41 protein-coding genes and 1 pseudogene are annotated in these 50,364 nt (G+C 51.8%); 7 read left to right on the forward strand and 35 right to left on the reverse strand.

Annotated elements, in window-relative coordinates; genetic code table 11:
* Nucleotides 1–1,408, reverse strand: a 1,408-nt coding sequence (leuC, locus tag ABYA77_RS08370; protein WP_372965501.1) for a 3-isopropylmalate dehydratase large subunit, incomplete at its 3' end; no start/stop codon positions are given.
* Nucleotides 1,409–1,642: 234 nt separating this feature from the next.
* Between leuC and ABYA77_RS08375 the strand changes: the two genes are divergently transcribed.
* Nucleotides 1,643–2,521: a LysR family transcriptional regulator gene (locus ABYA77_RS08375; protein WP_372965502.1), complete on the forward strand. Its 879-nt coding sequence runs from the start codon at nucleotides 1,643–1,645 to the stop codon at nucleotides 2,519–2,521.
* A gap of 9 nt (nucleotides 2,522–2,530) precedes the next feature.
* Here the strand turns inward: ABYA77_RS08375 and ABYA77_RS08380 are convergent, their stop codons facing one another.
* The 10 genes from ABYA77_RS08380 to ABYA77_RS08425 all read right to left on the reverse strand — a co-directional run bounded on the left by ABYA77_RS08380 (nucleotide 2,531) and on the right by ABYA77_RS08425 (nucleotide 13,403).
* Nucleotides 2,531–3,670, reverse strand: a complete 1,140-nt coding sequence (locus ABYA77_RS08380; protein ID WP_372965538.1) for an MFS transporter — start codon at nucleotides 3,668–3,670, stop codon at nucleotides 2,531–2,533.
* 16 nt (nucleotides 3,671–3,686) lie between these two features.
* Nucleotides 3,687–4,781, reverse strand: coding sequence for a chorismate synthase (gene aroC / locus ABYA77_RS08385; RefSeq protein WP_372965503.1), 1,095 nt, complete (start codon nucleotides 4,779–4,781; stop codon nucleotides 3,687–3,689).
* Between the two features lie 37 nt (nucleotides 4,782–4,818).
* The gene (gene prmB, locus ABYA77_RS08390; RefSeq protein ID WP_372965504.1) at nucleotides 4,819–5,724 is read right to left on the reverse strand and encodes a 50S ribosomal protein L3 N(5)-glutamine methyltransferase; all 906 of its coding nucleotides are present in this window, start codon (nucleotides 5,722–5,724) and stop codon (nucleotides 4,819–4,821) included.
* A gap of 78 nt (nucleotides 5,725–5,802) precedes the next feature.
* Nucleotides 5,803–7,020 (reverse strand): patatin-like phospholipase family protein, encoded by a 1,218-nt coding sequence (locus tag ABYA77_RS08395; RefSeq protein ID WP_372965505.1) that lies wholly within the window; start codon nucleotides 7,018–7,020, stop codon nucleotides 5,803–5,805.
* Nucleotides 7,021–7,022: 2 nt separating this feature from the next.
* Entirely contained in the window at nucleotides 7,023–7,937 is a 915-nt protein-coding gene (locus ABYA77_RS08400; protein WP_372965506.1) for a DUF4892 domain-containing protein, read from the reverse strand.
* On the reverse strand, nucleotides 7,930–8,844 hold the full coding sequence (locus ABYA77_RS08405) for an alpha/beta fold hydrolase (protein ID WP_372965507.1): 915 nt from the start codon (nucleotides 8,842–8,844) through the stop codon (nucleotides 7,930–7,932). The genes ABYA77_RS08400 and ABYA77_RS08405 overlap by 8 nt, the downstream gene beginning before the upstream one ends.
* Before the next feature lie 12 nt (nucleotides 8,845–8,856).
* Complete coding sequence (locus ABYA77_RS08410) at nucleotides 8,857–9,207, reverse strand: PilZ domain-containing protein (RefSeq protein WP_114333655.1); 351 nt, start codon at nucleotides 9,205–9,207, stop codon at nucleotides 8,857–8,859.
* A gap of 106 nt (nucleotides 9,208–9,313) precedes the next feature.
* Entirely contained in the window at nucleotides 9,314–10,345 is a 1,032-nt protein-coding gene (holB, locus tag ABYA77_RS08415) for a DNA polymerase III subunit delta' (protein WP_372965508.1), read from the reverse strand.
* Complete coding sequence (locus ABYA77_RS08420) at nucleotides 10,342–12,381, reverse strand: DUF3488 and DUF4129 domain-containing transglutaminase family protein (RefSeq protein ID WP_372965509.1); 2,040 nt, start codon at nucleotides 12,379–12,381, stop codon at nucleotides 10,342–10,344. Before ABYA77_RS08420 ends, holB begins: the two co-directional genes overlap by 4 nt.
* A complete protein-coding gene (locus ABYA77_RS08425) occupies nucleotides 12,378–13,403 on the reverse strand; it encodes a DUF58 domain-containing protein (protein WP_372965510.1) in 1,026 nt (341 codons plus the stop codon). The genes ABYA77_RS08420 and ABYA77_RS08425 overlap by 4 nt, the downstream gene beginning before the upstream one ends.
* Nucleotides 13,404–13,640: 237 nt before the next feature.
* On the opposite strand from ABYA77_RS08425, the gene ABYA77_RS08430 reads away from it, so the two are divergent.
* The gene (locus ABYA77_RS08430) at nucleotides 13,641–14,255 is read left to right on the forward strand and encodes a hypothetical protein (protein WP_372965511.1); all 615 of its coding nucleotides are present in this window, start codon (nucleotides 13,641–13,643) and stop codon (nucleotides 14,253–14,255) included.
* Nucleotides 14,256–14,383: 128 nt separating this feature from the next.
* Here ABYA77_RS08430 and ABYA77_RS08435 read toward each other — a convergent pair whose 3' ends face one another.
* The 3 genes from ABYA77_RS08435 to ABYA77_RS08445 form a co-directional block, all read right to left on the reverse strand.
* Nucleotides 14,384–15,211 (reverse strand): DUF6160 family protein, encoded by an 828-nt coding sequence (locus ABYA77_RS08435; protein WP_372965512.1) that lies wholly within the window; start codon nucleotides 15,209–15,211, stop codon nucleotides 14,384–14,386.
* A 266-nt stretch (nucleotides 15,212–15,477) separates the two neighbouring features.
* The gene (locus ABYA77_RS08440; RefSeq protein ID WP_372965513.1) at nucleotides 15,478–16,305 is read right to left on the reverse strand and encodes a DUF6160 family protein; all 828 of its coding nucleotides are present in this window, start codon (nucleotides 16,303–16,305) and stop codon (nucleotides 15,478–15,480) included.
* Between the two features lie 175 nt (nucleotides 16,306–16,480).
* Entirely contained in the window at nucleotides 16,481–17,059 is a 579-nt protein-coding gene (locus ABYA77_RS08445; RefSeq protein ID WP_372965514.1) for a hypothetical protein, read from the reverse strand.
* A gap of 171 nt (nucleotides 17,060–17,230) precedes the next feature.
* On the opposite strand from ABYA77_RS08445, the gene pabB reads away from it, so the two are divergent.
* Nucleotides 17,231–18,592 (forward strand): aminodeoxychorismate synthase component I, encoded by a 1,362-nt coding sequence (gene pabB / locus ABYA77_RS08450; protein ID WP_372965515.1) that lies wholly within the window; start codon nucleotides 17,231–17,233, stop codon nucleotides 18,590–18,592.
* Between the two features lie 42 nt (nucleotides 18,593–18,634).
* Here pabB and thrH read toward each other — a convergent pair whose 3' ends face one another.
* On the reverse strand, nucleotides 18,635–19,249 hold the full coding sequence (gene thrH / locus ABYA77_RS08455; protein WP_372965516.1) for a bifunctional phosphoserine phosphatase/homoserine phosphotransferase ThrH: 615 nt from the start codon (nucleotides 19,247–19,249) through the stop codon (nucleotides 18,635–18,637).
* 211 nt (nucleotides 19,250–19,460) lie between these two features.
* On the opposite strand from thrH, the gene ABYA77_RS08460 reads away from it, so the two are divergent.
* The gene (locus ABYA77_RS08460) at nucleotides 19,461–20,186 is read left to right on the forward strand and encodes a phosphoadenylyl-sulfate reductase (protein ID WP_372965517.1); all 726 of its coding nucleotides are present in this window, start codon (nucleotides 19,461–19,463) and stop codon (nucleotides 20,184–20,186) included.
* A 64-nt stretch (nucleotides 20,187–20,250) separates the two neighbouring features.
* Here the strand turns inward: ABYA77_RS08460 and cysB are convergent, their stop codons facing one another.
* The gene (gene cysB, locus ABYA77_RS08465) at nucleotides 20,251–21,228 is read right to left on the reverse strand and encodes an HTH-type transcriptional regulator CysB (RefSeq protein ID WP_372965518.1); all 978 of its coding nucleotides are present in this window, start codon (nucleotides 21,226–21,228) and stop codon (nucleotides 20,251–20,253) included.
* Nucleotides 21,229–21,442: 214 nt separating this feature from the next.
* Between cysB and ABYA77_RS08470 the strand changes: the two genes are divergently transcribed.
* Nucleotides 21,443–24,181: a LuxR C-terminal-related transcriptional regulator gene (locus ABYA77_RS08470; RefSeq protein ID WP_372965519.1), complete on the forward strand. Its 2,739-nt coding sequence runs from the start codon at nucleotides 21,443–21,445 to the stop codon at nucleotides 24,179–24,181.
* A 249-nt stretch (nucleotides 24,182–24,430) separates the two neighbouring features.
* On the opposite strand, the gene dinG is transcribed toward ABYA77_RS08470, so the two are convergent.
* Genes dinG through ABYA77_RS08495 form a run of 5 tightly spaced genes read right to left on the reverse strand, consistent with a single transcriptional unit; the run spans nucleotide 24,431 to nucleotide 31,220 of the window.
* Nucleotides 24,431–26,608: an ATP-dependent DNA helicase DinG gene (gene dinG, locus ABYA77_RS08475; RefSeq protein ID WP_372965520.1), complete on the reverse strand. Its 2,178-nt coding sequence runs from the start codon at nucleotides 26,606–26,608 to the stop codon at nucleotides 24,431–24,433.
* Nucleotides 26,608–27,306 carry a general secretion pathway protein GspB gene (locus ABYA77_RS08480; RefSeq protein ID WP_372965521.1) on the reverse strand — a complete coding sequence of 233 codons (699 nt, stop codon included), beginning with the start codon at nucleotides 27,304–27,306 and terminating at the stop codon, nucleotides 26,608–26,610. The genes dinG and ABYA77_RS08480 overlap by 1 nt, the downstream gene beginning before the upstream one ends.
* A gap of 3 nt (nucleotides 27,307–27,309) precedes the next feature.
* Complete coding sequence (locus tag ABYA77_RS08485; RefSeq protein WP_372965522.1) at nucleotides 27,310–29,007, reverse strand: ExeA family protein; 1,698 nt, start codon at nucleotides 29,005–29,007, stop codon at nucleotides 27,310–27,312.
* A gap of 6 nt (nucleotides 29,008–29,013) precedes the next feature.
* On the reverse strand, nucleotides 29,014–30,501 hold the full coding sequence (locus ABYA77_RS08490; RefSeq protein ID WP_372965523.1) for a DUF3336 domain-containing protein: 1,488 nt from the start codon (nucleotides 30,499–30,501) through the stop codon (nucleotides 29,014–29,016).
* Nucleotides 30,502–30,524: 23 nt separating this feature from the next.
* Nucleotides 30,525–31,220, reverse strand: coding sequence for a VacJ family lipoprotein (locus ABYA77_RS08495; protein ID WP_372965539.1), 696 nt, complete (start codon nucleotides 31,218–31,220; stop codon nucleotides 30,525–30,527).
* Nucleotides 31,221–31,398: 178 nt separating this feature from the next.
* Between ABYA77_RS08495 and ABYA77_RS08500 the strand changes: the two genes are divergently transcribed.
* Nucleotides 31,399–31,806 carry an acyl-CoA thioesterase gene (locus ABYA77_RS08500; RefSeq protein ID WP_372965524.1) on the forward strand — a complete coding sequence of 136 codons (408 nt, stop codon included), beginning with the start codon at nucleotides 31,399–31,401 and terminating at the stop codon, nucleotides 31,804–31,806.
* 6 nt (nucleotides 31,807–31,812) lie between these two features.
* On the opposite strand, the gene ABYA77_RS08505 is transcribed toward ABYA77_RS08500, so the two are convergent.
* From ABYA77_RS08505 to ABYA77_RS08515, 3 genes are all read right to left on the reverse strand, one after another.
* Complete coding sequence (locus ABYA77_RS08505) at nucleotides 31,813–32,934, reverse strand: beta-ketoacyl-ACP synthase III (RefSeq protein WP_372965525.1); 1,122 nt, start codon at nucleotides 32,932–32,934, stop codon at nucleotides 31,813–31,815.
* 113 nt (nucleotides 32,935–33,047) lie between these two features.
* Nucleotides 33,048–36,980: an ATP-dependent RNA helicase HrpA gene (gene hrpA, locus ABYA77_RS08510; RefSeq protein ID WP_372965540.1), complete on the reverse strand. Its 3,933-nt coding sequence runs from the start codon at nucleotides 36,978–36,980 to the stop codon at nucleotides 33,048–33,050.
* Between the two features lie 128 nt (nucleotides 36,981–37,108).
* Nucleotides 37,109–38,785 (reverse strand): AMP-binding protein, encoded by a 1,677-nt coding sequence (locus ABYA77_RS08515; protein ID WP_372965526.1) that lies wholly within the window; start codon nucleotides 38,783–38,785, stop codon nucleotides 37,109–37,111.
* 167 nt (nucleotides 38,786–38,952) lie between these two features.
* Between ABYA77_RS08515 and ABYA77_RS08520 the strand changes: the two genes are divergently transcribed.
* A complete protein-coding gene (locus ABYA77_RS08520) occupies nucleotides 38,953–39,438 on the forward strand; it encodes a MaoC/PaaZ C-terminal domain-containing protein (RefSeq protein WP_372965527.1) in 486 nt (161 codons plus the stop codon).
* Nucleotides 39,439–39,442: 4 nt separating this feature from the next.
* Here the strand turns inward: ABYA77_RS08520 and ABYA77_RS08525 are convergent, their stop codons facing one another.
* The 11 genes and pseudogenes from ABYA77_RS08525 to ABYA77_RS08575 form a co-directional block, all read right to left on the reverse strand.
* Nucleotides 39,443–40,387: an AgmX/PglI C-terminal domain-containing protein gene (locus tag ABYA77_RS08525; protein WP_372965528.1), complete on the reverse strand. Its 945-nt coding sequence runs from the start codon at nucleotides 40,385–40,387 to the stop codon at nucleotides 39,443–39,445.
* Complete coding sequence (locus tag ABYA77_RS08530; RefSeq protein ID WP_372965529.1) at nucleotides 40,380–40,868, reverse strand: ExbD/TolR family protein; 489 nt, start codon at nucleotides 40,866–40,868, stop codon at nucleotides 40,380–40,382. Before ABYA77_RS08530 ends, ABYA77_RS08525 begins: the two co-directional genes overlap by 8 nt.
* Nucleotides 40,865–41,395 (reverse strand): ExbD/TolR family protein, encoded by a 531-nt coding sequence (locus ABYA77_RS08535; RefSeq protein ID WP_372965530.1) that lies wholly within the window; start codon nucleotides 41,393–41,395, stop codon nucleotides 40,865–40,867. The genes ABYA77_RS08530 and ABYA77_RS08535 overlap by 4 nt, the downstream gene beginning before the upstream one ends.
* A gap of 42 nt (nucleotides 41,396–41,437) precedes the next feature.
* Nucleotides 41,438–42,085, reverse strand: coding sequence for a MotA/TolQ/ExbB proton channel family protein (locus ABYA77_RS08540; RefSeq protein ID WP_372965531.1), 648 nt, complete (start codon nucleotides 42,083–42,085; stop codon nucleotides 41,438–41,440).
* A gap of 28 nt (nucleotides 42,086–42,113) precedes the next feature.
* A complete protein-coding gene (locus tag ABYA77_RS08545) occupies nucleotides 42,114–42,467 on the reverse strand; it encodes a hypothetical protein (RefSeq protein WP_372965532.1) in 354 nt (117 codons plus the stop codon).
* Nucleotides 42,464–42,973 (reverse strand): tetratricopeptide repeat protein, encoded by a 510-nt coding sequence (locus tag ABYA77_RS08550; protein WP_372965533.1) that lies wholly within the window; start codon nucleotides 42,971–42,973, stop codon nucleotides 42,464–42,466. The genes ABYA77_RS08545 and ABYA77_RS08550 overlap by 4 nt, the downstream gene beginning before the upstream one ends.
* The gene (locus ABYA77_RS08555; RefSeq protein WP_372965534.1) at nucleotides 42,963–45,791 is read right to left on the reverse strand and encodes a tetratricopeptide repeat protein; all 2,829 of its coding nucleotides are present in this window, start codon (nucleotides 45,789–45,791) and stop codon (nucleotides 42,963–42,965) included. Before ABYA77_RS08555 ends, ABYA77_RS08550 begins: the two co-directional genes overlap by 11 nt.
* Nucleotides 45,788–47,629, reverse strand: a complete 1,842-nt coding sequence (locus ABYA77_RS08560) for a tol-pal system YbgF family protein (protein ID WP_372965535.1) — start codon at nucleotides 47,627–47,629, stop codon at nucleotides 45,788–45,790. Before ABYA77_RS08560 ends, ABYA77_RS08555 begins: the two co-directional genes overlap by 4 nt.
* A 427-nt stretch (nucleotides 47,630–48,056) precedes the next feature.
* Complete coding sequence (locus ABYA77_RS08565) at nucleotides 48,057–49,235, reverse strand: VWA domain-containing protein (RefSeq protein WP_372965536.1); 1,179 nt, start codon at nucleotides 49,233–49,235, stop codon at nucleotides 48,057–48,059.
* Nucleotides 49,236–49,257: 22 nt separating this feature from the next.
* Entirely contained in the window at nucleotides 49,258–50,100 is an 843-nt protein-coding gene (locus ABYA77_RS08570) for an AAA family ATPase (protein ID WP_372965537.1), read from the reverse strand.
* 18 nt (nucleotides 50,101–50,118) lie between these two features.
* Nucleotides 50,119–50,364 (reverse strand): annotated as a pseudogene (locus tag ABYA77_RS08575) (hypothetical protein); the annotation flags it as partial.

Here is a 50,364-nt window from a genome sequence, read left to right on the forward strand (position 1 = left end):
ACTCACGGACATCAACAAAATGTCCTGTGACTGCAGCGGCGGCTGCCATTGCCGGGCTAACCAAATGGGTGCGCCCACCAAAGCCCTGACGACCTTCAAAGTTACGGTTAGAGGTCGAAGCACAGTGTTCACCCTGCCCCAGCTTGTCGGCATTCATAGCCAGACACATGGAGCATCCCGGATCACGCCACTCAAGCCCCGCCTCAATAAAGATCTTATCCAGCCCTTCTTTCTCTGCCTGGGCTTTCACAAGACCTGAACCTGGAACCACCATCGCCTGCTTGAGACTGGAGGCCACCTTACGCCCCTTCACTACCGCAGCAGCTTCACGCAGATCTTCAATACGACTATTGGTACAAGAACCGATAAATACCCGATCCAGCTGAATATCAGTAATCTTCTGGTTCGGCTCTAACCCCATGTATTTCAGCGCACGAACAATGCCTTCACGCTTGATAAGGTCGTCTTCTTTAGCTGGATCCGGAACGTTAGCGCCAACGTCGGCCACCATTTCCGGAGACGTTCCCCAACTGACTTGTGGCTGAATTTTTGTGCCGTCCAGTTCGATAACCTTATCGAAGACCGCATCTGCATCGCTGTGCAGCGTACGCCAGTATTCAACCGCTTTATCCCAGGTTTCACCTTTAGGTGAGAACGGGCGATCTTTCACATAATCGATGGTCGTGTCATCTACCGCCACCATTCCAACACGGGCACCGCCTTCAATGGCCATATTACAGATGGTCATCCGGCCTTCCATGCTCAAATTACGAATAGCTTCACCGCCGAATTCGATGGCGTAGCCGGTACCGCCAGCCGTGCCAATTTTTCCTATAATGGCAAGAACAACATCCTTACCGGTCACACCTTTGCCCAGCTTTCCGTTCACCTTGACCAGCATGTTCTTCATTTTTTTCTGCACAAGGCACTGGGTCGCCAGTACATGCTCAACCTCAGAGGTGCCAATACCATGGGCAAGACAACCAAACGCTCCGTGAGTAGAGGTGTGGGAATCACCACAAACAATACTCATACCCGGCAGCGTTGCGCCCTGCTCTGGCCCGATCACATGCACAATGCCCTGACGGATATCTTTAATTTTGAACTCCAGAATCCCAAACTCGTCGCAATTCTTGTCCAGAGTTTCAACTTGTGTACGGGACACCGGATCAACGATCCCATCAATGCCACGATCACGGTCTGTTGTTGGCACATTGTGGTCTGGCGTTGCAATATTGGCATCAATCCGCCAAGGCTTACGGCCAGCTAAACGAAGGCCCTCAAAAGCCTGTGGCGATGTAACTTCATGTAGCAACTGCCGGTCGATGTAAATCAACGCTGAGCCGTCGTCTCGCTGTTTGACCAAATGGTCATCCCACAACTTGTCATATAAGGTCTTGCCCGCCATGGTTCTCTCTCACTCTCTGGGGGTTTCTGTTTCTTTCCTGATAGGCCCTATCATACTATCTTGCCACGAATAACCCCAATTCATGTTTTTCATTCATTGCATTCCAATTAGCTATAATCAATGATCATGCTTGTCGCAGGTGACAACCAACTGACAAAGTCTTTTCAGCCGGCGACCACCCCGGGAACATATCTCCAAAGCCAGCAAAACACTTAAAAGGGCCGACAATCAAAGATGGACACAAACTCCCTGAAAGCATTCCTGACCATCGTCGATCAGGGCTCTTTCTCAGAAGCAGCCGAAACCCTGCACCTGACCCAGCCGGCTGTCAGCAAACGACTCGCCGTTCTGGAAAATCAGCTAGGTTCCAGATTAATCGAACGGGGCCACCGGGAAATCCGTCTTACCGACGCCGGTGCACGATTACTACCCCATGCCAGAACAATCCTGGATGAAATTCATAATGCCCGCGTAGCCCTATCCTCCAACGATGGCACCATCAGCGGCGAACTGAATATTATCGCCAGCCATCACATTGGCCTGCACCATCTACCAAACTGGCTAAGACGTTTTGTCCGGGACTATCCTGAAGTTACCGTGAACCTGCAATTTATGGAGTCTGACGCGGCTTATAGTCAAATGCTTAAACGCAACGCGGAGCTAGCCTTTGTCACGCTTAGTGACAGCATGGAAAGCCAGTTCATGGTTTACCAGCAATGGTCTGACCCAATGGCGTTCGTTGCAGGTTCGGGCCATGAATTAGCGGAACAGAAAACGACCACGCTTTCAGATCTGGCAAAATACCCTGCACTGCTGCCGGACACCACTACAGCGACATACCGGGCAGTCAGCCGCTTGTTTTTGGAGGCAAACATCCCACTCAAGCAGCAGATACCAACCAATTATCTCGAAACCATCAAGATGATGACCAGTGTTGGCCTTGGCTGGAGTGTGTTGCCGGTCAGTATGGGAGACAAAACTCTGCACCAACTGGACACCGGGTTTTCGGTCAACCGGGTACTGGGTGCCGTGGGCCTTTCCGGGCGCCGGCTCAGCCAAGCGGCCAGAGCTATGCTTCAAGTGGTGAGCGATGAAGAAACCCCTGAAACGTAACCCCTCCGTTCAGACTCCCCTTGGCGGTCGCAGGCCCCGCCAGGTCACCAGAATTGCAAAAAAGATGGCGACGGCCCCACCCCAAAAGGCTGCTGAAGTACTGTAACCATTCACCAGAAAACCTGACAACCAAGCCCCCAAAGCCCCACCTGCACCAAATGTAAGACCGCTATACAAGGCCTGCCCCTGGCCATGATGATGCTTACCAAAAAAGCCCTGAATGTACTGCACCGAAACAGCATGCAGAACCCCATATGAGGCAGCATGCAGAAGCTGAGCAAAAATCAGAACTGACACGACTTCTGTGAGTTCTGCAATAAGCCCCCAACGAATCATAGTCAGAACCAACGCACCAAGGACAATCTGCCGTACCGCTAACCTCCTGGATAACCGGTGCATAACCAAAAACATGACAATTTCTGCGACCACTCCAAGCGACCACAGAAGGCCGATTGAAAGCTTGCCGTAACCATGCTGGGTAAGATGAATACTGAAGAAGGTGTAATAGGCACCGTGGGACACCTGCAAAAGAAAGTTCATCAGGAAGAACGCCAGAACGGCCGGATGAGTAACGATTTCCTTAAGGCTTCCTTTCGGAGCGCGGCCCTTACGTTCACCTCGCTCTGACGGCACCAAAAATGCGGATAACGCTATACCAAAGAAAACTGGCAGTAATAACCAGGGAAGATAGCTTATGGGCATCAGTTCCAGAATCGCGCCCACCAGGGCAACAGCGCCAATAAAACCAACAGAACCCCACAAACGCACCTTGCCGTACTTCTCCTTCTCAGCCCCCAACACTCTTAGCGTAATCACTTCATAAAGCGGCAGGATGGCGTTCCAGAAGAAGGTAAAAACAAACATCACAAGCATCAGTCCATAGAACCCGGGTTCCAGGAAAACACCAGCAAAAAATAATGAACCAGTAATGGCGCCGAAGCGTACAAGACGAACCCTCTGGCCGGTCCGGTCTCCAAGCCAGCCCCAAATACTGGGTGCAACAATCTTGGTTAGCTGAATGGTCGCCATCAACGTGGCGATTTGAAGATAGGAAAAACCCTGCCCCTCCAGATAGAGGGACCAATACGGCAAAAGCCCTCCAAGGAGGGCAAAGAACCAGAAGTAGAGGTTAGACAGCCGCCAATATATGGTGACGCCTCCCTTATCAGAGCTGACCGAGAATTGGCGTGGACACTTCGACGTCGCCGTTCTGAGCCCGATGACGAAGGTAGTGATCCAGAAGTACAATGGCCATCATGGCCTCGGCAATGGGCGTGGCGCGGATACCAACACAAGGATCGTGGCGCCCCGTTGTAATCACTTCAACCGGATTACCATTCAGATCAATACTACGGCCGGGTAAGCGCAAGCTGGAAGTAGGCTTCAGAGCAATGCTGGCGAGAATAGGCTGGCCGGAAGAAATACCTCCCAAAACTCCCCCCGCCTGATTCGACAAAAAGCCTTCAGGCGTCATTTCATCCCGATGTTCGGTACCTTTCTGCTCGATACAACCAAAACCCGCACCAATTTCAACGCCTTTAACAGCGTTGATGCTCATCAGTGCGTGAGCAAGATCCGCGTCCAAACGATCAAAGACAGGTTCGCCCAGTCCAGGAGGAACCCCCTCAGCAACCACATTGATACGGGCACCAATAGAATCGCCTTCTTTTCGAAGGGCGTCCATGTAAGCTTCCATTTCCGGAACTTTGTCAGCATCCGGGCAAAAAAACGGATTCTGGTGAACCTGATTCCAATCGAGCTTTTCTGCTTTTATCGGGCCAAGCTGTGAAAGATATCCCCGAATTTTAATCCCGAGACGTTGCTCTAAAAATTTACGAGCCACAGCCCCGGCAGCAACACGCATAGCAGTTTCACGTGCAGAAGAGCGCCCGCCACCTCGGTAGTCGCGAATACCGTATTTATGGGTATAGGTGTAGTCAGCGTGCGCCGGACGGAACTGTTCAGAAATTTTGGAATAATCTTTTGATCGCTGATCAGTATTCTCAATGATCAACCCAATTGGCGTCCCTGTTGTTTTGCCCTCAAACACACCGGACAGAATGCGAACTTCATCCGCTTCCCGTCGTTGTGTGGTATGGCGGGAAGTACCAGGTTTGCGGCGATCCAGATCAGCCTGCATATCAGCTTCTGAGAGTTCAAGGCCTGGAGGGCAACCATCGATAATGCAGCCCAAAGCAGCTCCATGGCTTTCGCCAAACGTGGTTACAGTAAACAGCTTTCCGAAAGTATTTCCCGACATATTTCAGCACTTTATTTGAGTTTTTTGATAAATATCTTTAAGCGTTTCTGGCCTGCCATTCACGAAGATCCCGGGCCGTGATCAGGAACACGCCATCGCCACCGCTTTCAAATTCAAGCCAGGTCAGTGGCAAATCCGGGTAAGCGTCATCCATTGCGCCCCAGGAATTTCCCACCTCAACAATCATCAGGCCATCTTCTGTCAGGTGGTCCGCAGCATCAGCGATAATCCGGTGAACGATATCCAGCCCATCGTCACCGGCAGCCAGACCAAGCTCAGGCTCATGGCGATATTCATCAGGCATATCCGCCATGTCTTCTGCATCCACATACGGCGGATTGCTGAGAATGACATCGTATCGCCCTTCAATATTATCAAATACATCAGACCGGATGGTCTGCACCCGCCCTTCCAGTCCGTGCAATTCAATGTTTGACTCTGCAACTGCCAACGCGTCCTCCGAGATATCGGACAGATCCACTTCGGCCTCATCAAACACCGTGGCCGCTCCGATACCGATACAACCACTACCGGTGCACAAATCCAGGATGCGCTGCACGTGACCGCTACCTAGCCAGGGCTGCAAGCCATTTTCGAGCAACTCCCCGAGCGGTGATCTCGGAACCAAGACCCGTTCATCTATGTGGAACGGCATTCCCATAAACCAGCCTTCGCCCAGCAAGTAGGCAATCGGCACCCGCTCACTGATACGTCGTTCAATGCGCCCGAGAATCAGTTCTCTCTCAGACCGGATCAGCCGGGCATCCAGAAAAATGTTATTGTTTTCCAACGGCAAGTGAACGCTGCGCAGCACTAACTGAACGGCCTCGTCCCACACATTATCGGTACCATGGCCAAAGTAAAGTGGCGAAGCGGCAAAACGTGAAGCCGCATACCGCAATAAATCACGGATGGTGTGAAGGTCGTCAACGGGGCTAGTCACAAATATGCTTCCTGATCAGGGAATTTTAGTGGCGCATTATACGCTGATTAAACCTTCCCCTGCAGCATTGCGCATTTGTTAAAGCGCTAAGGGCCCGGAACTGCTCCGACTCTCTTCAAATCGATCCAGTGCTGCAGTCATACGCTCACGACCCAAGCGAATCAATTCAGGCGCTTTGTGGTAATCATAACTACGACAGGCATTTTTAGGGATGTTCACCAGGAGGTCTGGGGGATAGCCCGCAATTTTGTACTGCACCAGCGCACTTTGCATGGTTTCTATGGTCAGGTTCATCACATCAAACTTACCAATACCAAGCTTGTCCCAGTCAATCGTTTGATGCTCTTCTTTGTGCTTTGCACGGTTAAGGTGCCGCTCGTCCAGCTTCGCTTTCTGGTCGGCCTTTCTTTTCTCTATATGCGCCTTTTTAGCAATCTCGCGGGTAATTTTGTCTTCTGGGGTTTCTCCGTGATCTGAACCTCTGGTGGTCAGCGACCTAATCGTATCCCAGTCAAACCAACGAGAAGCTTTATCCCGCATGGCATCCACCCACTCTTCAATCTCGCTGGTGTCGTCGTCTACGGCAAACGCAGCATCCGGAATTCGGCGCTGCTGATCATCTTCGCCACTCAGGTTTACCGCCACGACCAGGTCGGCATGGGCAGAAATCGTTGGAATAATCGGAAGTGGGTTCAGTAGCGCACCATCTACCAGCACGCGGCCATTCAACACCAGTGGTGTCACCACACTGGGAATCGCTATAGATGCCCGTACAGCCTGGTCCAACGGCCCCTCCTGAAACCAGACCTCTTTATGAGCCAGGAGGTCAGTGGCAACTGCAGTATAGGGGATCGAAAGGTCCTCGATGCGGGTATCACCAAGAATATCGCGAACCACAGAAAACACTTTTTCACCACGAATGGCGCCGATAGATGTAAAGGTCACATCAAGCAATTTAAGTACATCAAACTGGCCCAGACCGGTCACCCAGTCTTTATACTCCTGCAGCTTTCCCGCAGCGTGCATCCCCCCCACCAATGCGCCCATTGAACAACCGGACACAGCAATAATCCTGTAGCCCCGCTCCATCAGAACTTCAATTGCGCCAATGTGGGCATAACCACGCGCACCGCCACTCCCCAGGGTAAGTGCAACGCTTTTCCCCTTACCCGTTTGCTTCGCTGACCGCCCGGCCGAAGACACATCTGAGCCATCAACAACCACACTGACACCATCCCGAACCGGTTGCTGAGGCTTCGGTGCATCGCTGGTATCGGGACTGTCCTGCTCAGCCATATTTACTGCCTCTTGATAACAACAACTTCAACCCGATTCGCTTGACGGTTCGGAATGGTCGAGTGAACGGCCGGCCCGATTGCCATGACTCTGACCTGGCTTTTAGAGATACCTGTTTTACCCAACAATTCCGCTAGAGAGTTGCCAGCCTGTTCGGCACGCTTCAGCGATGAGTCCAGTGATTCTCCTTCAGAGAGCTCAGTAAACGAAACAAGCACAACTTCTGCGCCTTCATCTCCAGCCCAATCTAACAATCGGCGCCGATCATCGGCTGAGAATTCAAATTTGAAGGTTAAACCGCCACGCCAGGGAACAATGACGGGGCCTCGCACTCGGCCATTAACGGTATCGAAACCTGGAATACTTGCTCCCGGCGTCACACTCAGATGCTCTACCCAGACATATTCACGCAAATTACCGCGGGTGACGGTATAAATCACTGTTAACCATTGCCGGCCTTGCTCATCTGCTACAGCTGCAACCACGTAATCCTGACTGGTGTCACGCCCTAAAATACGTGGCTGATCGAAAACCTGATTCGCCCACACATTACTGCGCCCACAATTAATTCCCTCACACTCAAACAACACCTGTGCGCCGCGAGCCTGCAGTTGCTTAAGGTAGTGATCCCGGGCGGCCTCACGATTCGCATCCCGGTTAATCTCAAACAATTGCCCCGTACCTTCAACCGGCAGCCGAGCCATCACCTCTGAGCGGATCTCATTACGCACTTCTCTGATCGGGCTGAAAAGAACCAGGTGCCCGGACGACTCAATGTCTTTTGTTAACTGAAGCCTGGACTGCGGAAAGGGTTCCGGAGCCTCACTAAACACAGCAGCCAGAGAAGGAATCGAAAATATCGTCAAGGTTGCTGCAATCAGCCCTTTGTGAAAACGAGAACGCATGCGATCAAACATCAAAAAGGAACCTTTTTATAGCGGAGACAACCGGTACGGTATCTCCATCCAGGTGGCAATGGTGCCCCCCGGGTACGTCAGCAATCGTTAAACCAGAAATAAGCTCAGCCCTTTTATCCAGGACACCTCGCTTTGCCAATAACCCTTTGCGGGCACGAACAAACAACGTGGGCGTCCGGATAGCGGCCAAAGATGCGTGCACCTGCTCTTCAGTCATCATCAGGGCCGTTGGATGCCTCAAGCGGGCATCTGTGCGCCATATAAAGCCACCGCCCTGCGAACGCATGTTTCTAGGTACCAGCGTTTTCGCAGCCTCAGGGCTCAGGGGGCTCAATCCACCTTCTCTTATTCGTGCAGCCGTTGCCATATCTGGGTAGACAGTCGGTGGGGCAGATCCGTTCATTTTTTTCTGAAGTGCCCGGCGTAACTGGGGAACAGTGTCTTCAGCATTGCGACTCAAAGCACCGAGACTATCAATCATCACCAATCGCCCTACCCGCTCCGGAAAAGCGGCCGCATAGAGCCCACAGATAATTCCGCCCAGAGAATGTCCGACAAGATCCAGAGGCTGCTGGTCTGCTTCAGAAAAATGAAGATCGATTAGCTCGCAAAGGTCTGCCACATAGTCTGTCAGCCAGTAGCCAAAACCAGGCGGCCGGTGGCCGGAATGCCCATGACCAGCGAGATCAATGGCATGAACATTCGTGAATTCAGACAGTTCTGGTGCGAGTTTGGTGAAGGTCATAGCGTTATCCAGCCAACCGTGCACCATAACCACCGGAGGCCGGGCTTCTCTATGGTTTGGCCAGGTCAGGCCGGCCAAGGTGATGTTTTCAAGGGGCCAGTGGGCCTCCCGGCAGTCGGCCGGTATCGCAAGCCCGCTGCCAGCTACCACTGCATCAATCATTCCGTGCGGATCCTACATGGTGTGTGTTGGGCGATCCGAGCTCAAAGATCCGGCTAAATACGACTCGATCTTGGTGCGGGCTGTTTCGTCATCACCATTGAACTGCACGCCGATACCCGCCGCCCGGTTGCCCTGAGCTCCCTTAGGTGTAATCCAGACGACTTTACCAGCCACAGGAATTTTCTCAGGCTCATCCATCAGGTTCAGCAGGAGAAACACTTCATCTCCAAGCTGGTACTGTTTCTGAGTCGGAATAAATAACCCACCCTGTCGGATATACGGCATGTAGGCGGCATAAAGTACCGCTTTATCTTTAATGGTCAGGGTTAGAATACCGCTGCGTGCTCCGAATCCGGGCCCCATATCAAACACCTTTGAATGCTAAAAGTTCCGTGACGTCATTTTTTGCTGCTCTTCGCCAGGAATTCCCCGACATTTCACAATCATAGCAGCTGATCTTATACAAAGCTCAACTTGCCTTTCGTTTAACAGGCATCAGCGCACGCCAGGCAATTAAAAGCTGACTGGCCTCAAGCTCCGGGCTGGCATTATAAACAGCGGCACTCCGGCTCTCCTTCACCTTATCTAACAGCTCATGTGCTCGCCATGGCGGGTTACTGCGTGCAAGATAACCCAGCATATCGGCTGTTTCAGGATCGGTTACTTCGCCGCCAGCACTGCAACGAGCCAAATCAACGGCCCAGGTTTCAAACAACCATAGCGTGTCATCCAGGCCAAGCGCTTTGAATTTTTTTGCTGCTTCTCCAACGCCGGATTTTCCCTTCATAAACTGACGAAAGGCTTCAAATGCGGCATCTCTGAGCGTCAGAAAATCTCCCGTGGCATACTCAAGTGCCAGCCGGGGTGCGTTACCTGCTAACAACAGACTTCGGGCAAGAACATCTTCTCCCGGGCGCGATGCCTCTTCCAGACCGGCAACCCGTGTTGCCAACCACTTCCCTGCTTGCTCAGCCGTTGGTAGTGGAAGGTTTAATATCTGACAACGGGAGCGGATGGTCGGCAATATCGGGCGACCACTCTCCTGCAAAAGAATAAGTGTTACATCAGGCTGTGGTTCTTCCAGCGTTTTTAACAAAGCATTGGCTGCGTTAATGTTGAGCTGATCAGCCCTGTCCACAATAGCAACCTTGTGGTGAGCGACCTGAGGAGAACCTACAGCAAAAGAAGATAATGCCCGGATTTGGTCAATTCTCACCATTTTTGATTTTTCAGGGCGATATACCCGTAAATCCGGATGAGTACCGGCAGCCATAAGCTCGCACTGCTTACAGTGTCCACAAGCCACAGGCGAACCATCGTTTAAGCCAGCGGGAGCCTCACACAACAACAGACCACCAACCGCTCGGGCCCAATCCTGCTTACCGACGCCTCGCTCACCTGCAACCAGCAAGGCATGAGGCAAACGCCCCTGAGCCAAACGCTGCTGAACGGCCTTCCAGGATTGTGCAAGCCAAGGCATTTCCTGTGCTAAATCAGTCATTTCATGGTGCCCATGGAACCGGTTTTTCCATCACGCCGAAGCTGGCGCTTCATTGCCTTCAGTAATCGCTGAAGGCGTTGCACGTCTGCATTGTTATGCCTGTCAGATTCAGAGCTATAGTAATGGCTGTTAACAGCACGGGCAAAGGTCCTTGCGGATTCCGCCACAGCCGGTCGGGCCAACGCCAAACGTTCCGCCTGCACTTTCGGGGTTTCGCCACTGCGAACCGGAACGCCGGCTTGTTCACACAAACGATGCCAGGCACCCAACACCCTACCAAATGCATCTTGGCTGCCACCGGTGCGTAGCGCCAACCCGGACGCTATCCCGGCAATAAGCAAAGCCACACCCACAATACCCGCAGTAATGTACCCCAACTCCTTCATGCCCATACCCCCGGGCAGGCGCGACATAAGGTCCATCTGACTTTGACCCTGATAACCTACTATCCAGCGCTGCCACTGATAATTAACACGATCAAGCTGTAATGAAATCCATTGCAAAGCTGCAAAATCTGCGTAGCGCTGAAATGAAATCAGATCATGTTCAAGAAACGAACCCTCTTCCTCCATTGCATCCCGAAGCCCGTACTCAATCCGGTCCGGTGCAATCGCCGAAGTTGGATCTACCCTCACCCATCCGCGACCGTCCAACCACACTTCAACCCAGGCATGCGCATCGTACTGACGGACAATCAGATACTCACCCCCGGCTCCGGCATCGCCACCCTGATACCCCAGCACAACACGAGCCGGGATCCCCGCAGCCCGGAACAAGAAGGTCGCCGCCCCAGCGTAGTGGGCACAAAAGCCTCGCTTCTCCTCAAACAACAGGGCATCTACACCATCCTCGGGCATCACCGGAGGCCGCAGCGTGTAGTAATATTCCTGTTCTCTGAACCGCTGCATCAGATCATTAACCAATTCAGCGGGCTTAAGATCAGCCGCCATCTTTTCGGCCAGATCCCGGGTTCTGGGATTGCCTTTGTCAGGTAACTGGAGATACCGATATCGCTGAGCCGGATCCAGTATCTGCGCCTCAGGAGCCTGATCTGAACCCAAAGCCATCCGATACCTGACAGGACTGTCTGCAGGTCTGCCGAAGCGAAACAGCCCCTCACCGACATGAAATATATTATCTGAAGCCACTACCGAATTTTTAAGAGCAAAGGCCCAGCGTTGATCGGTTGGCGCCATCAATACGTCGTACTCATTCTCGGCAAGGGCACCAACACCCCCGTCGATAGCTACCCGACCCGGCGCTTGGAAGGGCTCATCATCCAATTGCCGCCAGGTTTCTCCATCAAGATAATCCAGTATCAGGCCGCGCCAATATCTGTCCCGATATTCGGGCTTAGCACCCCCAAAGGTCACCCGGAAAGCCGTAGCACTGCTCTGAACAAGATTCGAGATATCACCGGGGCGCATGGTATCAGAGATACCACTTCGCGCTTGGCCAGATACCAGCGGCACACTCCATAACGGCGCCATTCGGGGGAAAAACACAAACAACAGCACCACGATGGGTAAGGTTTTCAACAGCAACAGACCTAAGCGCTTCCAGCCTGCCCGAAAATTACCAGGAAGATCCGGAGCATTCAGAATCTGCACGCCCACCAACAAGCAACCTACAGCGCAAAATGTGAGCAAGGCCCACATAATGTCCTGCTGAAACAGAAAATTGACCGCAGCAAGGTACACAAGAATAAAGAACAGCACATAGAAATCACGGGCTGACCGGGTTTCCAGCCACTTCAACCCAACCGAAAGGACGAAAAACGAAGCCGCGGTGTCCACAGTAAAACGCCCCTGAACGGTGGCCACGTAAACAGAGACCAACACCAGCATAATACCCGCTTTCAGCCAACGGCCAGGTAGCCGAACCCGGCCCCGCTGAGCCAGCCAACGCCATGAAGCCAATGCCACACAGGCAGCAATAAGCCACCAGGGCAAGCGGTTCCACTGTGGTAACAATAACAAAGTAAAACTTCCAATTAACCAGAGCAAAGCACCAGCAGGTATTGCCAGCAAATTCATTTAGACGCCCTCAACGGCTTTATATCCAATGCCTGACGAGTTCCAAATGCCAGAGCATCGTGCTCTCTCGGTGGCTTTTCACCCCATACCGCCAACGCCCGCAAACAACGTTCACCATGAACAGCACCGGAGTCAGGCTCAATCACCTCGCCCGGTAAATGAAGACCAAACTTGGTGCCCTTTTGAACGCGATCAGCCACCAACCAGGCCAGATAACTTAACCGGAATTCAGCATCGGCACCCGGAAATGAATTAAAATCGAGCCAGTGCGGACTTCCTTGCTCTCCCTGCCAATCTGCAACGATCATCTGACCAGAGCGAGCAAAACGCTTCCACATCACCCGTTGGCTTAAATCTCCTTCTCTCCACGGTCGAAGATCGGCGTTATCCTGACCGGCCCTGGGTATCGCCGACTGTGATTCCGGACCATCATCGTTCGAGCTTCCTACGTCCGGCGCTATCAGCGGTCTTGGAAAAGCAATCCCGGCTGAGGAGGGACGCAGCCAGGACCAGGCTTTCAACAAACCAAATGGGAAGCGGGTTTCAATACGGATTTTGTCAGGACGCAGGTAACCCCGGTGCGAAGAATGAACCGGAAGCACCACGTCTTTATAGCCTCCGGCGGGAATATGTATTTGCTCCAGACGTGAGTCATCAACTGATACAGTGATCGCCAATGACTGATTTTTACCAGCGCATAGCCGCAGGTAAAAAGGAATCTCATCGCCTGCGGTGCCTTCTCCTGCCCGCGTCAGCGACAAGGTTAAACCTGACAAGTTGCGGTGGGTCTGGTGCATGGCACCCACAAAGACAGTGCCCAGCACGAACGTCATAAGGTAAATTAGACTGTTCTGATAGTTGATACCGGTAATCAGCAAAATCAACAACAACACGCCAAACACCACGCCAACACTGGTAGGCACGATAAATATGTTCTTTTGGGTAAACACCTGTGTGTCTGACCGGGGAATCCGCCGGTGAACCCAACGCTGCCAACTATTGATAAAAGTTCTTTTTAACATGCCCATCAGGCCATATGTTCCATAAAAAGTTCAACTACTTCATCTGCACATAAAACCACAGTTTCGCGCTTTATAGACAACTTTACTGCTTAACTGCGGATTCGGGTCACACATAGGGCACTTTCCAGTTGAAAAACTGTCTGACAAACAGAATACTCCGGTACGGGAGCGTATTGACTGAACATTGTAATCTCAGCCGCGCCTCTGAACTGAAACGGTAACGCATGAGGCAACACCATGACACGCCCATCACTGCTTGCAGCCACCATCGCGACCACATTGGCCAGCCCTGTATGGGGCGGCGTTCAAACCATGAGTTCCGACGAAATGGTTGATACCTATGTTGAGGATTCAGCCGTAATTGTTGTGCCGAGAGACCAGCAAAAATCCGAAGCCGACCGTGAAAGAATAATCCGGGCACTCACCATCTCACCCGGAGAACCCGTCATCACAGAGGCGGAAGAAGAAGCATACCGGGAAGCATTGCAACGCTACCTCGAAGATGACAGAAAAGACGCCCTCACCGACGCCGAAGAGGAATTCCTGCGTAAGGCACTGTTATTACCAATTGATGAATTAGCCCGAGCGCAGCCATCTGCGAACTTCACACCTCAAACCTTACCGATCATCTTCGGTCAGCAACTAGAAATCCCGGATGAACCTTTCACGCAAACCTTCCTGAACGATCAGCTTGGGCTTGGTTTTGATGGGCAAAACCTGAATTTCAGCATCGGCAACCCGCCGGGTTTAAACCAGATAAACATCCCCGAAGCCATTAACGATGGCCCTATCACTCTGACCCCAAGACCTGGCGGTGGATTCGATATGTCGATCCGAGTGCCGGACCGCTAAACGGCCAAACGCTTAACAAAAAAAGGCAACCATTTGGTTGCCTTTTTTATCGCATGTGTTTTCCATGCATATAAAAAACGCCCCGCAATTGCGGGGCGTTTCATCACCAGCTTAACAATCAGGTCAGATTAGTGACCGTAAACTGCCAGTTTAGTGTTGGAGATAGTCAGGTTATCCATGGCCACGGAACCGATAGAAGTACCACCGATTTCGATCGCACCGATATTCATATCAAAAGTAATGTCGTTGATATCAACACGAAGAACGTCGGTCGCTAGAGATGCACCCAGGCCATTGCCTTTGTACACATCAACGTCAGCCACGGCAAACATATCGCCAAAGCCGCCGGAGAAGTTAGAGCCATTTTCGAAGAACGTGCCACCCATGATGGCCATATCCCGAATGCCCACACCCAGGAACTCTACATCAAAGTCCATATCCATTACGTTGAATGCGACATCCAGCTGCAGTTGGTCAGTAGCTGTATCCACACGGATATCCAGCTGCCCCAACATACCATGGCCAGACAGATTAGAAACCAAAGTGGTACTCTCGCTTCCGTCAGCCGCAACCAATGACATGGAGCTGGCAGTCACACCCCAATCGATCGGGTTACCAGTAATAGAGTGAAGTGAAATAAAGGCGTCGCCGTCGGCTTCAACATCAATAGTAATGCTGAAGTCATCCAGCAGGTTGGTTACAGGGTTACCGATTCCGTCATGGGCCGCACCGGCTATACCCGCACCCCCAATTTCGATACCGCTAACAGCAAAAGAACCTTCATCTGTGTACACAAAGGAACCGATGCTTACTTGAGTTTCCAGTTCGATGGTCACACCGGCCTGACCGGTGATGTTGCCCATCATGCTGTCGTCCATCGCTTTCAGGTCAGCGTGAGCTGCGAACGGAGCGGCGGCAATAGCAGTTACCAAAGCAATTTTTTTCAGGCCTTTCATTGTTATTCTCCTAGTAAAACTCATATTTGTTTTTGTTTGAGCTTTTATCGGCGTGGAGTTCGTTATCCCACAACTTCATTTAAGATTGTTTTACAGTCTTAATCTGTGACCCCGCTCACAAACACTTACCTTTTTGTTGCACATTGAAACAAATTGCAATAACTGGGAATTCGTCCATGAATATCCTGTCGACACCTTTCATTCAGGCAAAAAAAAACGCCCCGCAAAGCGGGGCGTTTCAACACCAGTTTAACAATCAGGTCAGATTAGTGACCGTAAACTGCCAGTTTAGTGTTGGAGATAGTCAGGTTATCCATGGCCACGGAACCGATAGAAGTACCACCGATTTCGATCGCACCGATATTCATGTCCAGAGTGATATCGTTGATATCAACACGAAGAACGTCGGTCGCGGTAGATGCACCCAGGCCATTGCCTTTGTACACATCAACGTCAGCCACGGCAAACATATCGCCAAAGCCGCCGGAGAAGTTAGAGCCATTTTCGAAGAACGTGCCACCCATGATGGCCATATCACGAATGCCCACACCCAGGAACTCTACATCGAAGTCCATATCCATTACGTTGAAAGCAACATCCAGTTGCAATTGGTCTGTGGCTGTATCTACACGGATATCAAGCTGCCCCAGCATACCGTGACCAGAGAGGTTGGACACCAGAGTTGTGCTTTCGCTTCCATCCGCCGCAACCAGCGACATGGAGCTGGCAGTCATACCCCAGTCAATCGGGTTACCGGTAATGGAATGAACTGAAATGAAGGCATCGCCGTCGGCTTCAACGTCGATATCAATATACAGGTCATCCAACAAGTTAGTTACAGGGTTACCGATTCCGTCATGGGCTGCACCGGCAATGCCCGCACCGCCGATTTCGATACCGTTAACTGCGAAAGAACCTTCATCGGTGTACACAAAGGAACCGATGCTTACTTGAGTTTCCAGTTCGATGGTCACACCGGCCTGACCGGTGATGTTCCCCATCATGCTGTCGTCCATCGCTTTCAGATCAGCGTGGGCTGCGAACGGAGCGGCGGCAATAGCAGTTACCAGAGCAATCTTCTTCAGGCCTTTCATTCAATTCTCCTTGTGAAACTCATTTGTTCTTATGTGAGTTTTATTATTTGTTGTGGAGTTCGTTACCCCACGAGTCCATTTAAGATTGTTTTACAGCTCTAGTCCGTGACAACACTCACAATCCTGCACCATTTCATTACATTGCGTAACAAATGACGATGAGCTCACACTTTAATCAAGAAGCATCTTCTTTTGCGTCATAAAACCACTGGTAAGGTTTTTTTTGCGTTACAGGCTTAGCCCAAGCGATCTTCCCGTCTTCTACCTCATAACCAATAACTTTATTACCCGAAACACCAAGACGATGTTCATGCTCAATCACCAACACTTCAGTATCACTTTCTTCATTGAGGCGCCCGGTATACAGGATAGCTGCAGCATTAATTTCACCCTTCCGGGCAACGGACTTGAGTGCCGCCCGATAAACCATAATTTTTGCGGAAGCGGGCATGCCCTCAACCTGGCTGTCGAGATTAAGACGCTTCACAGTCTCACCATCTTTCATCAACATCCAGGCAGCAGGCGAATCGGGCGCAGGATCCTGAATGATCTCCTCATATTCATGAGTTGCCGTATCAGACAGCCTGATCAATTGATGCTGAGCCGTTGAAAGAATACCAGCCAACTCTTCTTCAGAAATTTTACCGTCGGCCAGAGGCCCATCCTGCGGAAGCCCTTGTGCAAATGAAACTGAAGCCCCAAGTGCAAACAAACTTAAGGTTGCCACCAGTACGTGCTTTCTTATTCTTAACATAGGATTACTTCCAATAATATTGTGCGGATTTCAGATTCACGGGCGTAAAACGGTTAAAATACCAGGCGGCCCGTTTACTACGGCGCAACTATTAGAGCAGTGTGTGGCCCAAACGGACAACGCTCATTTTGTGCAGCGTGTATCATTCTTCCAATTTTTAACGGAGGCACCTTGCCCTTTCCCCTCTGCCAACCGCTATCGCGAGAACAGTACCTGACGCTATGCGGTTACGCCTCGTCTCAGCATGATTTCGTATATCTGGGCAGTCAGGCATGCTCGGGAAGTCGCGGCACCGCCCGTGGCTTCGCCAGCCACGCGACAGAACAGGTAACCATAACAGCTAAACACAGGAAGGGCCTGAACACCCGCGATATCGCCCGTAAAATGGAAGCTCTCTGCACTCGTTACAAACTCCATCCAAACGATAAAACAGACCTACCCTGCCCACTGACCGGTGGCTGGGTTGGTCATATTTCTTATGAGTTTGGCTACGCCAGAGAAGAACGCTTGCATAATCGTCTGACTGAGCAACCCTTTCCTCTCTTGGTTGCCGGCCTGTATTTATGGTTCGCCAGTGAAGACCTGGAGTCAGGGCAATGTTTTCTTTGGGTCCACCCGGAGCTTTGCAAGGAAAATCAGCAGCAATTAAAACGTTGGTTAGAAAATCCCTGCAGCGCTCCACAGACCGAATGGGCTATCACCCAACCATTCAAAGCAACCCAAAATGCAGCGTCTTTCCGGAGTAAAGTAGAACAGGTTCGGGAATTCATTAAAGCTGGTGATTGTTATCAGGCCAACCTGTCCCAGTCGTTCGAAGCAACATACAAGGGCGACCCCTGGGCGGCCTTCACGGCATTAAGTGAAGCTAACCCGACACCCTACGCAGCGTTCCTCCGGTTCCAGGGGAATGCAGTCGTGTCTGTATCGCCTGAGCGCTTTCTTCACATTCAATCCGGTGAAATCAGCACCAGCCCCATAAAAGGCACCAGGCGCCGAGGCACCACGCCCGAACAAGACACATCACTGGCAAACGAACTTTTGGCGTCAGAAAAAGACCGAGCCGAAAATCTGATGATAGTCGATTTGCTACGCAATGATCTCAGCGTTAATGCCCTTCCCGGCTCGGTCAACGTTGATCAGCTTTTCGCTCTGGAGACATACCAGAACGTACACCATCTGGTTAGCCATATTCGTGCTCAGCTAAAGCCTGACATCAGTCCGTTACAAGCTCTGTTTGATGCTTTCCCTGGCGGCTCCATTACCGGAGCGCCCAAAATCCGGGCCATGGAAATTATTAATGAATTAGAGCCTCACTGGCGCGGCCCGTATTGTGGCTCTGTGTTTTATTACGGGCTGAACGGAAAGCTGGACAGCAACATTGCAATACGAACATTGCTCTGCGAAAAAGACGGTACTATTCGGTGCTGGGGCGGCGGCGGTATCGTGGTGGACTCTCAGCCGGAAGCGGAGTATCAGGAAACCCTGACGAAGGTCCAGCCCCTGATGCACTTTCTGGAAGAGTTGAAACTCTGACCTGGCTGCTATTTCAGCAGCACAGGTCAGTTATCTGAACAATCAGGCGCTGTGTACTTTACTCGCCTTCAGGAACTCGTTCCTGAGATCGTCAAAGTTATGCACCGCAGGGAACTGCGGAAATTCGTCGATAACATTCTGTGGAGCATGGAATAGAATACCGGCTTCCGCCTGGCCCAGCATGGTAGTGTCGTTATAGGAGTCACCAGCGGCAATCACACGGTAATTCAGCAGTTGGAAAGCACGTACAGACTGCCGCTTGGGATCTCTCTGGCGCAACAGGTAGTTGGTGATCTGGCCATTCTCAGCCACTTCCAGCTTGTGACACAAAAGCGCAGGATACCCCAGCTTCTTCATCAGAGGCATGGCAAATTCGTAGAAGGTATCTGAAAGGATCACAACCTGAAAACGCTCGCGCAACCAATCCAGAAATTCACGGGCACCTGGCAAAGGGTCCAGTGAGCCAATCACCTCTTGAATTGCAGGCAAGCCATAACCATGCTCATCCAGAATTCGCAGACGCTGCTTCATCAGCACATCATAATCAGGGATGTCCCGGGTGGTTGCCTTGAGCTCTTCAATTCCGGTTTTTTCTGCAAATGCGATCCAGATTTCCGGGATCAGTACGCCCTCAAGGTCAAGACATGCGAGTTCCACAACGGTCTCCTGAATTAATAGGTCTATAGCGGGCACAAGAGGTACCCAGCTTTCTTGCCGAGTATGATATGAAAAACGAGGGCGGAATGCATCGTGAATCCTTCACTAAATCCTACAAGCGAGCTATAAATATATAGTTTCTAATTCCTTCAGGTTATGAAGGGTTTGGTGGTAGCCTTAACAAATCTTAGGAAAGTACTGCTGGAGCAACATGACTGATATCGATTCCCTCCGCACCGAGCTTGACGGCCAAAGCCCGCGAGCCATATTGAAGGCTGCCTTGGCACGTTACAACAACATCGCAATTTCCTTCAGTGGTGCCGAAGACGTGGTCCTCATCGAGATGGCACATAAACTGACAGACAACCTGCGAGTATTCACTCTGGATACCGGTCGGTTACACCCGGAAACCTATGCATTTATCGAAAAGGTCCGCCAGCACTACGGCATAGAGATTGAAGTACTGTTCCCAGACGCGGAAGCTGTGCAAAACCTCGTTAACAAAAAGGGCCTTTTCAGTTTTTACGAAGATGGCCACTCTGAATGCTGCAGCATTCGCAAAGTCGCCCCACTCCGCAAAAAACTCGCAACGGTCGATGCCTGGATTACCGGCCAACGTCGTGACCAGAGCCCAGGCACACGCAATGATGTGCCGGTAGTTCAGGTAGATTCCGCATTCTCTAGCGCTGATAAGTCCTTAGTGAAATTCAATCCTTTGGCGAATTGGAGCTCAAAGGATGTCTGGGACTATATCCGCATGTCTGAAGCGCCATACAATACACTTCATGAACAGGGTTTTATCAGCATTGGCTGCCAACCCTGTACCCGCCCTGTGTTACCAGGCCAGCATGAGCGCGAAGGTCGCTGGTGGTGGGAAGAAGCTACCCATAAAGAATGTGGCCTGCATGCAGTCAATCTGATTGGTAAATCAGGCTAATCAGTCCGGATCAAAAAAAGCCCGCCGGGTATAGCTAACGGCGGGCTTTTTACGTTCTGACGATTTAGTAAGTCGGCAGTTCGATATCCTCGAACAGTGCGTTAATCTCAGTGCGACTGCCCTGATGCGCCACAACTCTATCGATCATATCTTTGGTCAGGTGCGGTGCAAACCGGTTCATAAAGTCATACATATAGCCCCGCAGGAAAGTCCCTTTGCGGAAGCCAATACGGGTCACTGATGGCCTGAACAGCTTGCTGGCATCCAGGGCCACAAGGTCGGTATCGACTTTAGGATCGTACGCCATGCTCGCGATGATCCCAACACCCAGCTCCAGCCTTACATAGGTTTTAATAACGTCTGCATCGGCAGCGGTGAACACCACTTTTGGCGTCAACCCGCGAGACTGGAAAGCTTCATCAAGCTTCGAACGACCGGTAAAGCCAAACACATATGTAACGAGCTGATATTCCGCCAACTCTTCAAGCGTCAGGGGCTGCCCATTAGCCAACGGGTGACCTTTCGGAACCACTACGCAACGGTTCCAGCGGTAGCACGGCATCATAATGAGGTCGTTAAACAACTCCATACCTTCAGTGGCTATGGCAAAATCCACAGCCCCGTTCGCCGCCATTTCAGAAATCTGCATAGGCGTACCCTGATGCATATGCAGGGAAACATCCGGGTATTCTTCAATAAAACCTTTAATAACCGGTGGTAGCGCATAACGTGCCTGAGTATGGGTGGTCGCAATGCTCAGATCGCCCTTACGCTGGTTGCTGAATTCCTGGGCAATTTTCTTGATACCTTCTGCCCTACGCAGAATCTCACCCGCTTCACGAATGATGATTTCGCCACCCGGAGTAATGCGCGTAAGATGCTTCCCGCTTCTCGCGAAAACCTCTAGCCCAAGCTCATCTTCAAGCAAACGGATCTGTTTAGAGATACCGGGCTGAGATGTAAAGAGACTCTGTGCAGTAGCAGACACATTCAGATCATGATGCGCAACTTCCCAGATATAACGCAGTTGTTGTAATTTCATTAAAACTGTCGCTCCCAGAATAAGCCTTTTACAGGATAATACGCATAAAAAAATGAATTTTCATTCTTTTTTGGTATACATCAACCACTATCGTCATTGTAGTCCAATTACCGGCATTCGCAGCCCGACCAAAGTGCTGCGTCACAGCAGCCCTTGACTTGAGCGTGGCAAAGCACACAATCGCTTACTTATACTGTTCTAACTCAGTGAAACCATGCTGTTAAACACGAAATTTCTCAGACCATCATCAGACCCGCGAGCCATTCGACGTGCGCGCCTGGACGCCCTGCTTGAGCCAGAGGCCAGTAAACGCCTGAACCTTGTGGTCGCGCCAGCCGGTTTTGGTAAATCAACACTTGTAAGCCAGTGGTGCGCCCGTAACAGCACTCGCACAGCCTGGTTATCATTGGATGAACATGATGATAAGCCCCGGCAATTCTGGCAGTACCTCATCGGCGCCTTTGAGCACTCCGGGTTGATCGGGCTGGATGATGCAAAAAAGCAGCTTTCACAGGAAACCGGTGAAAATCAGTCTGCAGCCATCACCTGCCTGATTAACACGCTTTCAAAAGAAGACTCGCCCTGGTTTCTGGTTCTGGACGACTACCATGTCATAACCAGCGATACCATTCACCGGCAACTCGCCTGGTTTATGGATTATCTGCCCCAGGGTATGTTGGTAACCATTGCCTCCCGTACCGAACCGCCTCTTCCACTGGCCCGCTGGCGGGTGCGTCGCCATGTACAGGATATCCATCCCGGCTTGCTGGCCTTCTCTGAAGATGAATGTCGATCGTTTTTCCGGGAAACCATGTCTATGGACCTCCCCGAACAAGAGATACTCAACATCTGTCGGCGCACCGAAGGCTGGGTTGCAGCCATGCAGCTTTCGGCACTTTCAGGCAAAACAGGCGCTGAGCAGCTGGGCCAGAGTTCACTGGCTAACCCGGTAGCGCCGGAAGAAAAACTGATCAGTGATTATGTGCTCACCGAGGTGCTTCAGCAGTTGCCTGACCAGCTCATAGAGTTTCTGCTGGATACATCCTGTTGCCCACGGCTTTGCGCCTCTCTTTGCAATACCATCAGGGAGCGCGATGACAGTGAAGACATGCTGGCCACCCTGCTCGCCCAGAATCTTTTTATCATCCCACTGGATAACCGAAATGAATGGTTCAGGTATCATGACTTGTTCCGAGAAGCTCTGCTTCAGCGTTTACGTAGCCTTAATCCTGACAAAGCTGCAAATATTCAATCCCGCACAATCAACTGGCTACTGAGCCACGGGCATGTGCAGGAAGCCATCGCCCAGATTGTCAGTAGCAACGATACCAACAGACTGGCACAAGTGCTGGCAGAACATGGTAACAACCTGATCCACGGTGGATTTCATTTACCAGTGCTCGAATGGCTCAATGCCATACCACAAGACAAGGTTCAGGAAAGCCCGCAGCTGATTATGCTTAAAGTTTGGGGCCTGTACTTCGCCAACCGTGTTGAAGGCCTGGAACCTCTAATCGCACAGGTTGAAGACCTGCTGGACCGTCGTGTCGCCGATTCCCACCCGGATGCCGAGGGTGCGTTGGCCATCCAGAGCGAATTATCCTTGGTGCGCTCGTACCTCGCCCGTAGCCGTAACGATGAGAAAAATGCCTCGGACCTGACTCGTCAGGTGCTTAAAGACCTGGACCAGATTGAGATCCCGCTGAAATCGGTCACTTATTATGGGTTGGGCCTGGATTATTTCGGTAAAGGAGAGCTGAACGAAGCTCAGGAGGCACTGGAATCTGCCGTTCATTATGGCCAGGTTGAGCGCAAACCAAGTACGGTATTGTCCTCTGGCGGTCTACTGTCATGGATTCAGTATCACCGGGGTGACACCGATCTTGCCCTGGACACCACAACCCGCATACGCCGCTGGGTTGATGAGCACTACTCAGACCCCAGTCAACCCCGCTTAATCTCCTGCTGGCAAAACTCCGCGCTCACAGAAATCTATCGTGAGCGGAATGAGCCTGAGCTGGCGGCAAGCTATTTGTCGCCGCTGCTCGAACATGTCGAAAAAGGCACTGAGCCTGGCCAACACGTGGTTATCCAGTATGTTCGTGGCCATCTGGCTTTCAGCGAAGGAAAATATGAGGCGGCGATTGAAGCCCTCGAAGATGCCGTGTCCGTTGGAATAAAACGCCGTGAACATATTGTGTTTGAACCACCGGCAGTCTCTGCCCTGCTAGCGCGCTGCTACCTGGCTACAGGAAACCCGGCCAAAGCCATGGCCTGCATTGAACCCACAATCACCCAACCTGCCAACAACCCCCTGAACCGTGAGCAAAACCACATTGCTCTGGCAAGAACATTGATTGCCGATGGCCAGTACCGTCAAGCACAAGACACGCTTTCTGCCCTTGTGCCTGTTGCTGAACGCAACGCCCACAACCGCCACCTGGTAGAAATCCTGCTTGTTTATGCGGAAGCCCTGACTCAGGAGGGCCGAGCAGAAGAGGCTTCGGGTATGCTTGAACGGGCACTGGATAAAGCCGAAGGGGCGGGTTTTCTACGCTTGTTTGCTGAAGAGAGCGAAACGGTTCGAAGCTTACTGCTCGATTTGCCCCGATTGAGAACGCCCGGCCGCTGGAATCGCGAACTGCTCACGATGCTTAGGCATCAGCATGCCAGTATGATCAAAAAGCCAGGCCGTTCGCAGGCTCCGATTGTCGCCACAGGAAACGTTCCTGCCAGTTCGACAGGTGCCCTACTGGAACCCCTGAGCCTGCGTGAGCAGGAGGTCCTGCAACTCATCAACCAAGGCCTGGCCAACAAAGATATAGCGGCAAAAATGGCGGTCGCTCCAGCCACCGTTAAAGCCCACATTCGCAACCTGTATGGCAAGCTGGCCGTGGGCCGGCGCACAGAAGCTTTGGCAAAAGCCCGGGAACTGGGGCTTCTGGAAGATTAAATAACGTGAACTGGTTCACACTTTATTCGAATTAAGCCTCATCACTACGCCCTTTGGACGATCCGCTTACGCCCCCTTAAGCCTTATTATTTAACCATAGTGAGGTGAACGCCTTACGCGAGATCTGAAACTCAGGCCTTCAGACTTCTTGTCCAGCGTTGTTTCGACGCCGGGTTCGATAAGAGCCCATTTTACAAGAGCCACCCTCTTTAGGGATGGCTCTTTTTTTTGCGTCTGACTTGGGCAGATCTAGTGCTCGATCAGTCTACGGAATGGCGGCAACGCGTCCAATAGCAACTGGCCATAGCGGCGGGCAACGATTCGGCGGTCAAGAATGGTTACCCTGCCTGTATCCTGCTCAGTACGGAGCAATCTACCTACAGCCTGAACCAGCTTGACCGAAGCATCCGGTACGGTTATTTCCATGAACGGGTTGCCTCCTCGCTGAGTAACCCACTCAGCAAGACCTGCGTCAATAGGGTCATCCGGCACAGAAAATGGCAGTCGGGTAATCACCACATGGTGAAGATACTTTCCAGGCAAGTCGATGCCTTCGGCAAAACTTGCCACGCCGAACAGAACGCTGGCCTTCCCTTCATCAATACGACTGCAATGGGTTCGCAACACTTCATTCTTGGCCATGTCATCCTGGGTCAGAATCAACTCTGGATATTCCGGCGCTAACGCATCGCGCACCTGCTGCATCTGACGACGGGAAGTAAACAAAACCAAAGTAGCTTTTTCTCCCGCCCATAGATCCGGAAGCCGTTTGATCAACGCATCACCAAAGCCATCATCTGTAGGCATAACCCCCATCGCCGGCACTTCCACCGTAGCCATATCGCCATAGCGGAAGGAGCTTGGCACAACGAGGTAACGGCTTGCTTCCGGTAACCCGGCCCTGGATCGCAAACGATCAAAACGACCAAGAGCGGTTAAGGTAGCACTGGTGAGCACCGCACCGTAAACCCGGGACCACAAGCGAGAATACAAGAGATTATCCGCCAGCACCGGAGAACTGAATAACGTTATATCTTCTGCGTGTTCCCAGCGTTGCCGAACTAACCACCTGGCTGCGGGTGGGCCTGAACGAGGCGCAGATTCAGACTTTCCTTCCTGTTCCTGATTAGTGGCCACTCCATTTTCACACCAGGCCGTCCAGAGCCTTAACTGTTCTTCGGCCCGACTGTGAAATGCCCCAATAACCGGGTACCAGGCATCAGCGGTGTCACGATCCAGCTCAGGGTCTTTGCGTTCATCAAAGGCACTTTGCAGTTCTTCTACCAAGCTACCCAGATTACGGCACAACCCTGCGGTTACAATCCGGGTTTCGCCCGCAAGCTCCGCAAGCACATCCGGAAGCTCCCCTTCGGGATAGCGCCACTGTGCACTGCGCCTCTCATCATTGAAATCCCAGGGCGTATTCTGCTCCACCTCTTCGTAAACCTTACTCAGCGCAAGGTCCAGATCCCGGCCTGCCATACTGATTTTTCCAACTGCTTTAGTTGCCTGTGAGCCGCCCGGTAACCAGGGCTGCATTTTCACCAGAGCTTGTGACAGTTGTTTAAGCCATTGCCGGGTGGAATTCAAAGGCACCGAGGCCGCGAAATGATTTAATGCTTTGTCCGGAAGGTGGTGCGCTTCGTCAAAGATGAACAACGCATTCTCCGGCTCAGGGAGTATTGCGCCTCCCCCCAAAGCAAGGTCTGCCAAGACCAGATCGTGGTTGGCTACCACAACATCCGCATCGTCCAGATCTTTGCGGGCATCAAAAAAAGCACAACTATCAAAATAGGCACAATGGCGATTGGTGCATTGGCGGTGATCTGTAGTGACTTGCTTCCAGATTTCGTCGGGAATCTGCTCAGGCCAATGATCCCGGTCGCCATCCCATTCCCGGGATCCGTAGGTGCCGAGCATTTTTTCGAACATCGCCCGGCTGGTAGCCTCATCATCAACCGGTTGATCCAGCAAAAACAACGGCATGGTATCGCTGTCACCGTGCCCTTCATCGTGTAACCGTGACTCCAGGCGCGACATACACAGATAGCGCCCGCGGCCTTTGGCCAAGGTCCAGCTGAAATCCAGTTTGCTGTGTTTACGCAAGTCCGGCAGGTCTTTCAGAACAATCTGATCCTGCAGTGCCACCGTTGCCGTTGAAATAACCAAGGTTTTCCCAAGAGCCCTGGCCACGGGAATCGCAGAAATGAGGTAAGCGAGAGTTTTACCCGTACCCGTACCGGCTTCAACCACGCAGGCCGCAGGCGGCGACGTTCGTTGACCGTCGTTGTCTGTAATTTCACCCATATAACGGGCAATTTCAGCGATCATCAGGCGCTGTCCGTAGCGCGCACGCACGTCTTTACCCGCTAAAACATCCCGGTAGGCTTGCTGTATTTGCTGCTTTATCTCTTCGGTTAGCGCCATTATCTGGGGCTCACCCAGTCCCGAACAATCCCAACCCGGAATCGTTGGCCATTTTTACTCAGTACCACACCATCTTCAGTAATATTTTCTACCATCAACTGACCGAAACCCTCTCCCGTGCGAAGGTATCGGTTATTGATCATCACCCGGCTTGCTGATGGGTCAGATGAGTATATATGGCTGTTAAAGGTCAAATCAGGAACACTCTTTTGAAACGAAAGGGGTAACTCTACAAGGTGCGGCACTCTGCCTTGTATCTGAGCCACCGGGGGCGCTGTTAACATTCTTCTTTCAGACTGACTGGGCACGATAACCGTCGGCTGCTCGTACGCAGGTTCTTCAGGAGAGGATTCCACCAGGGCCTGAGACAGTTTCGCCGGCTCATTCTGTAGAGGAACAGTCACCTCTGGTTCAGGCTTCAACTGATTAATCGAAGCCGGATGTTCAGGCTCTGCCAGAGGCTCAGATTTTGCCGTGGGCATCTCAGCATCAACCGGGGCCTGCACCTGCTTCGAAGACCAGAACATGTAGGCGAGCACAGCGGCATTAGCCATCAATGCTAACGCTACCCACACAACAGCAGACACCGGCTTTTTCTTGGGGCGATAAACCATCTGTACCTGCTGGCCCAGGTCTGGGGCTTTACCCTGACGGCGTTCTGCTTCAGATTTTCTCAACGCATCCAGTATATAAGACATAACCTACCTGCTTCCGGGTACAGACAATGGCATCAACCGCGGCACATGAACGCCCAGGTCGTTGTTCATCTGGATAACAGTCATGGCTCCCGGTATACCGTCCACGGTCAATCCGCGCAGACCTTGATACCACCTTACCTGCTCTACCATGTCCAGGCGCTTGATACGCGCCTCATCTGCAGTATTTTCCGCAAACCGATTGGCCAGCTCCATCATTTTTGAACTAATCCAGAGCTGCTCTCCGGACTCTTCGCTATAAAAACCATCACTGGTTTTATACTCAGGCATGCGCCACAACACGCGGAAGTCTCCGAACCAATACGGCTCAATGTCCCGGAAAGACACCTTCACCGAACCACTGTCTGTTTTAATCTGGGCGACATCGCCATCTAAAGACTGAAGAACAATGTGGGTTTCCCGGCCGGATTCATCCCGCAAGGTTAAGATTGCTGCGCGATTCAAGAACTCCATACTTTTCCTGGAACCTTGCCGCTGTAAACACCCCAAACCAGCTGTCACAGCGTACTCACAGGGATAGGGGGCTATCGCCGGGTTGTATGATATGCCCCAAATCCGAAACAACTCGATATAAGAATTCACCAGGGTCAGACCATGGCGCTCCGGAGAAAACTCAGTCACAGGAGATGCTTGCAGTGCGGACACTTCCACACCAGAACCTGGCTCAGATTCACCAATAATTTCCCCGGCATCCGCACGCTCAATCACGCCCGATACGGGCTGACCAGGAACCACATCCGCTTGCACCGCATGATCACCATCGGGAATATCCAACACCCAAACAGTTCCGATAACGGCAATCAATACAGAGGCGAGCAAGAGCCATAAATGACTGTCATTCCCGCCAAAATTCCGGTGTTTTCTTCCAGCACCTTGCAAGCCCCCGCTGACTTCTTTAGCGGCTCGCTTTATGTGCTGTGCCGAGATTTGATGCTCGCCCTCAGCGTAGGCCCCAAGCAAGGCTCTGTCGCTGATCAGATTAATCAGCCGCGGCACGCCCTGACTTGCCTTGTAGAGATTCCGGATTGCTGCAGGCGTGAACAAATCGCCTCTCAATCCGGCCACACCCACTCGGTATTGAAGGTAGGCGGGCAACTCCGCTTTGTCGATGGCATCCAGATGGTAACGGGCAGTCACTCGTTGATTAAGCTGTCGCAACTGCGGTAACGCCAGAATATCCTGCAATTCTGGCTGACCTAGCAACACAATCTGAAGCAGCTTCTTTTCAGCCGTTTCCAGGTTGGTCAGTAGCCGTAACTGCTCAAGCACTTCTGCTGACAGGTTCTGGGCCTCATCAATAATGAGTACCTTATGCCGGCCTGCCGCGTGGGCTTTCAGTAAATCCTTATTGATTGCGTCAACCAACACTTTGATTGAAACGTCCGCCGCATGGGGAATTTCAAGCTCATCACAAATCGCGGACAACAACTCACGGGCTGAAAGCCTGGGGTTCAGAATAAGAGCGATATCGACATGCTTAGGAGCATTTTCAATAAAGCACCGGCACACCGTCGTTTTGCCAGTACCAACTTCACCTGTCACGACAATGAAACCACCCTGCCCCTGCACGCCGTACATCAGGTGTGCGAGGGCTTCTTTGTGGCGATCACTCAGGTACAGGTATCGCGGGTCTGGAGCGATGGAGAATGGCGGCTCCCGAAAACCAAAAAAATCGTTGTACATGTTTCCTCAGGGCCTGGCCGAATCGGCACTGCTGACCAGTTTCAACTCTACGGCGCGCTTATTTCTCTGTTTAAGCCGACGCACGCAACGTTCCAGGGTTTTCGATATTCGGGCGTGTGAACGGATCATGGCAATTTTAGGCCACGTTGCCCTCTCTCCCTGCAAAATCATTTCGCGCACGTATTCGGGGCTTGGATTCGATAACACGTGCCGGTAATGACGAAGAGAATAATCTGGCGCAATAGTAACATCCCCGGAATAACGCTGCGCCATAATGGTATGCAGTTGACCAGAAACCTGCCGAAGCAACTCTGGTTTTACACGTTTGCGTAAATAATCAAACACGCCCTGGCCATGAAATAACACTTCCGATTTGAGCAAGTGTCCAGGCAGGCTCATAAGAGACAGTTTCTCGTCCTGCCCCTTATCACTCAGGAACGGAATAACGTGAGGGTTGGTCTGACTCACAATGGTGAAGTTCACATCGTATAGATGCATCAGCCGATCAATCGGAAGATCACTCACCACAGAACCGTCGACAAATCTGAGTTTCGGCACATAAGGCAAGGTAGCCCCGTTCAGATCTTTCTTCATCAGGGTAACCGGCGGAAATACGCCCGGCACGGCTGCGCTCGCCAAAGCGGCACTCCACACCAGTAAATAAGGTGACGTATAGCCACTTAACAGACGGGCTTTCTGGTTCGCCTGCACCGGTGAAACGCTGATATTAATACTACGCCCAGTCCGCTGGTAAGCTTCCTCAAACGTATACTCACCGATATTTTCCCTCAGGCACTGCTTGAGCGTGCCTTGGTCCATCAGTCCATCACCACGTATAGCGCTGAGCAAGCCTCGCCACTTCCAGGCATTCAGATTATGATTTTCCGGTACGAGCATCTCGGGTATTTCAGCATCGGTATGAACACCCAGAATGCCCGCAATAATGGCCCCCACACTGGAACCCGCGATGACTTGAGGCAGTAATCCCTTTTCCCACAGAGCTTTAATAACACCAAAATGGAACATTCCCAGCCCGGCACCGCCACTCAACAGCAGGGTAGGCCGACCGTAACTGGTAAGCGTGTCACGAAAGAACTGAAGCTTGTCGTACACCGGGAAACCGGGTACCGGATGATCGCAGAGATAGTCCAGAGATTCACAGACCTGAGTGATGTACTCCTCAATCAGGTGTTTGGTGCCAACCCGCGAGCGGGTATAAAGCGCAGGATTACCCATGTTCCCCAAATCATGGTGCAAACCTTCACGCAAGGCGCGCTTCAGGCGCTCAAAATCGTTTTGCTGGCGGTAGTGTTTGAGATTACTGAGCCGATCGTAAATCAGCTCGTAGTGGTAAAGGTCCGAAGCAAAATCTTCCTTCCACTCCGCATTGCCCTCAAGAAAATCCAGCTCCAGAGCAGCAGCCTTCCACTGCTCATAATTCTGAGCATCAGCCAGCATCTTCCGGAATTTAGAAATTCTTGGATCCTTGATCAATTGCCGGCTCCCAATAACAGTGCTCAGAAGTCTTCGAGCATGAGGTCTTCTTCGTCCTCACTGGCGAAGGGGTCAACAGTGATCTTACCATCGTTAATCAAGAATTCACGGCGCTGGAGAAAGGCATTTCTCACAAACGTGTACCGGTCGCCGGAAATAAGCCCCTCAGCCGGAATGAAGTCGGCTCTTTTATCAACAATTTGCAGCCCCCGAGCATAGTAGCTCTCCGGGCTGTCGACAGAATCCCAGGCGGAAGGCATCACGAAACCGTCGGTCGCCAGGCCTGCAAAGTGCCGCGGGCTGGAAGGCCCAAGAAACGGCAACATAAGGTAGGGCCCGGAACCTGCGCCCCAATAGCCAAGGGTCTGGCCAAAATCTTCCGGCCTTTCAGGCAGATCAAAGCCCGTTGCCACATCGAAAATCCCGGCTAATCCAAAAACGGTATTGAAGGTAAATCGCCCAAAAGCAACCACTGCGGACTCCCCCTTCAACTGCAGCAGGCTGTTGGTGAAGTTACGAATTTCAGTCAGATTATTGAAAAAATTGGTAACTCCCCGGTCAACGATATCAGGTGTTACCGTCCGGTAAGCCTGGGCAACCGGTCTCAGAACCCAGCTATCAACCGTGTCATTGAAAACGAACACGCTACGATTCCAGTTTTCGTAAGGGTCATCCGGATTCACTGTGGATCTGGCTTCTGCCGGCGATTCGGTTGCCATTTGTGCAACGGCTGGAGTAGCCGCCATCATGGCAAAAAGCATGAACCCAAAGGCTGCTTTCGTCCAATACCGTATAATCGTTTCTTTCATTTTAATCTCTTGGGTTGTTTAACCTGTTTCTATTCGTCGACAATACCGGCGTTTTTTATCTTAATGGAAGTCATCCGGAGGAAATCAGATGTCAGTACAGGGAAATGCCGTCAACTCCCTTACCATGCCCCTACGTTGGGGTGACATGGATGCTTATGGTCACGCCAACAATACGGTTTACTTCCGTTTTTACGAGGAAGCCCGCATGATCTGGCTGACAGGGCTGGGATTTGGCAACGCCGAAGACCCAACCGGGCCGGTCATTATAAAGACCAGCGCAACGTTTCTGAAGGAATTAAAGCATCCTGCCACCTTGGTGGTTGAAACATACGCGGGCAAAGCGGGAAATACCAGCCTGGATACTTATCACCTGCTTAAAGATGCGGAAACCGGAGAGGTGTATTCTGAAGGCTACGCGAAGATAGTCTGGATGGACAAAACAACTCGAAAATCCACCCCACTGCCAGAATCCCTGAGAGCCCTGGCAGCGAAGTAAATAGCATCAGCGGTGGCGGACCACAACGCTACCGATTGAATAGCCGGCACCGAAGGAGCAGATAACCCCCAGGTCGCCGGTTTTCAAATCATCTTTGTGCTTATGGAAAGCGATGATCGAGCCAGCAGAACTGGTGTTGGCATACTCATCCAGTATTACCGGAGCCTCTTCAACTGTAGCGTCACGCCCCAGCACTCTGCGGGCAATCAGCTGATTCATATTCAGGTTAGCCTGATGCAACCACATACGAGTCAGGCTGTCTGGTGCTAACTCCAGAGATGCCAGATGTTTCTGGATCGTTTCAGCCACCAGCGGTGAGACTTCTTTAAAAACTTTGCGACCCTGCTGAATAAACAGCTTATCTGGCTTACCAATGCCCGACTCGTCGGCACGATTCAGAAACCCGAAATTGTTCCGGATATTATTGGAGAACTGGGTAACAAGACGAGCACCCAGAATTTCAAAACCCTCACCCGGCTTAGCATCTTCCTCCCGCACAACCAGAATCGCCGTGCAGGCATCTCCGAAGATAAAATGACTGTCGCGATCCCTGAAGTTCAGATGACCGGAACAGATTTCCGGACTCACCACCAACACAGCACGGGCCGCACCGTTTTCAACCGCGTTCACCGCCGCCTGTAAACCAAACGTAGCAGAGCTGCAGGCCACGTTCATATCGTAGGCAAAACCCTGAATACCCAGAGCTTGCTGGACTTCGATAGAAATTGCCGGATAAGCACGCTGCATATTGGAGCAAGCCACGATCACTGCATCAACATCGGCAGCTGTTTTACCAGCCTGTTCAAGAGCTTCTTTACAGGCATCCACCGCCATCTCGCACTGAACTGAAGGTTCTTCATTGCTGCGTTCAGGAATAAACGGTGCCATACGTTTGGGATCAACAATGCCTTCACGGTCGATGACGTGCCGACGTTTAATACCGGAAGCTTTTTCAATGAAAGCAGAAGACGAAGGTTGCAGCGCCGCCAGCTCGCCGCGGGCTATCTCTTCCGCGTGCTCGTTGTTATACAGTTCTACATACTGGTTGAAAGCATCAACCAGCTCGTCGTTTTCGATGATGGCGGGCGGCGTATACAGGCCGGTTCCGCTGATGACGGCTTTAATCACAATAACCCCACGTCATGGTTATAAGAACAGTTTATGACAATACGTTGTCGGAAATACTAACACAGTCCTGAAGATTTTCCCGCCGGACTATTGTTCAGTAGCGGGCTGGTTCTTTAAACCCGGGTTTGCGCCCACTGCTTGTCCAGTCGTTTAACAGAGACCGTCATGGCCGTGCCAAGTTGCTGCGCGAAGAAAGACACCCGATATTCTTCCAGCATCCAGCGGTAAAGATCCAACTCAGTGTCACGAATCCCCTGCCGTTTCTGCTGTTCCAGCTTTTTCGCGTAACGGCCCCACAACGCATCGAAACCGTGAAGAAACTCTCGCTCCTTACCCATTTCCCGAGGCATCTTCTCAAGGCGAATGAGGGCTGCCTCAAAGTAGATTGCGAAACGAGCCAGCCACTCGGACGGCGTTTCCACCAAAAACCCTGGATATACAAGATGTTGAAGCTGAAACTTAAGGTCAGCCATACTGTTTGCCAGAGCCAGATTAATCTTGCCCTTTAGCTGTTTTGCCACCTTCTGATAGCCGGTCATGGCCTGGTATAAGCGCTCGTCCGCCAACTCCAGTGCAGGGATAAAGTCTCCGCGATGGGCATCAAATACCTGGTTAAAACTCGCCTCATCCCTGGGCAAGGTGTCAGCCAGGAAGTGCTCCATCACAGCAGCCAAAAGCAGGTCATCCAACAGCCCTTTAGCCTGCCCTACTGGCGCAAACATCAACGCCGATTGTCTGAATCTGGGCAACCGGCGTTCCAGATCTGTCAACGTACTTCCGAACCGGTTGATAATCAGGCGAGCCACACCACGACGCGTTGTGGTTTCAGCCGTTAGCCGGTCCAGACAGCGAATTGCCCGCACCTGTTTACCCAGGTCTTCAAGTGCCGGGTAAACCGTCACTTGCATCCCACCTTTTTCGGTCTGCAGGCGTTCCGGTAATGAACCGAACTGCCAATCGGTGTGCTCGGCCGGTTTATGCCCACCCGGGTCGTCCGAGGTGGCAGAAACCAACGCTTCTTCTGCCTGCCCCCCGAATTTATCCTGAAGCTCATCAACACTGCGGCTTTCAGCAATCAACTTGCCCTTGTTTCCAGTGACGCGGAGGTTCATCCGTAAATGACGGGGCAATTCATCCACAGGCCAGGCCTCAGGGTCAATCTGAACACCGGTCATTCGCCGCAATTGCTCCGCCAGCCTGATGGCCAGGGGTTCATTTCCCGGTTGCATGTTCGCAAGCGCTGCATCAACAAAATCAGGAACAGGCACAAAATTACGGCGCAGCGACTTAGGCAGCCCTTTAACCAACGCTATACACTTTTCCCTTAGTAACCCCGGCACCAACCACTCTAAACGTCTTGACGGAATTTGCTTCAGCGCCATCAAGGGTACATTCAGAGTGACACCATCACGCTCGCTGGTAGGTTCAAATTCATAACTGAGGGGGTATTTGGCGCCTTCCCATTCCAGATAATCCGGATACTGTTCCGTAGCCGACTGGTCCAGCGGGCGCTGCAAAACGTCAGCTTCTGTCAGTTCCAGCTTGTTCAGCTCTTCAGCCGACAAGCTTTTCCACCAACGTTCAAAATGACGGCCACTTATAATGTCCGCTGGCAAGCGCTCATCGTAAAAAGCAACAAGGGCTTCATCGTCTACGAGAAGATCACGCCTTCGAGTCTTCTTTTCCAGGTTTTCGACAGTATCCAGCATGTCCCGGTTTCGGGCGATAAACGGCGCCTTTGAGCGGTACTCCCCTTCAACAAGCGCTCTTCGTATGAACAGATTACGGCACTCGACCGGATCAACTTTCCCATAGGGAATACGCCGTTTTGTTACCACATCCAGGCCATACAGCGTCACTCTTTCATAACCCATCACCTGAGATCGCTTTTGCTCCCAGTGCGGCTCAAAAAAGTGGTGTTTCACAATGTGCCCACCCAGCGGTTCAACCCACTCGGGATCAATGCGGGCAACCATGCGAGCAAACACAGCACTGGTTTCAACAATTTCTGCAGCAACAATCCACTTCGGACCAGATTTAGCGACTTTGGACCCCGGGAAAATCATCACTTTACGATTACGGGTAGCCAGATACTCCCGTTTCTCAACTTTAACTGCCACCTGACCCAGCAGGCCGGCCAAAATAGACTTGTGAATGGCATCATAATCAGCGGGCTCACGGTTCATCGTGAGTTTTTGTTCCCGACAGATTAACGTCAGCTGTCGGTGAATGTCTCTCCATTCCCGCATTCGCATCCAACTCAGAAACGTTTTCTGGCACAACTTTTTCAGCTGGTTCTGGGATAACTCCTGACGCTGCTCTTCAAACCAGTTCCAGATATTCAGAAGCGTCACGAAATCCGATTCTTTATCATTGAAAGGCGCATGAGCCTGATCAGCCGCTTGCTGTTTGTCCTGTGGACGCTCTCTGGGGTCCTGCACACTGAGACCTGCAAGCACGATCAGTATTTCCGCCAGGCTGCCATGGTCTGCAGAAGTAACCAGCATCCTGGCCAGGCGTGGGTCAAGTGGCAGTCGGGACATCGTACGGCCGAGCCTGGTAACGCGACGCTTATCGTCAACGGCACTGAGCTCTTCCAACAGCTTGTAGCCATCGTTAACCTGCTTCCGGTCCGGAGCTTCCAGGAACGGAAACTGGCGAATATCCCCAAGTCCGGAGGTCGCCATCTGAAGAATGACGGAAGCCAGGTTTGTCCGAAGAATTTCAGGATCTGTGTATTCTGGCCGGTTCAGAAAATCAGCTTCATCATACAAACGAAAACAGATACCCGGAGCAACCCGGCCGCACCGACCTGCCCTTTGGTTGGCACTGGCCTGGGAAATGGGTTCAATAGGTAAGCGCTGAATCTTTGAGCGCACACTGTAGCGACTGATCCGGGCAACCCCGGTATCAATCACGTAGCGAATGCCCGGAACGGTGAGAGATGTTTCAGCTACGTTTGTAGACAGTACAATCCGCCGACCTTTGTGGGCCTGAAAAACGCGGTTCTGCTCCTGATTACTCAATCGGGAATACAGCGGCAATACATCCGTATGTCGCAATTCCGCATGGCGAAGCACTTTGCTTACAGCTCGTATCTCACGCTCACCGGGTAGGAATACCAATACATCGCCAGGGGGCTGTTTTTCAGTCCGTTCGTGCTGCTCAATTTCTTCAAGAGCAGAAAGAATGCCGTCAGTCCAGCCTTGGTCACGATCATCTTCATCCCCGGTCAGGGGCCTGTAACGAACATCCACAGGGTAGGTCCGGCCGCTGACTTCAATTACCGGGGCCTGATGGAAGAACTCGCTGAAGCGCTCCACCTCAATAGTGGCTGACGTAATGATAACTTTCAGGTCAGGACGCTTTGGCAGAAGCTGTTTCAGATACCCCAACAGGAAATCTATATTCAGGCTTCGTTCGTGGGCCTCATCAATAATCAGCGTATCGTAGCGATCCAGAAAACGGTCATGCTGAACTTCTGCCAACAAAATACCGTCTGTCATCACCTTAACCCGGGAAAACTCCGAGGTATTATCCGTAAAGCGAACCTGATACCCCACCTGCTGGCCAACCGTCTCTCCCAACTCTTCCGCAATACGGCTCGAAACACTGCGTGCGGCTATCCGTCTAGGCTGGGTGTGCCCGATCAGGCCTCGAATACCCCGGCCCAGATTCAGGCATATTTTGGGAATCTGAGTGGTTTTACCAGAACCGGTTTCACCGGCCACAATAACTACCTGATGCTTCTCAATAGCATCACTAATATCATCCACCCGGGAACTGACCGGCAAACCTTCAGGAAAACTGGCTGGCTTATGCAAAGCCTGACGGCGTCGCACCTTTTCCAATCCTTGCTCCAGCCAACGGGTCATAGTCTCCAGGTCTTTCTGCCCGGGCACACCTTTGAGCCGGCTTATCCGCCGGACAATGCGGGCAGCATCCTGCTGATTGCAGACATCAAGTTGGCTTTTCAGGACGCTTAGCGCCGCCTGGCGATCAGCGGGGATAGTCGCAGCAGGTGTGTTCCGGGTTGAATCTGACATTAACTGGCTGTCGGCTCTTCTGGTCATTGATTAGGGAGGCGCCACAGTCTAGCCGGAAAACCGGTCTGTATAAACACAAAGACCCTGCCGAAGCAGGGTCTTTGTTTACAAGGGGCTGCCTCGCAATATTACTTATCGCTAGTTTCATCGCGAAGTTCACGACGAAGAATCTTGCCCACGTTACTCTTAGGCAGCTCTTCCCGGAACTCGAAATGCTTTGGCACTTTATAGGCGGTTAAACGCTCACGACAGAATTCTTTCAACTCGTTAGCAGTAACACCGTCTTTCGTGGGCACAACGTACACTTTTACCGCTTCGCCGCTCTTAACGTCATCAACACCCACCGCCGCGCACTCAACCACTTTAGGATGGCTGGTTACTACATCTTCAATTTCATTCGGAAAAACGTTAAAACCGGACACAATAATCATGTCTTTCTTGCGGTCAACAATCCGGATGTAGCCATCTTCCTGGATCAGGGCAACGTCACCTGTTTTCAGGAAGCCATCATCCGTAAACGACTGACGGGTGTCTTCCGGACGCTGCCAATAGCCACGCATGACCTGAGGACCCTTTACACACAACTCGCCAGGCTCACCCACAGGAGTCTCATTACCCTCATCATCAATGGTTTTAATGATGGTAGAAGGAATCGGGAGACCAATAGTGCCAAGCTGTATCGCGCTACTGGGGTTGAAAGTGACAACCGGAGAGGTTTCTGTCATGCCGTAACCTTCACTGATTTCACAGCCAGTCACACGTTCCCACATTTTTGCAGCATCGCTGGTCAAAGCCATACCGCCAGACGCTGTAAGTTTCAGTCCTGAGAAATCCAGATCCTGGAAATCTTCGTTATTGCACAAGGCAACAAACAGGGTGTTCAGGCCGATAAATGCAGAGAACTTATGTTTCTGCAGCTCTTTCACAAAACCGGGGATATCACGGGGGTTCGGAATCAGGATGTTATGAGCACCCGCTTCCAGCATTATCCCGCAGTTCAGGGTGAAGGAATAAATGTGATACAGCGGCAGCGGAGCTATAACCACTTCCTGACCTTCAGAAACCTGATCTTCCAGCATCGGGCGAACCTGCGTCAGGTTAGCAACCAGGTTGGCGTGAGTCAGCATGGCACCTTTTGCTACGCCAGTAGTGCCACCGGTGTACTGCAGTACAGCCAGATCATCCAGTTTGACATCGACCGGAGTAAATTTTTCACGAGCACCAGCACTCAGAACTGCCGGCAACTTGTGGGAACCAGGAATATTGAAAGGGGGAACCATTTTCTTAACATGCTTCACCACGGCATTCATCAAGGTCCGCTTGATGGTGGAGTGCATGTCGGCAACTTCTGTCACAATGACGTGCTCAATACTGGTATGAGGCAGAACCTTCTCGGCGTTCTCCGCCATATTGGCGAGAACAACCAGAGCTTTCGCTCCAGAGTCATTGAACTGGTGTTCCATTTCCCGCGTGGTGTAAAGCGGGTTGGTATTCACCACAATCAGGCCCGCTCGCATTGCACCAAACACAACCACAGGATACTGGGTAATGTTGGGCATCTGAACAGCGATACGGTCGCCGGGTTTAAGGTCAGTTTTATTTTGCAGCCAAGCCGCGAAGTTACGGCTCTGGGTATCAAGATCTCTGTACGTCAGAGTGACCCCGACAGCGGTAAAAACGGGCTTGTCAGCGTATTTTTTTACCGCCTGTTCAAAAACATCAATCATGCTTTTGTACTTTTTGAGATCTACCTCGCGAGGAATACCTGCGGGGTATTTATCTTGATAGAACTGCGCAAAATCCATCACCATCTCCTGTCTGATTGGTGCCAATCGGGCCAAAATATCAACCCGACAAAAGTCTCAAGCTCAAAAAAAGTTGGGAGAGAATAGCAGTTTTGTAATCAATGAGGTAGTTTTCAGAGCATCAGGCCATACAATAGCAAGCAACATGCTACCTACCGGAGACAGTGATGAGCGAGATCCTGGAAACCCTCGAAAATATTACCTACGATGAACTGAATGAGGGCGACTCTGCAACATTCACCCGAACGCTCACGGAAGATGAGCTGGTACTGTTTGCCGCAGTATCCGGGGACGTAAACCCTGTGCACCTCGATTCAGCCTTTGCAGCAGAATCCATGTTCAAGGAGCGCATTGCCCACGGTATGTGGAGTGGCTCCCTTATTTCTGCGGCTCTGGCCACTGTCATGCCCGGCCCCGGTACGATCTATCTCGATCAAACCCTCTCATTCAAACGCCCCGTCAAGCTTGATGACACTCTCACCGTTACCCTTACTGTACTCCAGAAATCACCAAAGAACCGGGTAACGCTTTCATGTGACGTTCGTAATCAGAACAACGAGCAAGTTGTGGCGGGCGAAGCAAAAGTAATTGCACCCTCTGAGAAAATCTCGTTGCAAAAACCTCGCCTGCCGAAAATCACCATCCAGGGTTGATGTTTTAGCCCGGAAGAAAGTCAATCGGGAACTGAACCTTCCGGGCTTCCACGTTTGCTGCTCCGAAATCAAACATCTGTACTCTCATCGCAATACGTTGCTCAAGTGCTGGATTACGAAGATCTGAGGCCACGACCTTGCAGGCTGAAACAGATCCATCGGGCTCTATTATCAGTTCAAGTGTGACCTTCCCTTCCAGAGTCGGATCTTTACGCAACTCACGGTTATACAGGGAGTAAAGTACACTCTTCTGCGTATCAAATACCTGGCGAATATTGCTCATCGCGCGCTCGCGAACCTTTGATCGCGCAGGCTTGGCCACGGGTGTAGCCTTCGCTACCGATTCTTCAGGCGCCTCAATTTCCGATACCTGATGCCCCGCCACCGTAACCTCATGGGCCGGGCCTTCCCGGGATTCCACACCACCACTTCCCGCCAGCACAGCATCACCCGACAATTGCGCCGACAGGCCCGGAACGTCAGTATTGCTCACATTAGCACTGAGGCTACGGTCTGCCAGTGCAGGGTCTGATCTGGTCATGGCTCTCAATCGGTCTTTCATGGCGAACAACCCTGAACGGGACGCGGTTTCACGTGCCTGTTCAGTCGTCTGTACCGGCGGCACCACAACCTCTGAGGTTGGCTCTGGCTGCTGCTGAGGCCGGGGCTCAACTTCCTTTATAACCACTTCAGGCTCTGGCTCTGGTTCCGGTACGGGCTCAGGCATTTCTACCGGCTTTGGCGGCTCGATCAGTTTTGCCAGCCTGGGAGGTATTTGTTCAGCCTCAGCGCGATCAATTTCCGGCACGTCGAGAAATGGGATCAGTAACGCCGGCACCAAAAATATCCCCAGCACTAAAACAACGATTACACCAAACCGGAGACTTTCGGCCTGGTCACGGCTCCAGGGCAACTGGGCGCCTGCATTCCTGGCAAGCTTCTCAGCCATTACTCACCTCCGCCTCAACCGCCAGCCGAACCTGCCTGAACTGTTCGTCGACACAGGTTTGCATAATTTTCCGCAACAACCGGTAGTCTGTATCCCTGGCAGCCATAATGGTGACTTCCAGCCCGTGCTCCGGTATCTCACTCCATCGACTGCGGCGATACGCCAATTCCTCTGACAAGCCTGCAATCCGGGCATCTGAATCTGTGACACTGTCCAACCGCGCAACTTCCCGGCCCTGAACCATAATGGACTGCCCAATCACCTGAACCGTCAGATTTTCCACCGCTTGTTGTTCAGCCGTTGAAGTGGGCAACGGAACGTCAGCATTGTTCTGCATGACTTTGACATCGGAAGAATTCACCATCAGGAAGAACACCAGAATGGTAAAAATATCCATCAGGGACACCAGGTTCAGACCACCGGCCTTATGCATCCGACTGTAATGACGTTTACGCAGGCGGGCTTTGCGGGACGTTTTCATACTCCCTCCCCTTCCACGTTTCCGGGCCGGGTTGCCAAAGTACGACTTTCATCCGCATCCATCAGAGAGACATCCGGGAACAGTTCGGCATCAACAACACTGGCGGCGACAACGGCCGGATAGGAACGCACAGTGTCCATCACGGAAACCAGCGTCTGGTAATCAACGTCTGGCCCGACTTCGAGAATGACATCCGTTTTCTCCGGCACGTGACTCTTTATTTGCCGCAAGACGGTACGCAAACCCTCAAAATCCTGAGCAGTTCCCTTCACTGGCAGCACTTCAATCAGCCCTTTTTCACTGTCAGCCACTTCCAGACCTTCGGGGATCACTGTAACGACCAGACGTAAATCTTCGGCAAACGGAGCATCCCCGGACTGCGTTCCCGGGAAATTCAGTTCAATCATCCGAATCTGACTGAACACCATTCCCAGAAGCAACACGGGCACTAAAACAATCATCAGATTGAGAAAAGCCGTGATATCAAGATCAGCATCACTGCTTAACCTGCGATGTCGACGTCTCATATCGCCATACTCCTGTTTAAACTGGCTTCAAGACTGAAGGCATCAGGCCACAGTACTGCGGGGTTCAGGGTCAGAAACAATATTCAGAAGTTTCACACCGGCCATTTCGAAACTGTCGACAATTTCGTTCGTGCGGGTTTGCAGCAGCGCATGGAACAACAACAGTGGAATGGCTGAAATCAACCCAAAGGCCGTTGTGTTCATTGCTACGGAAATACTTTCAGACAACAGGCTCGCTTTTTGTGCCGGGTCAGCAGCGGCCACAGCTGTAAAGGCTGCAATCAAACCAATAATGGTGCCGAGAAGTCCCAACAGCGTTGCAACATTGGCCAGGGTCGCAAGGTATTGGGTGCGTTTTTCCAAACGCGGAAGCACTTCCATCAACCCTTCTTCCATTGCGTATTCGATATCTTCGCGACGACTGTTGTTCAGCAACCGGGCAATCCCAGCCCCAAGTACAGAAGCAATGGCGCTGTCGGAACCACTGGCCGCCTTCATGGCACGCTGATAATCCCGCTTTTGCAACGCCGGAAGAATACCCCGTTCAAAAGCGACGCGATTTCTACGACGCACCGACCCGAGATAAATAAAACGCTCCAGCGTAATTGCCAGGCCAATCGCCAGTACAACTGCGATTGGGTACATAAAAGGGCCGCCTTCCTGAAAGAATCGGATGATGGTGTCGAGCATGGTATAAATCTCCGTAGTTACTACTGAGTCACGGTTTATCCAGGGCTGGAACAACTTGAGCTGGCTCCAGCACCAATGGGTTCATGGTTTCCCGAAACAGGCGATGGTTCTCCAATGTTGTCGAGGAAACAGGTTGCATCAGTTCCGGTGCATTCTGGTTTAATTCGGCCCTTGGCCTCCGGGGTAAGCTGGGTGTTTGCCAGGGCAATATATAAAGAATGCGCGGATCGTCTTCTCCCGAACTAGCCGAAATACCCGCCACCTCCAGGGAACGTTTTGGGGTTGGCTCAACGGGTTCTTCTGCATTAACGGTTACCGAGTGGAAAAACAGGGAAACGACAACCGCCAAAAGGAACATGGTTTTATTGGTAAGTTGACTCATTCCAGCCTCCGCTCCAGATCGGCTATCCAACCGGTAACAGATTTGTCTTCATCAATCGCCAGGCTTTGATAACGCTTGTAGTGCATTAAGGCCTTTTCCAGGTCCAGCAGATAAAGTTCAGAAATTACTGCGAGGTTGTAGTGCAACTCACTGGTTGAGGGCGAGGCTTTTACCCCCTTCTCAAGTAAATCTGCTGCTTCATGAAACCGGTGCTGACCCTTGAGTACCAAAGCGAGATTATTCACTGTGACAGAGTCCGCAGGGTTTAATTCAACGGCCTGCTGCCAGGCCTGGATAGCGCCTTCGATATCACCCTGCTCATGGGCAGTCTTACCTTTCCGGGACCAGATCGCAGCCTGCTCTGGCGAATACACCGGAGTGGATTCCATCGTGTTAGTGTTAGTCTTAGGCGTAGACACATCGCTGGTCGTTGCGCAGGCTGTCAAAGCGATTATTGCTACAAGCACCACACAACGCCCCGGTCTGAGTGTTGATTTAAACACCATCACTCTCCTTCACGGTCCAGCTCATCCAACGGAGCTCCCTGCTGTATCGTCCCGGATGCATGACCGACAGAGCTTCCAGGCTCTTGCCGATCCAGTCATCAAAACCGCGCACGGCTATCCGCTGATGGTTCTTCTTATGCAGCTCCATGGCACGCTCTTCCAGTGGATAAGCTTCTTCCTCAAGCAGCATCTGATACTGCATGGCTTCAAGCTCGTTAAGCTCTGATGGCACCTCTGAGTTCATTAAGTCATTGGCAAGGCCCCGGTATAGCTCAGCCCGGCGAAACAGCACTTCAGATACCACCGGCTCACCAGCGAAAGACTCCGCTTCAAGAAAATACTGTTGAGCCTGTTGTAAGGCTTTTTGTTTTCGGGCCAGCGTCTCTTCCAGAGGATGAACCAGTGCAATCGCAGCAAAATCGTCCGCAGCCCTGGCTCCAAGTTGCAGAGCGGCTTCCCCGGCCCAGGTCAGCGTTTCTTCGGAATGCCATTGACTGCGGGACTCAATGTTCACCAATGCCTGCAAGCTCTGACTGTCCGTTGAGCCTGACTCAATCAACCGTTGGCGCATCGTTTGTTGCTGTACATGATCGCCGGCATTAGCCGGTAACGGAGCGATGGCCAGCCAATCCCGATACAGAGTATTGCGTCGATCGGTTTCCCCGGATTCATGGTAGATGGCTGCGGCACGTAACCTGTAAGGCCACGGGTCTGCCATTTTTGAAGCTGCCGCCAACAATTCGCCGGCGGCTTTCAGGGGCTGGCCTGACTGTTGATACGCAAGCACCAGCTTGTCGCCCGTTTCGGCAGTCAGTTCATGGTCAGGATAATCAGACCGGAAACGTTTGAGCTCATTAATGGCTGTCAACCATTCCGATGCCTTCAGCAATGTATTGGCCGCATCAAACCTCGCCTTGATTGCCAGCTCAGAACCCGGAAGAACACTGTTAACGCGCTGGAAATGAGCCACGGCAAGCCTGGTATTGCCAGAATCCGCTGCAGCTTCGCCCTGGCGGTAAATGGCGACGGCCAACTGCTCACGAATATCGGCCAGTTCTTCATCCGGCACGGCAAGCTCAGCTTCATTTTCAGCAAGCCCGAGAGCGGTACGCCAGGCACGCTCTGCAAGGCTAAACTCACGGTTTCTCTGGCGCACCCGGCCAATAACTAACCAGGCCGAATAACTTTCCTCGGAGCGGACCTCCGGCCATTCGATCGTTTTTTTCGAATAGGACAATGCTGCCTCAAGGTCACCAGCGTCATACCATCGATTAGCCAGATCTGCGCGCAGCACTGACAGTCGCGCATCCACACCAAAGGCGTCGCTATAGCGCTGTTCTTCTGTCCCCAGCTTAATGAGCGCCTGTTCAATCTTCGCTGCACTGCCCAGAGCGCTACTGGCCAGAGGTTCTCGCAGCACTGAGATCGCAGCCCAGGCTGCTTCGCTTGCCCGCTCATAGCCCTGACCATACCCCGCACGCCGGAAGTTCCCGAGTGCCTGCGAGCGGTTACCGGCAAGCAGACGGGCATCACCGGCCAGGTGCATCAGCTCACCTTCCGCCTCTGACCGCCCGGCCAGTTTTTCGTAATAGCTCGCAGCCCTACCCCAGGCACGTCTGGCAGCGGCATCATTACCCCGTGCGTCATATTCCGTGCCTGTAGCATAGTAATCATCTGCTAGAAACCGACTGTAATCCCGCCAGTTTTTTTGATGCCAGGTAGCCAGCGACTGATACCGGGTGTCTGGTAGGAATCTTGAAACAAATTCCGCTTTAGCCTGCCTTGCTTTACTGATATCACCGGCCATCTGCCAGAAAACAATGCTTTGAACCATAAAATCCGGTTCTGATCTATGTTCGGGATATGATTGTATAAACGCATCGTTGACGGCTACAGCCTGGGCATACCGGCCTTCAACCGCATGCAAATCCGCCAGACGGTCATATAGAATATGCCGCCAGGCAGAACCAGAACGCCCTGCAACCCAGCGATTCAGGGTTTGATAGTCATCCATGCGCGAGGCCATCAGTCCCAGCACCCGTAAGCTGTCTTCAACCATGTCAAAACCAGACTCTGGCGGGTGGGCTACTTGCTCAGCACCGGGCAACTGTTCATCAAGCAGGTCCATAAAGGTTTCTGCAGCCCGGTTCCATGCTTGCTCACCTTGTTTGAACTGACTCCAGCCCATCATGTATTGAGCTTTAGTTGCCAGCTCCTGTTTGTTGTCAACAGCCAACAGTGCACGATACCCGGCCTCTGCATCCTGATACTTCCCGGCAGAAAACCCGGCTTCGGCTATCCGGAACCTGGCTTCTGCGACCAGGTCAGATTTCGGATACAGGCCGACCAACTGGCGCAAGCGCTGAACGGATTCCTGTTGCTGGCCGGTTAACGCGTGCGCTTTAGCCATCTGGTACAGAAGTTCATCCAGCCGCCCGGAAAAAGACCCCTTAGAAAGTATGTTCTCGTAGCTGTCCAGAACCTCTTCATATATTTCAGCTTCCCGCTCTTCCGTGAACCCGATGTCCTGGCCAGAACGGTCCCTGATATTGTTAAGGCGGTTCAGCGCATCAATACGAACTTCTGGCTCATCAGATCCATCAAAAAGCTTTTGATAACGACGAGCTACTTCTGCCGGAGAAATGGCAGGCAACGGACGCACTTCAAATTTCAAAAACACCGGCCGCATATCACGGAGAGTTTCGCCGTCTTTGCCAAGCTCTACCCGGAAGGACTCCTGAGCGGACACATAACCGTGGCTCAAAAAAGCAGATATCAACAAAGGTAATACACGAGCGCGAAAGAAATGCGGTTTCATTGCTCCCCCTCCCCCAGTTTTTCAAGGGCAAGGTATTCATACAGGTGAGCTATTTGTTGCTCTGTTTTATCCAGAGCATTTCCCATCCGCTGGTATTGGTTGTCAACGAATGCCAAAGCAAGCGCGTCCAGAGCATCTGCGGCCTGCGCCCGTGATTTATCCACACGCACCTGAAGCTGATGAATCTGCTCTTTTAAAGCACGAGCCTGGGAAGCCATGTCATCAACCCTTTTAGCGGTTTTGCCTGTAAGCGTCTGGTTTTCCTGAAGGTCACGCAGCGCTTTGATAAAGACAGCCAGGTCATGATCATTGCCGGCCAAAGTTGCAGACATATCATCAAGCCTGGCAACCCGGCGAACTGCGACCTGGGCGGAGGACTGTTCGAGAAAATGAAACAAATAGGCCATTCGGGGTTGAGTCAATGTGCGACTGTCGGCCAGGAACCACTCAGCATCTGGCCCTCGGGCATCTTTAACCAGCGCTTTGTACGCACCTTCTTCACGAATTCTGGAAGCCAGCGCGTTCAATGTTACCCGCTCCCCCTGATACGCAGCGTTAGCGGCTAACCAGGATTCGCCAGCCTGGCCGGGGTAGCCTGCCAAATCATAGCCCCGCCCCATGCCGATCCAGGCATCTGCCACGCCGGGAAATGCAAGAGGAAATTTTTTGGCCCGGTGCCAACTTTGCATGGCTGCACGATGGTTACCTTTGTTTGCCAGTGCGAGCCCGTGAAAGTAAAGAGCCTGTGGAGCGTAGTAACTGTCCAGCCTCACCTTCTCGAGCAGATCGACCGCTTTTTCGTTCTCCTTATTTTTAAGCGCGAGGTAACCCGCGCGAAGGTGTAGCTGGTCAAGCAAATTCTTGCTGCGGGATTCATCCGTATCTTTCGCAGCCATAGCCATCGCTACGCGCAAAGAAACCAATGCCCGTGAAGGGTTAAGATCTTCCCGGGAGAAATCGCTCGCAAGGTTCATGTAGCCAAGTGCAGCCCAGTAACCTTCGTCCATAGCCGCCAGGTAACGCCCGGCGGAATCCGCCCGGCCTCTTACTCGCTCCAATTCAGCCAAACCCAGGATTGCCTGCTGCCGAGTCTCGCCGTAACCAACGCGCTGAGCTTCCCGGTACCAATGCTCCGTGCTTTTTAAGTCTCGCTCTGCCAAAGCCAGCTTTGCGAGCTCTAACGCTGCCTCGCCCCGGCGGGTATCACCTTCAAAAACACGTATAAAGGCTGCTTTGGCTTCCGCTCTCTCACCACTCGCTAACAATGCACTGGCGTAGCGATACCCCTTTGAATCACTGGCCAGCGCTCCCGTGCGATCAACCGCAACATTAAGGTGCTCAGATGGCAAAGGAAGCTCGGCTATTCCGGTTGTAAATAACACTTCGGGCTCAAACTGCGGCGCTTTGGCATCCAGAGCCATCTTAAGCCTCAGCATCCCGGCCTGTTTTCGGAAACGGTGGGAAATTTCACGCCGAACAAACCGGTTATTTTCAGCCCGGGCATTGATGACCATTTTTAATTGGTGGGTACCGGCAGACAAGTTGCCAACATACAGTTGCTTCTCGCTACCCTGTCGCAAAGATGCTCGCTCTTTATCGCTGTACCTGTGAGAAACAACCCGTTGGTTATCAATAAACAACTCTAAGGAATCCAGATCCAGGGCCTGGCGGTCGCCCAGGGAAAGGGATACCAAGACACGAGTGTCGGTGAGAGGCAGCAATTTCTGCTCAACAGACCGCACTCCAGCCGTGTGGTGAGCAACATCCGCACTCAAGCGATCTACAACGGCATCCATCGGTACAGCTTGCGCACTGGCGACCAGTACCAATGCCAGCATTCCGGATATCCAGCGTTTTGGCGTCCTTAGAGCAATCCGGCACGCTTGTGATTTTTGTTTGCCGAACATAATTGTCCTGTGATGCGAGGCCGCAAGCTTGTTGCGCCCATGTAACAAATCGAAATAAAGAGTAACACTGGCTAACAACCAAGAACGGTATCCATTTCACCAAATAGACATTTGAAAGGTGTTGCGCGTGAAGGAGTGTCGATTTATTTGACAGATATTAATTCGAAGGGGAATAGGCAGGTAGATTCGGCCCTTTTTTCAGGGTCCATCTATCTGAATCTACTGAAAATAATAGAGCCATGGCTCAATCATTGCTTTATAGAATGTGCGGGCGCGCCTCAGGGCTACACCCGCAAATATATGCCGAGCTTTGCCGATGTCCTCAACCGCATCGGCTTTTTTTTGGTTAGCTTTCCCGTTATTTGGTCAACTGCTTCATTGCCGATTCCAGCCCTTCGATGGTCAATGGATACATATGATCATTCACCAACTGCCGGGTAATGCCCAAAGAACCGCCAGCCCCCCAGTAATTCTCGGGTAATGGATTCAGCCAAACCACCTTATCAAAATGCTCAGTGATACGCTGCATCCAGGTAGCCCCGGCTTCCTCATTCCAGTGCTCGATTGACCCGCCGGGATGAGTAACCTCATAAGGAGCCATACTGGCATCTCCAACGAAGATTACTTTGTAATCCGAAGTGTATTTATGAAGGATATCCCAGGTACTGGTAGTCTCATTCATGCGACGAATATTGTTCTTCCACACACTTTCATAAATAAAATTGTGAAAGTAAAAATATTCCATATGCTTGAACTCAAGACGGGCTGCCGAAAACAGCTCTTCACAAACCCGGATGTGCGGGTCCATCGAACCACCCACATCAAAGAAGATCAGCACCTTCACGGCATTATGCCGCTCCGGGACCATTTTCAGGTCAAGGTAGCCGGCATTTCGTGCAGTAGAGCGAATAGTGTCATCCAGATCCAGCTGATCAGCCGCACCCTGGCGAGCGAACTTTCGCAGGCGCCTCAAAGCCACCTTAATATTCCGGATCCCCAGAGTAATACTGTCGTCCAGGTCTTTATAGCCACGTTTTTCCCAGACCTTCACTGCCCTACCATGGCGGCCATTTTTCTGGCCAATCCGAAAGCCCTCTGGGTTGTAACCGTCTGCCCCGAAAGGTGAAGTCCCCCCAGTGCCAACCCACTTATTACCCCCGGCATGGCGCTCTTTCTGCTCTTCCATGCGCTTTTTGAAGGTTTCAATCAGCTCTTCCAGCCCACCCAGAGACTCGATCCTGGCTTTTTCTTCTTCTGTCAGGTGCTTCTCGAACTCGGCCCGCAACCATTCATCCGGAATTAAAGCCTGCAACAGGTCTTCCAGGTTCTCGATACCATCAAAATACGCCTTGAAGGCCCGGTCAAACTTATCGAAGTGCCGTTCATCTTTTACCAGGCATACACGGGCCAGATAATAGAACTCTTCCATATTGGCAAATGCCAGGCGTTGCTGGAGAGCTTCCAGAAGATCCAGGAATTCCCGCAGGCTGGCCGGCACTTTCGCACGGCGAATTTCGAGAAAAAAATCAATCAACATAAAGAGCAGCTCTTGCCAGAAATCAGTTTCGGCGACGCGCCATGAACGCCAGCCGCTGCAACAAGTGCACATCTTGCTCGTTCTTTACCAAAGCGCCGTATAGCGGAGGCAGCGCAGAACTGCTGTCCTTTTCCTGTATCGCTTTGGCAGACAACTCATCCGCCATCAATAACTTCAGCCAGTCAATCAGCTCAGAGGTTGAGGGCTTTTTCTTCAAGCCCGGTACTTTCCGCACATCGAAAAAGACCTCAAGGGCATCACGAACGACTTGTTGCTGAAGCCCCGGAAAATGCACATCCACGATGTCTTTCATGGTGTCGTGATCCGGAAAGCTGATGTAGTGGAAGAAACAGCGGCGCAGGAACGCATCCGGAAGCTCTTTTTCATTATTACTGGTAATAACGATAATTGGACGTTTCTTAGCTTTAACGAACTCCTGAGTTTCGTATACGAAGAACTCCATGCGATCCAGCTCAAGCAACAAATCGTTCGGAAACTCGATATCGGCCTTGTCGATTTCATCAATCAACAGAATCACCTGTTCATCAGACTCAAAAGCCTCCCAGAGCTTACCCTTTACGATGTAATTCCGGATGTCTTTAACTTTCTCGTCACCCAGCTGGGAATCCCGCAAGCGAGATACCGCATCATACTCGTACAACCCCTGCTGAGCCTTAGTGGTGGACTTGATGTGCCAGGGAATCAAACGCATCCCCAGTGCGGCCGCCATTTCTTCTGCCAGCAGGGTTTTGCCGGTGCCGGGCTCGCCTTTGATCAGCAACGGGCGCTCAAGCGCAATCGCTGCGTTAACAGCCATCTGCAGGTCATCGGTGGCTACGTATTTTTCGGTACCGGTAAACTTCATGTGTCTGTTTCCTGTTAGTTACTTTTTAGAATCCTGATCTTTTTTAACATCATCCTGAGCCTTTTTCAGCGGCTCATCTGCCTCTGGCAATTCAACGTTGAAGTCAGGCAGATTATCAAATTCCGACAAATCGAAATCTTCGAGGCCAAATTCGTCTTCCAGCTGCGTATCAAATTCAGACATCATCAAATCTTCATCTGAGGGTTCTTCCGACACCTCGACCGTTTCCGTGACTTCAGGGATATCTTCATCCATTACCGGCTC

The sequence above is a fragment of the Marinobacter sp. genome, from assembly GCF_041595835.1.
Lineage (GTDB): Bacteria > Pseudomonadota > Gammaproteobacteria > Pseudomonadales > Oleiphilaceae > Marinobacter.

What these genes read in the sequence shown, in the direction of transcription:
- ABYA77_RS08460 (WP_372965517.1), top strand. Translation starts at nt 19,461, where the DNA reads ATGACTGATATCGATTCCCTCCGCACCGAGCTTGACGGCCAAAGCCCG.
- ABYA77_RS08445 (WP_372965514.1), bottom strand. Translation starts at nt 17,059, where the DNA reads ATGTTAAGAATAAGAAAGCACGTACTGGTGGCAACCTTAAGTTTGTTT.
- ABYA77_RS08405 (WP_372965507.1), bottom strand. Translation starts at nt 8,844, where the DNA reads ATGATTGATGCAGTGGTAGCTGGCAGCGGGCTTGCGATACCGGCCGAC.
- ABYA77_RS08485 (WP_372965522.1), bottom strand. Translation starts at nt 29,007, where the DNA reads ATGTACAACGATTTTTTTGGTTTTCGGGAGCCGCCATTCTCCATCGCT.
- ABYA77_RS08435 (WP_372965512.1), bottom strand. Translation starts at nt 15,211, where the DNA reads ATGAAAGGCCTGAAAAAAATTGCTTTGGTAACTGCTATTGCCGCCGCT.
- ABYA77_RS08410 (WP_114333655.1), bottom strand. Translation starts at nt 9,207, where the DNA reads ATGGGGCCCGGATTCGGAGCACGCAGCGGTATTCTAACCCTGACCATT.
- hrpA (WP_372965540.1), bottom strand. Translation starts at nt 36,980, where the DNA reads ATGTCAGATTCAACCCGGAACACACCTGCTGCGACTATCCCCGCTGAT.
- ABYA77_RS08570 (WP_372965537.1), bottom strand. Translation starts at nt 50,100, where the DNA reads ATGAAGTTTACCGGTACCGAAAAATACGTAGCCACCGATGACCTGCAG.
- ABYA77_RS08515 (WP_372965526.1), bottom strand. Translation starts at nt 38,785, where the DNA reads ATGGATTTTGCGCAGTTCTATCAAGATAAATACCCCGCAGGTATTCCT.
- ABYA77_RS08395 (WP_372965505.1), bottom strand. Translation starts at nt 7,020, where the DNA reads ATGGCTGAGCAGGACAGTCCCGATACCAGCGATGCACCGAAGCCTCAG.
- ABYA77_RS08530 (WP_372965529.1), bottom strand. Translation starts at nt 40,868, where the DNA reads ATGAAAACGTCCCGCAAAGCCCGCCTGCGTAAACGTCATTACAGTCGG.
- ABYA77_RS08565 (WP_372965536.1), bottom strand. Translation starts at nt 49,235, where the DNA reads ATGTTGATTGATTTTTTTCTCGAAATTCGCCGTGCGAAAGTGCCGGCC.
- ABYA77_RS08550 (WP_372965533.1), bottom strand. Translation starts at nt 42,973, where the DNA reads ATGGTGTTTAAATCAACACTCAGACCGGGGCGTTGTGTGGTGCTTGTA.
- ABYA77_RS08470 (WP_372965519.1), top strand. Translation starts at nt 21,443, where the DNA reads ATGCTGTTAAACACGAAATTTCTCAGACCATCATCAGACCCGCGAGCC.
- ABYA77_RS08495 (WP_372965539.1), bottom strand. Translation starts at nt 31,220, where the DNA reads ATGGCAACCGAATCGCCGGCAGAAGCCAGATCCACAGTGAATCCGGAT.
- ABYA77_RS08560 (WP_372965535.1), bottom strand. Translation starts at nt 47,629, where the DNA reads ATGCTGGCATTGGTACTGGTCGCCAGTGCGCAAGCTGTACCGATGGAT.
- ABYA77_RS08535 (WP_372965530.1), bottom strand. Translation starts at nt 41,395, where the DNA reads ATGAGACGTCGACATCGCAGGTTAAGCAGTGATGCTGATCTTGATATC.
- ABYA77_RS08440 (WP_372965513.1), bottom strand. Translation starts at nt 16,305, where the DNA reads ATGAAAGGCCTGAAGAAGATTGCTCTGGTAACTGCTATTGCCGCCGCT.
- ABYA77_RS08425 (WP_372965510.1), bottom strand. Translation starts at nt 13,403, where the DNA reads ATGTTAAAAAGAACTTTTATCAATAGTTGGCAGCGTTGGGTTCACCGG.
- ABYA77_RS08430 (WP_372965511.1), top strand. Translation starts at nt 13,641, where the DNA reads ATGACACGCCCATCACTGCTTGCAGCCACCATCGCGACCACATTGGCC.
- ABYA77_RS08520 (WP_372965527.1), top strand. Translation starts at nt 38,953, where the DNA reads ATGAGCGAGATCCTGGAAACCCTCGAAAATATTACCTACGATGAACTG.
- ABYA77_RS08480 (WP_372965521.1), bottom strand. Translation starts at nt 27,306, where the DNA reads ATGTCTTATATACTGGATGCGTTGAGAAAATCTGAAGCAGAACGCCGT.
- ABYA77_RS08525 (WP_372965528.1), bottom strand. Translation starts at nt 40,387, where the DNA reads ATGGCTGAGAAGCTTGCCAGGAATGCAGGCGCCCAGTTGCCCTGGAGC.
- ABYA77_RS08540 (WP_372965531.1), bottom strand. Translation starts at nt 42,085, where the DNA reads ATGCTCGACACCATCATCCGATTCTTTCAGGAAGGCGGCCCTTTTATG.
- ABYA77_RS08375 (WP_372965502.1), top strand. Translation starts at nt 1,643, where the DNA reads ATGGACACAAACTCCCTGAAAGCATTCCTGACCATCGTCGATCAGGGC.
- holB (WP_372965508.1), bottom strand. Translation starts at nt 10,345, where the DNA reads ATGACTGATTTAGCACAGGAAATGCCTTGGCTTGCACAATCCTGGAAG.
- ABYA77_RS08545 (WP_372965532.1), bottom strand. Translation starts at nt 42,467, where the DNA reads ATGAGTCAACTTACCAATAAAACCATGTTCCTTTTGGCGGTTGTCGTT.
- dinG (WP_372965520.1), bottom strand. Translation starts at nt 26,608, where the DNA reads ATGGCGCTAACCGAAGAGATAAAGCAGCAAATACAGCAAGCCTACCGG.
- ABYA77_RS08500 (WP_372965524.1), top strand. Translation starts at nt 31,399, where the DNA reads ATGTCAGTACAGGGAAATGCCGTCAACTCCCTTACCATGCCCCTACGT.
- ABYA77_RS08400 (WP_372965506.1), bottom strand. Translation starts at nt 7,937, where the DNA reads ATGTTTGATCGCATGCGTTCTCGTTTTCACAAAGGGCTGATTGCAGCA.
- aroC (WP_372965503.1), bottom strand. Translation starts at nt 4,781, where the DNA reads ATGTCGGGAAATACTTTCGGAAAGCTGTTTACTGTAACCACGTTTGGC.
- cysB (WP_372965518.1), bottom strand. Translation starts at nt 21,228, where the DNA reads ATGAAATTACAACAACTGCGTTATATCTGGGAAGTTGCGCATCATGAT.
- ABYA77_RS08555 (WP_372965534.1), bottom strand. Translation starts at nt 45,791, where the DNA reads ATGAAACCGCATTTCTTTCGCGCTCGTGTATTACCTTTGTTGATATCT.
- ABYA77_RS08420 (WP_372965509.1), bottom strand. Translation starts at nt 12,381, where the DNA reads ATGAATTTGCTGGCAATACCTGCTGGTGCTTTGCTCTGGTTAATTGGA.